Source organism: Chryseobacterium sp. W4I1 (assembly GCF_030816115.1).
Classification (GTDB): Bacteria; Bacteroidota; Bacteroidia; order Flavobacteriales; family Weeksellaceae; genus Chryseobacterium.
This window is the reverse complement of sequence record NZ_JAUSXQ010000001.1, coordinates 2,768,236-2,825,906: the sequence shown is the minus strand read 5'-3', so window position 1 is coordinate 2,825,906 and position 57,671 is coordinate 2,768,236. Positions and strand designations below refer to the sequence as shown.

The 57,671-nt window shown below is 37.5% G+C and carries 56 protein-coding genes and 2 pseudogenes (2 of these 58 only partly in view); 19 read left to right on the top strand and 39 right to left on the bottom strand.

Translation table 11 applies throughout. From position 1 onward, the window contains the following. The 3 genes from speB to QF044_RS13100 form a co-directional block, all read left to right on the top strand. Nucleotides 1-300, top strand: the 3' end of a protein-coding gene (speB, locus tag QF044_RS13110; protein WP_307267991.1) for an agmatinase. 558 nt of this gene lie to the left of the window's left edge; 300 of the gene's 858 nt are visible here — the last part of the coding sequence; its start codon lies beyond the left edge, outside the window; its stop codon occupies nucleotides 298-300. Between the two features lie 68 nt (nucleotides 301-368). Further along, the gene (locus QF044_RS13105; protein ID WP_307267988.1) at nucleotides 369-1,229 is read left to right on the top strand and encodes a methylated-DNA--[protein]-cysteine S-methyltransferase; all 861 of its coding nucleotides are present in this window, start codon (nucleotides 369-371) and stop codon (nucleotides 1,227-1,229) included. 132 nt (nucleotides 1,230-1,361) lie between these two features. Beyond that, entirely contained in the window at nucleotides 1,362-1,973 is a 612-nt protein-coding gene (locus QF044_RS13100) for an alpha-ketoglutarate-dependent dioxygenase AlkB (RefSeq protein ID WP_307267985.1), read from the top strand. 125 nt (nucleotides 1,974-2,098) lie between these two features. Here QF044_RS13100 and QF044_RS13095 read toward each other — a convergent pair whose 3' ends face one another. The 6 genes from QF044_RS13095 to QF044_RS13070 all read right to left on the bottom strand — a co-directional run bounded on the left by QF044_RS13095 (nucleotide 2,099) and on the right by QF044_RS13070 (nucleotide 7,896). After that, entirely contained in the window at nucleotides 2,099-3,958 is a 1,860-nt protein-coding gene (locus QF044_RS13095; RefSeq protein ID WP_307267983.1) for a CocE/NonD family hydrolase, read from the bottom strand. A gap of 217 nt (nucleotides 3,959-4,175) precedes the next feature. After that, nucleotides 4,176-5,951: an outer membrane beta-barrel protein gene (locus QF044_RS13090; protein ID WP_307267980.1), complete on the bottom strand. Its 1,776-nt coding sequence runs from the start codon at nucleotides 5,949-5,951 to the stop codon at nucleotides 4,176-4,178. Then, nucleotides 5,905-6,573 carry a hypothetical protein gene (locus QF044_RS13085; RefSeq protein ID WP_307267977.1) on the bottom strand — a complete coding sequence of 223 codons (669 nt, stop codon included), beginning with the start codon at nucleotides 6,571-6,573 and terminating at the stop codon, nucleotides 5,905-5,907. The genes QF044_RS13090 and QF044_RS13085 overlap by 47 nt, the downstream gene beginning before the upstream one ends. Before the next feature lie 24 nt (nucleotides 6,574-6,597). Beyond that, complete coding sequence (locus QF044_RS13080) at nucleotides 6,598-6,882, bottom strand: carboxypeptidase-like regulatory domain-containing protein (RefSeq protein ID WP_307267976.1); 285 nt, start codon at nucleotides 6,880-6,882, stop codon at nucleotides 6,598-6,600. A 99-nt stretch (nucleotides 6,883-6,981) separates the two neighbouring features. Beyond that, complete coding sequence (locus QF044_RS13075) at nucleotides 6,982-7,401, bottom strand: SH3 domain-containing protein (protein WP_307267974.1); 420 nt, start codon at nucleotides 7,399-7,401, stop codon at nucleotides 6,982-6,984. Nucleotides 7,402-7,407: 6 nt separating this feature from the next. Further along, nucleotides 7,408-7,896, bottom strand: a complete 489-nt coding sequence (locus QF044_RS13070) for a BON domain-containing protein (protein WP_307267970.1) — start codon at nucleotides 7,894-7,896, stop codon at nucleotides 7,408-7,410. 221 nt (nucleotides 7,897-8,117) lie between these two features. Here QF044_RS13070 and QF044_RS13065 point away from each other — a divergent pair, with 221 nt between their 5' ends. Genes QF044_RS13065 through QF044_RS13055 form a run of 3 tightly spaced genes read left to right on the top strand, consistent with a single transcriptional unit; the run spans nucleotide 8,118 to nucleotide 10,704 of the window. Further along, on the top strand, nucleotides 8,118-9,368 hold the full coding sequence (locus QF044_RS13065; RefSeq protein ID WP_307267968.1) for a dicarboxylate/amino acid:cation symporter: 1,251 nt from the start codon (nucleotides 8,118-8,120) through the stop codon (nucleotides 9,366-9,368). Nucleotides 9,369-9,374: 6 nt separating this feature from the next. Next, nucleotides 9,375-10,097 (top strand): phytanoyl-CoA dioxygenase family protein, encoded by a 723-nt coding sequence (locus QF044_RS13060; protein WP_307267966.1) that lies wholly within the window; start codon nucleotides 9,375-9,377, stop codon nucleotides 10,095-10,097. 13 nt (nucleotides 10,098-10,110) lie between these two features. Beyond that, on the top strand, nucleotides 10,111-10,704 hold the full coding sequence (locus QF044_RS13055) for a hypothetical protein (protein WP_307267964.1): 594 nt from the start codon (nucleotides 10,111-10,113) through the stop codon (nucleotides 10,702-10,704). A 52-nt stretch (nucleotides 10,705-10,756) separates the two neighbouring features. Here the strand turns inward: QF044_RS13055 and QF044_RS13050 are convergent, their stop codons facing one another. Together QF044_RS13050 and QF044_RS13045 are read right to left on the bottom strand one after the other, a co-directional pair. Then, nucleotides 10,757-13,558, bottom strand: coding sequence for a GH92 family glycosyl hydrolase (locus QF044_RS13050; RefSeq protein ID WP_307267961.1), 2,802 nt, complete (start codon nucleotides 13,556-13,558; stop codon nucleotides 10,757-10,759). A gap of 116 nt (nucleotides 13,559-13,674) precedes the next feature. Next, entirely contained in the window at nucleotides 13,675-14,133 is a 459-nt protein-coding gene (locus tag QF044_RS13045) for a hypothetical protein (protein WP_307267959.1), read from the bottom strand. 153 nt (nucleotides 14,134-14,286) lie between these two features. Here QF044_RS13045 and QF044_RS13040 point away from each other — a divergent pair, with 153 nt between their 5' ends. The 4 genes from QF044_RS13040 (at nucleotide 14,287) to QF044_RS13025 (ending at nucleotide 18,127) form a co-directional block, all read left to right on the top strand. Further along, nucleotides 14,287-15,396, top strand: coding sequence for an Mrp/NBP35 family ATP-binding protein (locus QF044_RS13040; protein WP_307267956.1), 1,110 nt, complete (start codon nucleotides 14,287-14,289; stop codon nucleotides 15,394-15,396). Between the two features lie 47 nt (nucleotides 15,397-15,443). Then, nucleotides 15,444-15,692 (top strand): NifU family protein, encoded by a 249-nt coding sequence (locus tag QF044_RS13035; protein WP_051890476.1) that lies wholly within the window; start codon nucleotides 15,444-15,446, stop codon nucleotides 15,690-15,692. A gap of 256 nt (nucleotides 15,693-15,948) precedes the next feature. Next, a complete protein-coding gene (locus QF044_RS13030; RefSeq protein WP_307267949.1) occupies nucleotides 15,949-16,515 on the top strand; it encodes an NfeD family protein in 567 nt (188 codons plus the stop codon). Nucleotides 16,516-16,543: 28 nt separating this feature from the next. Next, nucleotides 16,544-18,127 (top strand): flotillin family protein, encoded by a 1,584-nt coding sequence (locus tag QF044_RS13025; protein WP_307267946.1) that lies wholly within the window; start codon nucleotides 16,544-16,546, stop codon nucleotides 18,125-18,127. Between the two features lie 52 nt (nucleotides 18,128-18,179). Here the strand turns inward: QF044_RS13025 and QF044_RS13020 are convergent. The 7 genes and pseudogenes from QF044_RS13020 to ppk1 form a co-directional block, all read right to left on the bottom strand. Further along, a pseudogene (locus QF044_RS13020) lies at nucleotides 18,180-19,407 on the bottom strand (IS3 family transposase). 210 nt (nucleotides 19,408-19,617) lie between these two features. Next, nucleotides 19,618-21,438, bottom strand: a complete 1,821-nt coding sequence (locus tag QF044_RS13015) for a choice-of-anchor I family protein (RefSeq protein WP_307267944.1) — start codon at nucleotides 21,436-21,438, stop codon at nucleotides 19,618-19,620. Then, complete coding sequence (locus QF044_RS13010) at nucleotides 21,401-22,657, bottom strand: Ig-like domain-containing protein (protein ID WP_307267942.1); 1,257 nt, start codon at nucleotides 22,655-22,657, stop codon at nucleotides 21,401-21,403. Before QF044_RS13010 ends, QF044_RS13015 begins: the two co-directional genes overlap by 38 nt. A 105-nt stretch (nucleotides 22,658-22,762) precedes the next feature. Continuing rightward, a complete protein-coding gene (locus QF044_RS13005) occupies nucleotides 22,763-22,915 on the bottom strand; it encodes a hypothetical protein (RefSeq protein ID WP_307267940.1) in 153 nt (50 codons plus the stop codon). Beyond that, nucleotides 22,912-23,565, bottom strand: coding sequence for an NAD-dependent epimerase/dehydratase family protein (locus QF044_RS13000; protein WP_307267937.1), 654 nt, complete (start codon nucleotides 23,563-23,565; stop codon nucleotides 22,912-22,914). The genes QF044_RS13005 and QF044_RS13000 overlap by 4 nt, the downstream gene beginning before the upstream one ends. A 317-nt stretch (nucleotides 23,566-23,882) precedes the next feature. Further along, a complete protein-coding gene (locus QF044_RS12995) occupies nucleotides 23,883-24,767 on the bottom strand; it encodes an exopolyphosphatase (protein ID WP_307267935.1) in 885 nt (294 codons plus the stop codon). Then, nucleotides 24,764-26,836: a polyphosphate kinase 1 gene (gene ppk1 / locus QF044_RS12990; RefSeq protein WP_307267932.1), complete on the bottom strand. Its 2,073-nt coding sequence runs from the start codon at nucleotides 26,834-26,836 to the stop codon at nucleotides 24,764-24,766. Before ppk1 ends, QF044_RS12995 begins: the two co-directional genes overlap by 4 nt. A gap of 257 nt (nucleotides 26,837-27,093) precedes the next feature. On the opposite strand from ppk1, the gene dnaK reads away from it, so the two are divergent. After that, nucleotides 27,094-28,995, top strand: coding sequence for a molecular chaperone DnaK (gene dnaK / locus QF044_RS12985; protein WP_307267929.1), 1,902 nt, complete (start codon nucleotides 27,094-27,096; stop codon nucleotides 28,993-28,995). 105 nt (nucleotides 28,996-29,100) lie between these two features. Here dnaK and QF044_RS12980 read toward each other — a convergent pair whose 3' ends face one another. Further along, nucleotides 29,101-29,451, bottom strand: coding sequence for an SH3 domain-containing protein (locus tag QF044_RS12980; RefSeq protein WP_307267926.1), 351 nt, complete (start codon nucleotides 29,449-29,451; stop codon nucleotides 29,101-29,103). Between the two features lie 345 nt (nucleotides 29,452-29,796). Between QF044_RS12980 and QF044_RS12975 the strand changes: the two genes are divergently transcribed. After that, on the top strand, nucleotides 29,797-30,315 hold the full coding sequence (locus QF044_RS12975) for a thioredoxin family protein (protein WP_307267924.1): 519 nt from the start codon (nucleotides 29,797-29,799) through the stop codon (nucleotides 30,313-30,315). 94 nt (nucleotides 30,316-30,409) lie between these two features. On the opposite strand, the gene QF044_RS12970 is transcribed toward QF044_RS12975, so the two are convergent. From QF044_RS12970 to QF044_RS12925, 10 genes are all read right to left on the bottom strand, one after another. Further along, nucleotides 30,410-31,882: a thiol-activated cytolysin family protein gene (locus tag QF044_RS12970; RefSeq protein WP_307267922.1), complete on the bottom strand. Its 1,473-nt coding sequence runs from the start codon at nucleotides 31,880-31,882 to the stop codon at nucleotides 30,410-30,412. 1 nt (nucleotide 31,883) lies between these two features. Further along, nucleotides 31,884-32,954: a thiol-activated cytolysin family protein gene (locus QF044_RS12965; RefSeq protein WP_307267919.1), complete on the bottom strand. Its 1,071-nt coding sequence runs from the start codon at nucleotides 32,952-32,954 to the stop codon at nucleotides 31,884-31,886. Between the two features lie 271 nt (nucleotides 32,955-33,225). Continuing rightward, the gene (locus tag QF044_RS12960) at nucleotides 33,226-33,825 is read right to left on the bottom strand and encodes a hypothetical protein (RefSeq protein WP_307267916.1); all 600 of its coding nucleotides are present in this window, start codon (nucleotides 33,823-33,825) and stop codon (nucleotides 33,226-33,228) included. Nucleotides 33,826-33,828: 3 nt separating this feature from the next. Continuing rightward, nucleotides 33,829-35,379, bottom strand: coding sequence for a thiol-activated cytolysin family protein (locus tag QF044_RS12955; RefSeq protein ID WP_307267913.1), 1,551 nt, complete (start codon nucleotides 35,377-35,379; stop codon nucleotides 33,829-33,831). A gap of 303 nt (nucleotides 35,380-35,682) precedes the next feature. Continuing rightward, complete coding sequence (locus tag QF044_RS12950) at nucleotides 35,683-36,078, bottom strand: hypothetical protein (RefSeq protein ID WP_307267910.1); 396 nt, start codon at nucleotides 36,076-36,078, stop codon at nucleotides 35,683-35,685. 47 nt (nucleotides 36,079-36,125) lie between these two features. Next, nucleotides 36,126-36,257: a hypothetical protein gene (locus tag QF044_RS12945; protein ID WP_307267907.1), complete on the bottom strand. Its 132-nt coding sequence runs from the start codon at nucleotides 36,255-36,257 to the stop codon at nucleotides 36,126-36,128. A gap of 79 nt (nucleotides 36,258-36,336) precedes the next feature. Beyond that, entirely contained in the window at nucleotides 36,337-36,693 is a 357-nt protein-coding gene (locus QF044_RS12940; protein ID WP_307267904.1) for a hypothetical protein, read from the bottom strand. 4 nt (nucleotides 36,694-36,697) lie between these two features. Beyond that, nucleotides 36,698-36,859: a hypothetical protein gene (locus QF044_RS12935; RefSeq protein ID WP_307267901.1), complete on the bottom strand. Its 162-nt coding sequence runs from the start codon at nucleotides 36,857-36,859 to the stop codon at nucleotides 36,698-36,700. A 451-nt stretch (nucleotides 36,860-37,310) separates the two neighbouring features. Continuing rightward, complete coding sequence (locus QF044_RS12930) at nucleotides 37,311-37,772, bottom strand: helix-turn-helix domain-containing protein (protein ID WP_307267899.1); 462 nt, start codon at nucleotides 37,770-37,772, stop codon at nucleotides 37,311-37,313. A 19-nt stretch (nucleotides 37,773-37,791) separates the two neighbouring features. After that, nucleotides 37,792-38,175 (bottom strand): AraC family ligand binding domain-containing protein, encoded by a 384-nt coding sequence (locus tag QF044_RS12925; protein ID WP_307267896.1) that lies wholly within the window; start codon nucleotides 38,173-38,175, stop codon nucleotides 37,792-37,794. Nucleotides 38,176-38,368: 193 nt separating this feature from the next. On the opposite strand from QF044_RS12925, the gene QF044_RS12920 reads away from it, so the two are divergent. Both QF044_RS12920 and QF044_RS12915 read left to right on the top strand, forming a co-directional pair. After that, on the top strand, nucleotides 38,369-39,382 hold the full coding sequence (locus QF044_RS12920; RefSeq protein WP_307267895.1) for a nucleoid-associated protein: 1,014 nt from the start codon (nucleotides 38,369-38,371) through the stop codon (nucleotides 39,380-39,382). Nucleotides 39,383-39,625: 243 nt separating this feature from the next. Further along, nucleotides 39,626-40,585, top strand: coding sequence for a hypothetical protein (locus QF044_RS12915; RefSeq protein WP_307267892.1), 960 nt, complete (start codon nucleotides 39,626-39,628; stop codon nucleotides 40,583-40,585). Nucleotides 40,586-40,629: 44 nt separating this feature from the next. Here QF044_RS12915 and QF044_RS12910 read toward each other — a convergent pair whose 3' ends face one another. From QF044_RS12910 to QF044_RS12885, 6 genes are read right to left on the bottom strand one after another with little or no spacing between them, the layout of a single operon-like run. Then, entirely contained in the window at nucleotides 40,630-41,379 is a 750-nt protein-coding gene (locus QF044_RS12910; protein WP_307267890.1) for a succinate dehydrogenase/fumarate reductase iron-sulfur subunit, read from the bottom strand. A gap of 12 nt (nucleotides 41,380-41,391) precedes the next feature. After that, nucleotides 41,392-43,308, bottom strand: a complete 1,917-nt coding sequence (locus tag QF044_RS12905) for a fumarate reductase/succinate dehydrogenase flavoprotein subunit (RefSeq protein WP_307267888.1) — start codon at nucleotides 43,306-43,308, stop codon at nucleotides 41,392-41,394. Nucleotides 43,309-43,319: 11 nt separating this feature from the next. Further along, a complete protein-coding gene (locus tag QF044_RS12900; RefSeq protein ID WP_307267884.1) occupies nucleotides 43,320-43,976 on the bottom strand; it encodes a succinate dehydrogenase cytochrome b subunit in 657 nt (218 codons plus the stop codon). Between the two features lie 16 nt (nucleotides 43,977-43,992). Then, a complete protein-coding gene (locus tag QF044_RS12895) occupies nucleotides 43,993-45,423 on the bottom strand; it encodes an anion permease (RefSeq protein WP_307267883.1) in 1,431 nt (476 codons plus the stop codon). A gap of 21 nt (nucleotides 45,424-45,444) precedes the next feature. Beyond that, entirely contained in the window at nucleotides 45,445-46,608 is a 1,164-nt protein-coding gene (locus QF044_RS12890; protein WP_307267880.1) for a porin, read from the bottom strand. Between the two features lie 25 nt (nucleotides 46,609-46,633). Beyond that, nucleotides 46,634-46,828, bottom strand: a complete 195-nt coding sequence (locus QF044_RS12885; RefSeq protein ID WP_307267878.1) for a hypothetical protein — start codon at nucleotides 46,826-46,828, stop codon at nucleotides 46,634-46,636. 378 nt (nucleotides 46,829-47,206) lie between these two features. On the opposite strand from QF044_RS12885, the gene QF044_RS12880 reads away from it, so the two are divergent. From QF044_RS12880 to QF044_RS12865, 4 genes and pseudogenes are all read left to right on the top strand, one after another. Continuing rightward, nucleotides 47,207-48,487 carry a GAF domain-containing protein gene (locus QF044_RS12880; RefSeq protein WP_307267876.1) on the top strand — a complete coding sequence of 427 codons (1,281 nt, stop codon included), beginning with the start codon at nucleotides 47,207-47,209 and terminating at the stop codon, nucleotides 48,485-48,487. Next, nucleotides 48,459-49,397, top strand: a complete 939-nt coding sequence (locus QF044_RS12875; RefSeq protein WP_307267873.1) for an ATP-binding protein — start codon at nucleotides 48,459-48,461, stop codon at nucleotides 49,395-49,397. The genes QF044_RS12880 and QF044_RS12875 overlap by 29 nt, the downstream gene beginning before the upstream one ends. Nucleotides 49,398-49,424: 27 nt before the next feature. Then, complete coding sequence (locus tag QF044_RS12870) at nucleotides 49,425-49,976, top strand: biliverdin-producing heme oxygenase (RefSeq protein WP_307267870.1); 552 nt, start codon at nucleotides 49,425-49,427, stop codon at nucleotides 49,974-49,976. A 116-nt stretch (nucleotides 49,977-50,092) separates the two neighbouring features. Continuing rightward, nucleotides 50,093-51,020, top strand: a pseudogene (locus tag QF044_RS12865) (malate dehydrogenase). Between the two features lie 525 nt (nucleotides 51,021-51,545). On the opposite strand, the gene QF044_RS12860 reads toward QF044_RS12865, so the two are convergent. The 7 genes from QF044_RS12860 to QF044_RS12830 all read right to left on the bottom strand — a co-directional run bounded on the left by QF044_RS12860 (nucleotide 51,546) and on the right by QF044_RS12830 (nucleotide 57,536). After that, nucleotides 51,546-52,484 carry an RDD family protein gene (locus QF044_RS12860; protein ID WP_307267868.1) on the bottom strand — a complete coding sequence of 313 codons (939 nt, stop codon included), beginning with the start codon at nucleotides 52,482-52,484 and terminating at the stop codon, nucleotides 51,546-51,548. A gap of 112 nt (nucleotides 52,485-52,596) precedes the next feature. Further along, nucleotides 52,597-53,514 (bottom strand): alpha/beta fold hydrolase, encoded by a 918-nt coding sequence (locus tag QF044_RS12855; protein WP_307267864.1) that lies wholly within the window; start codon nucleotides 53,512-53,514, stop codon nucleotides 52,597-52,599. Between the two features lie 145 nt (nucleotides 53,515-53,659). Beyond that, nucleotides 53,660-54,580, bottom strand: a complete 921-nt coding sequence (locus QF044_RS12850; RefSeq protein WP_307267862.1) for an AraC family transcriptional regulator — start codon at nucleotides 54,578-54,580, stop codon at nucleotides 53,660-53,662. 16 nt (nucleotides 54,581-54,596) lie between these two features. Then, complete coding sequence (locus QF044_RS12845; protein WP_307267859.1) at nucleotides 54,597-55,496, bottom strand: NmrA family NAD(P)-binding protein; 900 nt, start codon at nucleotides 55,494-55,496, stop codon at nucleotides 54,597-54,599. Nucleotides 55,497-55,814: 318 nt separating this feature from the next. Further along, on the bottom strand, nucleotides 55,815-56,348 hold the full coding sequence (locus tag QF044_RS12840; protein ID WP_307267856.1) for a GNAT family N-acetyltransferase: 534 nt from the start codon (nucleotides 56,346-56,348) through the stop codon (nucleotides 55,815-55,817). 23 nt (nucleotides 56,349-56,371) lie between these two features. After that, a complete protein-coding gene (locus QF044_RS12835; RefSeq protein WP_307267854.1) occupies nucleotides 56,372-56,749 on the bottom strand; it encodes a VOC family protein in 378 nt (125 codons plus the stop codon). Nucleotides 56,750-56,756: 7 nt separating this feature from the next. Beyond that, nucleotides 56,757-57,536: a hypothetical protein gene (locus QF044_RS12830; protein WP_307267852.1), complete on the bottom strand. Its 780-nt coding sequence runs from the start codon at nucleotides 57,534-57,536 to the stop codon at nucleotides 56,757-56,759. Between the two features lie 103 nt (nucleotides 57,537-57,639). Here QF044_RS12830 and pafA point away from each other — a divergent pair, with 103 nt between their 5' ends. After that, a protein-coding gene (gene pafA, locus QF044_RS12825) for an alkaline phosphatase PafA (RefSeq protein WP_307267849.1) crosses the window boundary here: on the top strand, nucleotides 57,640-57,671 show its start. It continues 1,615 nt past the right edge of the window; 32 of the gene's 1,647 nt are visible here — the first part of the coding sequence; the start codon lies at nucleotides 57,640-57,642; the stop codon falls past the right edge of the window.

Below are 57,671 nucleotides of genomic sequence, written 5' to 3'. Positions count from 1 at the left end.
GCCAATAACGACAACTGGGTTAATGATGTTTTAGAAAAAGTTTCAGGAAACGTCTATATTACGATTGACCTTGATGCTTTTGATCCTTCTATTGCTCCATCTACTGGTACTCCTGAGCCAGGTGGACTTCAGTGGTATCCGACTCTTGAATTACTGAGGAAAGTTTTTGAAAAATGTAATGTAGTAGCATTTGATATTGTAGAATTAATGGATTCTCCAATGGCTAAGCCAACTGCTTTCTTAGCAGCTAAGCTATATTACAAAATGCTTGCTTATAACCATATTTATAACAACAACTAAAATTCCGCAAGAATCAGATTTTTTCTGCCCTGTATTCTTCGGAAATTTGTGAGGTAAAACAAAATATTATGTCCGCACAAAGTCAGATAGATTATAACAGAATTGCTAAAGCGATAGAATATATCCAGAGCAATTTCAGACTTCAGCCAAGTTTGGAGGAAGTGGCAGAGAATATTCACTTGAGTCCGGCTCATTTTCAGAAGATATTTACGGAATGGGCAGGAACAAGTCCGAAGAAATTTTTGCAGTTCATTAGTCTTGAACATGCTAAAAATCTGTTGAAGGAAGAAAAAGCGACCTTATTTGATACTGCTTATGAGACGGGATTTTCCAGTACAAGCAGGCTTCATGACCTGTTTGTGAAAATAGAAGGAATGTCTCCGGCAGAATATAAAAACGGCGGAAAAAGCCTGAATATCAATTACAGCTTTTCCGAAAGTCCTTTCGGATATGTAATGGCAGCATCTACTGAAAAAGGGATCTGTTATATGGCTTTTGAAGACGATAAAGAAACAGCATTGGGAAATTTACAACAGACATTTCCCAATGCTTCTTTTTTTGAAAAACAGGATGATCTTCAGAAAAATGCACTGTCCATATTCAATAAAGACTGGACAAAACTCAACACCATTAAATTACACTTAAAAGGAACAGATTTTCAGCTTAAAGTCTGGGAAAGTTTGCTTTCTATCCCGATGGGAAAGTTATCTACCTACGGAAACCTGGCAGGAAAGATAGGAAATCCGAACGCTTCAAGAGCTGTAGGAACAGCCATCGGAAGCAATCCTGTGGCTTTTCTTATTCCATGCCACCGGGTGATTCAATCTACCGGGAATATGGGCGGTTACCGATGGGGAAGTGGCAGGAAACAGCTGATTGTGGGTTGGGAGAGTTCGCGGGTTTATTCCGGGAATTCTATTTTGCTTTAATCTGATTAACCACACCGTCAAAAATTCAAAGAATTTTTGACACCCCTCTAATGGAGGGAATATATGTTGGTATCCTGAAATTTTGAGTCATAAGTAGCTAAAGCCATTAATACATTTTATAAAATTAAATCCATGAACAGCCTGTTTGAAGAAATATCAGAATACCCTTTAAATATTCTTCCGCATGACGGAACGGTGAACTATTATGGAAAAGTCTTTGACAAAGGAAGATCAGATTTCTTTTATAATTATTTGCTGCATCAGATGCCATGGGAAAATGATGAAGCATTGATCTTTGGTAAATTAATTTTAACGAAAAGAAAAGTAGCCTGGTTTGGAGATAAAGCTTTTGAGTACACCTATTCAAAACGAACGAAATATGCTAAGATCTGGACACCGGAACTGTTGGAATTAAAGAAGAGATGTGAAGAAGTTTCTGGTGAAACCTACAATTCCTGTCTTCTCAATTTGTACCATGACGGAAGCGAAGGGATGGCTTACCACAGCGATGGAGAAACCGATCTTAAAAAACACGGAGCCATCGCTTCTCTGACTTTCGGGGCAGAAAGAAAGTTTTTATTTAAGCATAAAACGACCAAGGAAAAAGTGGAAATATTCCTGGAAAACGGAAGTCTTCTGATTATGAAAGGAACTACACAGGAAAACTGGCTGCACAGACTTCCACCCACCACAAAAGTGAAAACGCCAAGAGTAAATCTTACTTTCAGAACGATTGAGGAGTAAAAAAGGTGGCTTCGAGTGGCTCAATCACCAGCGCCTATAAAAAAATCCGGTCGCTGATATTCCCGAAGCGACCGGATTTATGTTTTCTGATGGTTGGCTGAGGTTTTCGAAGCCCACGTTACTTTTTATTTCAATACTTCAGCTTCAATAGAACTGTCATTATACACTTTGATAAAAGCCTTTGTGTAATCGTCTTTCGTAGCAAAATTTGGATTTTCCATGAACTTCTGTGGATTGATTGCAAAAAGCGGCCACCATGTACTGCTGATCTGAATCTGGATCTTGTGTCCTTTCCTGAAAGTATGCATCACATCCTGCAGTTTGAAATTCACGGCCGTTTTCTGATTGGGAATCAAAGCCTCACCTTTTTCTCTTGAGTTTCTGAATCTTGCAGGCATGATCTCACTTCTTACCATTTGGTGATAATTAGGGTAAATAACACCGTCTTTCTTTTCCTGAGGTTTGAAATCTTCAGGATAAACATCGATCAGCTTTACGGCAAAATCCGCATCGGTTGAGGAGGAAGAAATATTCAGTTTAGCCATGATCTCTCCGGCAAAACTCATATCTTCCGTTAAAACATCGGTAGTAAACGTCAAAACATCAGGTCTCCCCACAGCAAATCTCTGATCTTCCGACATATAGTTTTTAGGAGTGAATCCATTAAAATCTTTTAGATTGTCAGAGCTTAAAACAGGATTATCAGGATCACTGTAATATTCTGAAAACCCTTGTCCTGCCATTTTTTTCAATGTTCCGTCAGTTAAATAGAAATTAACCTTCTGAGCGTTTTTTGGAGGATAAGAAGCAAATTCTCTCCATTCCTTAGAGCCTGTATCGTACATCAAAGCTTCCGGAAGTCCGGCATCTTCTTTCGTATTTCCTTTTAAATAATGGTTGAAAAATTTAGTTTCAATATTTTTCTGATAGTACGTTGCAATGCTGTCCCCGAAATAAATCTGATTGTGGAAATGTTTCCCTTGTTCCTGTGCCCATGCTCCGTGAGAAAAAGGTCCCATGACAATGGTATTTTTAGCTTTTGGACTGGTCTTTTCAATGGTTTTGTAAATATTCAGCGGTCCTGAAAGGTCTTCAGCATCAAACCAGCCTCCAACGGTCATTACTGCATGATTTACATTTTTTAAATGGGGAAGAAGGCTTCTTTTTTGCCAGAATTCATCGTAATTAGGATGGTTCATAATCTCCGTCATGAAGAAATTATTCTTGTAATATTTTTCATAACCGTCCTTTAAAGTTCCCATATCTCTGTAAAACTTAAGACCGTCTTCTGAAGTCTGCTTTACGAAAGTATCCATATACCATGCCTTATTTTCAGGTTTTGTTTTCTGAATCCCAAAAACAGGGAATGTTCTAAAATATCCCAGCATAAATCTGCCGTTATGAAGAAAATCATCATTCCAGAAATCTGAAATAGGAGCCTGTGGAGATGAGGCAACCAGTGCAGGATGCTGTGCCAATATTCCTACTGCTGTATAGAATCCCGGGTATGAAGTTCCATACTGTCCGACTTTACCATTGTTATCTTTTACGTTTTTCAACAGCCATTCTATAGTGTCATAAGTATCCGTACTTTCATCTACGTCTTTTTTTGTTTTACGGTCTACCTGAGGTGTCATATTGGTGAAAGTTCCCTCACTCATATACCTGCCGCGTACATCTTGGAATACAAAAATATACTTGTCATTCATCAGGTATTTATTAGGGCCAAGTTTGGTTTTGTATTCCGTTTCACCGTAAGGAGCAATGCTGTAGCAGGTTCTCTGCATCAGGAAAGGATATTTGTTCTTATTTGAAATATCTTTCGGAACATATACCGTAGTGAAAAGCTTTACGCCGTCGCGCATCGGAATATAGAATTCCTTTTTGGTGAAATTATCTTTTACAAAAGTATCCTTCTGATCGGTAGTCTGTGCACTTCCGAGGATAAAAAAGAAAATAAATAAAATTGAAATATGGATCTTCATAAATAAAATTTGCAGCTAATTTAAAAATAAAATAGCTGCAAAATACTACCTGTGATCAATCTTTCAAAGGAAATTACATAAGAATTATGAAATAAGCATTTGATTTTTGATTTGCTCAATCTGTAAATCTACGTGAGATTGTACACCCGCAGATTTTACAAATTAACCAAAGTTCTAAAGTAAAATAAGAACTGTTCTTCAATTACTGCATCTTTTTTCATGCAAATTTGTTAAGCTTCATGCTGATGGAAAACATAAAGTAACGCTTCAGGATAAGGTCTTCACGGTCTTCAAAATAGGCATTGGAAATAGTTCTTCTTACGCTTTGGTTCTGGTTCAGAACATCATAAATCTTCATTTTTGCAGTAAACTGTTTATTTGAGAATGAATATCCTAAACTCGTATTCCAGAAATAGAAATCTTTTTTAAAACCAGGGGCAATATTAGAATTCGTGTTGTATTCAAAATCATTTCCGAAAACCAGTCTGCTTTTGAAAACGTAATTGGTAAGCTCCATCTTCAGGGCCTGGCTTGCAGTGTTTACATTATCGATGCTGTAATTTGTATATTTTGAAAAATTATAGCCCAGTCTGTATGATGGTTTTATAGTGAATTTATCCTTAAGCTCATACGTAAGATTGATGCCCGGATTCAGACTGTACGAATCACTGGTAAAAAGCTGCCCGTTGATGTATCCTTTGTTGTAAGCGTACTCCATATTGAATCCTGGGTTAACAGAAACCTTGCTGTCTTTCCACTTAAAACTTTTGCTAAAACCTCCTTCCGCATTGAAGCTTTTGTTCCCGCTTATATTGTCATAGGTAGCTAGCTGCTTTCCTGAGTTGTCATATTTTGAGTAATTCACGATATCGTTATCCTTGTAGGTAAACCCAACATTAAAATAATAGCTCATATTTTTCACCATATTGTAGTTATTAAAATACAGATTAGTGTTGTTGGTCCATGTATTTTTAAGGTCCGGATTTCCGGTGGAAGTGATCAGAGAATTAGAAGTATCCTCATAGGGCGTTAGCTGCTCTGCTCCGGGAATGGTAAAATTTGCATAATTAAAAAGACTTACTCTTTTATTTTCAGAAAGTTTATACTGTACCTGCAGATTATAGCCCGGTAGGGAAAAATTTTTCTGAAGGCCGTAGTTCTGGCTATTAAAAACGGAATTTACTTTCATATCAGAAATTTCAAGGATTACAGATGTCCAAATATTGAGTTTGTTTTTGTTAAGTCCAAATGAAAGCGCAGGGGTAATCTTGTTGATCTTCTGCCTCATGCTGTTCGATAAAGCTGTATTGTATTCCGAATATTGCTCGGTTGCTATATCAAAATCGTTAACATCCCGGAGATTCCTCGAAGTATTTGAGCTGTAATTCACGTCAAAATTGACAGATGCAGAATCAGAAACCGGCTCCGTATATCCGGTTCCGAAAGTATAAGTATTGTTCTGTTTTTTGTTTTTGGCAAGCTGGTTTCTGTTATCACTCGGATCGTTACTCTGGTAAAATACGGTTTGGGACCGGTTAAGATGATCACTGTTGGATTCAGAAATGATACCGTCCATTTTTGCATTCATGGACCGCCCTTTTTTTCTGAATTTTTTTGAAAAATATACAGACGGGTTGAAGGAATTGTTTTCCGAATCTGTACTCATGTACGAATCGTTTTCGTTCAGAAGTACATTATCTCTGAATGTTGTTGATTTCGAATTATTGAAACTGAAACTTTTAGAATGGCTAAATCTTGGTGAAATATAAACATTGGTCAGAGAGTCCAACTGAATTTTTACCGATGTATCGAAACTGTACTGCTTGTTTTTGCTTTCTCCGTTGGTCTCAGAATTTGTTTTTAATGTATATTCCGGCAACAGTGTCGTTCTGGAAACCTTGGATTTTGTTTCCATGTCAGAATCTGAATGCATTAAGCTGAAGGAATCAAGATCCGCATCTTTTCCCCAATTTATCGTTGTAGTTGAAACCAATGGTAGTGGATTTCTGAATCCCTTTATCCGTTCCGCCACCCTGTATCATCCAGGAATTACGGCCGTTACCCATACTGTCGAAAACATCATCATTGGAAAATCCCTGTGAATTGATATTATTGGAAGAGGCGAGGAAACTTATTTTGGTGTCCTTTTTTAAATAACTCAAAAGTCCGCTGCCTTCATAGCGTTTATCCGAACCGTATCCAAGGGCAAGTCTGGAGATCAGTCCTTTATTCTTCTTTTCATCAATATTGAAATTGATGGTGGTATTGTTGGATTTCGCAGTTTTTCCGCTCATTTCTTCCTCCTTGGTTTTAGTAGTAGTAAACTGGATATTTTTAATGAGATCAGCCGGAAGGTTCTGCAGGGCAATTTTGCCGTCTTTATCAAAGAAAGGTTTTCCGTTGATCATGATCTGGTCCACTTCCTTTCCGTTCACAGTAATTTTGCCTTCATTGCTGATTTCTACACCGGGAATCTGTTTCAGAAGTTCTTCGATTTTACTGTCAGGACGTACTTTGATAGAAGAAGCATTAAACTCTATGGTGTCTTTCTTGATCTTTACCGGAGAAACTGTGATTTTTACTTCATCAATGCTGTTGATCTTGCTTTTTTCCAATACAATATCTCCCAGAGAAAGAGATTAACTGATTTTATCCAGCCTTTTAGAATAGGACTGCAATTTTTCAGCATCTATTTTTAAAAAAGAAGGCTCATTTAGATGATCTGTTTTCAGAGAGAACTTTCCTTCTTTATTGGTCGGCGTATAATTAATGATTGATGAATCTTTTTCTTTCAGAAGATAAACAGTGGCGTTTTCTACAGGCTTTTTGTCCAGGTCCGATACTTTTCCGTCTATATGCAGATTCTGAGCATGCAGGATTAAAACCGTAAATGCCAGCATCAGCATCGATAATACTTTTTTCATTAAATATTTGTCTTTTTTTAAGGCGTAAAAGTATAAAAAAACATCCCCAAACGGGGATGTTTCGTAGTATTTAATAAAAATTAACTATTTAGCAAATAATTATGCTTTCAGATATCTTGAATAAGCATATCCTTCCTGCCCGTCGTCAGTTTTCACTTTCCACCAGTCATCAGAAGTCTGCTCAATTAAAGTTACAGATGAACCTTTAGCAGCTTTTCCTACTACAGCAGCCTCAGTAGAAGGCTCCTGTCTGATATTCAGGTTAGAATCTTCCGTAGCCACTGTTAAAGCAGCCCCTGAAGTTAATCCTGCAACCTGTACATCAATATTGATATCTGAAGCTGAATAAGTAGAATCAATAGTTCCTAAAGCATTCCATACTGCATCTTTAGCAGCGGTATTGGAAGCATTTCCTGAAACATAAAGAATACCATCCTGCTCCTGAACCTGAAGATTAGAAATTCCTGCAGACTGAGCTGCTGAAACTACACTTGAATATTTATCTTGTAATGTGCTCATTTTAAATTATTTTACCACTAGATTATTGTTATACTTTCCGATTTTCAAAGCATCTACAGATTCTTTTATTTTTCTTGCCTGAAGGCCTGAAACATTTCCTGTAAGAGTAAGCTGTCCGTTTACAACTTCTACTTTTACAGAAGGGAAATCTTTAACAGCATCCTTAACTTTTTTCTGAACTGCAGGATCTACAGCAGATGAAGTTTCCACTGGTGCAGTGGTAACAGGTGCAGCTATAGTAGACATATCCATTACTTCTTTTACTCCAGAAATTGCTTTTAATTTTGCAATCATGGCATCTTTAGACTGCTGGTCAGCGAAAGTTCCGCTTAAATGAGCTACTCCTTCTTTTACTTCTACAGAAGCACCGGGATTAGAAGTTACAATTGTTGTAGCCTGAGTCTGAAGATCGGCATCAGAAACCTTCTTTTTACAAGAAACCGCTCCAAAAGATACAGCTAAAGCTAATGCAGCCATTGCGATAGTTTTTTTCATATTGTATATTTATTAATGTTGTTAATACAATCAAATGTAATAATAAAATTTGTACCAAAAGAATAAAAAATCAATAAATGTTTCTTAAATTTTTTACAATATTTTAGAAACCAGGGATTTAATTTTAATGTATTATAAACTTAATCTCAACTTAAACGGATTAGGACAAAATATTGTACCAATTGAAAAACTGTTATATTTGTGGGAATTGAACTATATATATGAAAGGACAAAATAAACTTTTTATAGCGATTATCGTTGCGCTTATTCTGGGAGTAGTAATCGGAGGTGTTGTACACACGCAGTATCCTGAAAGTGCGGAACCGTTTTCCAAAAACATCAAACTGCTGGGAACTGTTTTTATCAGGCTGGTACAGATGATCATTGCTCCGTTGGTTTTCACCACGCTTGTGGTAGGGATTGCCAAAATGAGTGATATCAAAATGATCGGTAGGGTAGGAACAAAAGCTATGTTGTGGTTTATTTCCGCTTCGCTTGTTTCTCTTTTTATCGGATTAATGCTTGTAAACTGGCTTGAGCCCGGGCATGTGACCAAACTGCCAATCCAGGATGCCGCTGCTGCAGAAGATCTTCTGAAAACCAGTAAAGGTTTTTCTCTTGAAGATTTTGTAAAACACATGATCCCTAAAAGTTTGTTTGAAGCTTTTGCAACCAATGAAGTGCTTCAGATTGTGGTTTTTTCCATCATGTTTGGAGTGGCATTGGCTAACCTTGGAGAGGAATACTCTAAGCCTGTCGTTAAGCTCTTTGATATTATTGCCCATGCCATCCTTAAAATGGTAGGCTATATCATGTGGTTTGCACCGTTTGGGGTTTTGGGAGCTATTGCTGCAGTAGTGGCGATGAATGGTTTCCAGATATTTAAAGTATATGCTATCTATCTGAGGGACTTTTTCTTTGCATTAGGAGTTCTTTGGTTGGTCCTTCTTCTGGTAGGTTACCTCATCTTAGGAAACCGTCTTTTCGAACTGCTTAAAAGAATCAAGGCACCTTTACTGATTGCTTTCTCTACTACGAGTTCAGAAGCTGTTTTTCCTAAATTAGTGGAAGAACTTGAAAAATTCGGATGTAATAACAGAGTCGTATCTTTTATTCTGCCTTTAGGATATTCATTTAATCTGGACGGAAGTATGATGTATATGACGTTTGCTTCTATCTTTATTGCCCAGATCTACGGTATTGAAATGTCATTGGGTCAGCAGATCACAATGCTTTTGGTATTAATGCTTACTTCAAAGGGGATTGCCGGAGTTCCAAGAGCATCTTTGGTGATCATTGTAGCAACCTGTTCCATGTTTGGAATTCCACCGGAAGGTATCGCTTTGATCCTGCCAATTGACCATTTCTGTGATATGGGAAGAAGTATGACGAATGTTTTAGGGAATGCACTGGCCACTTCTGCTGTTTCCAAATGGGAAGGACAGCTTGAAAATACACCTCAGGAAGTATAATAACGAATGACAAAAAAATATTTAAAGAACCACAAAGAATTTATTCTTGAAAAAGGCTTTACCATAATCAATTCTGTTTTTTCAGATGATGAAATCGTAAAGATAACAGGGCTAATTCAAAAAGCAGACAGATCCAGAAACAATTTCAGAAAGGCGGATGATCTTTTTGCCGTGAGACAATTTCTGAAAGAGATTCCTGAAATTAAAAATCTGGTATTTAACGATACCATTAAAACTATTGTCAAAGAACTTTTCGGCGAAAAATATTTTGCAGTAAAAAGCATCTATTTTGATAAGCCGGAAACCTCAAACTGGCCTGTTGCCTATCATCAGGACCTAATGATCTCGGTTGATAATAAGGTAGATATTTCGGGTTTTGGGCCTTGGACAACAAAGGAGAATCAGTTTGCTGTTCAGCCGCCACTGCCCTTTTTGGAAAATATCTATACCATCAGGATTCACCTGGATCATACGGACGAAAATAATGGAGCACTGAAAGTAATTCCCGGCTCTCATACCAAAGGAATTTTCCGGCCGGAAAGTATTAACTGGACTACGGAAACAGAGCGAATCTGCAGCGTAGAAAAAGGCGGTATTATGGTTATGAAACCTTTAACCCTTCACGGTTCCAACAGAACCACGAATGATAAAAGAAGGAGGGTAATTCACATAGAGTTTTCTGATATGGAACTGCCACCAGAGCTGAAATGGGCTGAAAAATTGAATTAAAATTCAGAATTAAATGATATCAGAAGATCAATTTCCAGCTATTGAATCAAAAATATCTGAAGGCTGGACTTTGGCTATCAAAATATTTTTTTCAATATTTGCGGTATTGACACCGCTGATGACCATTCTGATGGCATGGCTTACCGTAGCTTCAAAGATTCAGATTGAGCTGAAAATTTTAATTGTTGCATTGGCAATACTCGTTGCTGCAGGATTCATATGGCTTCTGATTGCAAAAATAAAAGAAAAACCAAGTACGAAAATAATCCGGACAACGGTAGACAGAACGGGAATTCACTATTACAGTAATCAGGGTTTAGTAAAATCAATACGGTACAGCCAACTGATGCCGCATCCCGGGAACGGAAAATATGATGTTTTTATACATCTTGATCAGACGGATACGAATATGGATTTGTGTTTTTATCTACCCGATGATGCGTCAGATAAAGTAGTAATAAAAGTATTATCCATAGAAGCAGAATCTGTAATTACTAATGGAAACTCATTAAGAAAACATTTTATAAAAGGGATTGCTCTTTTCCGACCTGACCTGAAAATTTCCCCCGGTATTTTTGATTTGTATAAGCTGAAGAAAGATGCATAAGCATCAATAATAAAAAAGCCCTTTGAATTTTCGAAGGGCTTTGTTTTTCAATTTATTTCACTGAAATCTCATCAATAAAGATATAAGCTTCGCCACCGAAGCCCTGGTGCCATTCCGGAAGTTTTCCGAAGTAGTAGGCTTTTACCTTTATGTAACGAGCTTCAGTCGGGAGAATCTCCGTTTGGAAATCTTTGATCTGTACGTTTTCATCTTTAGCATCAACCGTATTGTCGATGCTTTTGAGAAGGATAAAATCTTTACCATTCATAGATGCATAATATTCTACCTTTTTAGGCATTAAAATCCATGCTTTGCTATCCTGAAGGTAAGTGGAGGATAACTTAGTGATCTGTTGGGGTGATTTCAAATCAATTACAGCTTCAAAATTCTGTCCCTGATAGCCATGCCATTCACCCTTTCTCCAGTTGATATCACCTTTGATTCCGTCTATCAGTGCCAGTTTTCCATTGGCCATATACTGTGGAGTTGCCTTTGAATTGATGGTGATATCCCAATAATTAGGTCTTCTGTTAAAGTGGGCAACCGTAACCGAACTTTTTTCACCTTTTCTTTCAGAATAGGAATGAACCTGAGTGGTTTTACTGATTGTAAATGGACCTTTATAGGCGATAAATGTTTTTCTTTTATTAGCATCACTTTCATCCATGGTCATATAGTATACTTTGTCATCAGGATTCAGGGGAGTGATCTGTACTTTTGCAGAAAAACCGAAGATCCTGTCTGAGGCAATAACCGGTGCTGGAGTTACCTGTGTATATTTAAAATCCCTTGATGGTTTACTGTTTTCAAAGCCCAATTTTTGGAGCTCGGATATATTGGTATTCTTCGTGATTACTTTAGTGGTACCATCTTCCAAATGAATTTTAACCTCATCAAAATATGGCCTTGTCGTCTGCCATTCCGGAAGTCCGGGAGTCACCGCGTAGATTCCAATTGAGCTTAAAATATACCATGCGCTCATCTGGCCACAGTCTTCATTCCCAATCAGCCCGTCCGGAGTGTTTTTATAGAAGTTATCAAGAATATATTTGATCTTGGCATCTGTTTTTTCCGTTTTTCCTACATAATTGTAGAGATAAGCAATATGATGGCTCGGTTCATTTCCCTGGGCATATTGTCCCATCAGTCCTGTAATATCATCTTGCTGCCTGCCTGTTGTTTGGTTGGGAGCGGCAAAAATAGCATCAATGAACTGTTCAAATTTCTCCTTTCCACCGTGGGCTGCAATGAGTCCGGGAATATCTTGCTGTACAGAATAGGAGTAATGCCAGGAATTTCCTTCCGTATAATTGTTGTTCACTTCCCGTGGATCAAAAGGTTCATGCCAGTTTCCGTTTTTTCTCGGCTGCATAAATCCAGTACTTGGATTATAAAGATTTTTCCAGTTCTGGGAACGTTTCATGAAATACAGATAATCTTCCTTTTTGCCTAAAATCTTAGCCATTTGAGCAATACACCAGTCGTCATAGGCATATTCTACCGTTTTGGAGACACTTTCAGACTCATCATCCATGCTGATATAATTGTTTTGCTTATAAGCATTCAAACCGAAAACATCCAGCATGGCAGAATTTTTAGACGCTTCAAATGCTTTTTCATAATCAAAACCCTGAATCCCTTTAGCCATAGCATCTGCAATTACTGAAACAGAATGGTAGCCTATCATACATTCGGTTTCATTGGAAGCCAGTTCCCAGACCGGAAGCTTTCCGCCCTGCTCATACTGCCTGATGAAAGTATTGATGAAATCTGCTGTTCTTTTTCTGTCGATCAGAGTCATCAGCGGATGGGCAGCCCTGAAAGTATCCCAAAGTGAAAAGACAGAATAATAGTCAAAACCTTTTGTGATGTAAAGCTTATTGTCCCGGCCCCTATATTTTCCGTCTACATCCATATTGATATTAGGTTGGGTAAAAACATGGTATAAAGCAGTATAGAAGACGGAAAGTTTATCCTTGTTATCAGACTTCACTTCAATTTTTGAAAGTTCTTTGTTCCAGTCAGTTTCAGCCTGCTTTCTTACCGTTTCAAAATCATTGGATTGTCCTTCTGCCAACATATTTTTTTCAGTTCCTTCATAACCTGTCGGCGAAATGGCAACTTTTACACTGATCTTTTCTCCTTTTTTAACATCCGTTGAAAAAGCCAAAGCTAGTTTTGTTCCGGTGAAAAGATTGCTTTCCTGCTTTCCATTAACCTCTTTTTTTGAGATTTTCATCGGTTTTGAAAATTCAATTCTGGCGTAGATATACTGATTGGTGGCCCAGGCTTCACTTCTTCTGAACACTTCAATAGTTTTATCATCTATGATCTTCACCTCACCTTCCAGCAACTTATCCCTGTGGTTAAGATCCAGAATAATATTGGCTTTTCCCGGGTTGTTAAAAGTATATTCATGATATCCGACTCTCTGAGTCGTAGTCAAACGGACATTGATATTATTTTTGTCCAGTTTAACAGAATAAAAACCTGCCGAAGCCTTTTCATTTGTATGTGAAAATTTTGAAGAATATTCTTTGGAGTTTAAGCTTGCATTTCCCATGGTAGGCATCAGCATCATATCACCATAATCTGAAACTCCCGTTCCGTTGAGGTGTGTATGCGAAAAACCATAGATTACAGAATCCGAATAATGATAACCGCTGCATCCGTCCCAGCTTCCGTTTATTCTTGTATCCGGTGAAAGCTGCACCATCCCGAAAGGGACAATCGCTCCCGGAAAGGTATGGCCATGGCCTCCGGTTCCAATAAAAGGATTTACATATTGTGAGTAATTCTGGGAGTAAATGATCTGGGCAATAAATAATGAGAACACTGCCAGTCTTTTTTTCATAACATCAATTTATAACAACGAATATATCAAAAAACTACAGAAGGATATGTAACAAAAAATTACAACTGAATCTGTTTCGTTCCTGATTTTTTTAATATTCGTGAATCAATTAGAAGTTAAACCTCACCCTCAAAAAGGTCATCCAAATAATTCTGTTGATGAATTTGTGTCCCGTCTGTTCCCAGGAATTTCTTCCAGACTTTGGATTCGTGGTATACAATTCCCATCTCCCAGACACAGTAGGTTGGAAGGTGAATTTTGTTTCTGTCCCAGACTTCAAATTTTCCTGACCCATTATAGTAAACGCTTTGCCATAATTCATTTTCACTTCTCCATGTGCAGACCAGCAGCAGATAACTTTCACCACATCTGTGCATAATGACAAATCCTAGATCTTCCTTATTCTGGAAATTTTCGTCAGCATTTTCAATGCATATTTTGGCATTATCAATATCCCGAGGCGAAATAACCGAAGGATCTTCTGCAAGATCATACCATTTGAACCTGGTTTTTCCAAGTGTAAAAATACCTTTCGGAGATGCATATTTAGAGGGATAATAGTTTGAATTCATCATGATATTTAATGTTGTAAAAGTTATTTTTAAAAATGAAGACAAAAATATAACGACAGTTCATTTCGTCATGTTATTTATCACATTGGGTTATAGATTTTATTGATTCTAAATTATCAAAAAAAACCGTAAATTTGTGAACAATTTATATTTAGTATGTTGACGAAAGAACAGGTTCAAGATTTCCTTAAAGAGATAGAAGTAGACGATTTAGTGAATAATATTCAGATGATGGGTAATGATGTTTATATTGACATGACCGCCCATTCACCTGCCATGCACGAAAAGAAAAAGCTGGAGGCAGCAATGAAGCAGGCTTTTGCCAGCGAATTTGGAGAAGATATTCATTTAAAACTTAAAATTGTTTCTCCGGAGCCAAGCGAGATACAGCTAAGCCAGATCAAAGGTAAGCAGATTCCTGGAATCCAGAATATTATTGCTATTGCTTCCGGTAAAGGAGGTGTAGGAAAGTCTACCGTTTCTGCAAATATGGCAGTTACTTTAGCTAAAATGGGTTTCAAAGTAGGCTTACTGGATGCCGATATTTACGGTCCGTCTGTTCCTACCATGTTCGATACTGAAGGTGAAAAACCAATTTCTGTAGAAGTTAATGGAAAGAGCATGATGAAGCCTGTTGAAAATTACGGCGTAAAAATGCTTTCTATAGGATATTTCTCAGGTGCCAATCAGGCAGTAGTCTGGAGAGGCCCAATGGCTTCAAAAGCACTGAACCAGATGATCAGAGATGCTGCCTGGGGAGAACTTGATTTCTTATTAATCGACCTTCCTCCGGGAACAGGAGATATTCACTTATCAATCATCCAGGAAGTTCCTGTGACAGGTGCTGTAATCGTAAGTACACCTCAGCATGTAGCATTGGCAGACGTAAGAAAAGGGATCGCAATGTTCCAGATGGAAAGTATTAACATTCCGGTTCTTGGTTTAATAGAAAATATGGCGTATTTTACACCGGAAGAATTACCTGACAATAAGTACTACATCTTTGGACAGCAGGGAGCTCAGTATCTTGCTGAAGATCTTGGGATTCCGGTATTGGGAGAGATTCCTTTGATCCAGAGTATAAGAGAAGCCGGAGATGTCGGAAGACCTGCAGCCCTTCAGGAAGGCTCTAAAATTGCAGAAATCTATACTGAAACAGCAAGGAAAATGGTAGAAAGTTTACTGGAAAGAAATAAAAACCTTCCTCCTACAGAAGCGGTAAAGATTTCAACTATGGCAGGATGCTCGCCGAAAGCTAAAAAATAATTATTTTCAATTAAGTTTGAAAAAAACCGAATTGAACGAAGAAAAATATGGAAACAAATATAACACACGAAGATACAGTAACGAGAGTAATGGAAGCTCTGGAAAGCATCAGACCGTTCCTGAATAAGGATGGAGGTGATATCGAGCTTATTGACGTGAAGGATAACCAGGTTTTTGTAAAACTTTTGGGTAACTGTTCCGGATGTTCGCTTAATTTTTCAACTCTGAAACTTGGAGTGGAAAATACGATTAAGCAACATGCTCCGGAGATTCAAAAAGTAATCAATGTAGAGTAAAAAATTACACGAAATATTTTTTTAAGACAGGTTTTTTCAGCCTGTCTTTTTTTTGTTGTAAAAAAGGTTACTGATTGGAAATAAATTATTTATGAAGGCATCTTTTCATTTGGGCTGATTATTTATCGTAAACTTAACAGGGATATTTATATGTTCTATATAAGTCAACGTATTTCATATCTTAACGTTCTGTTTTGCATTTGTTTTTATTGGTTTTGTTGATTTTTTTTAATTATATTTGTTAAAAACGCATCTTATGTTTGAATTTCTGCAAAACTTAGAACCGCTTCAGCAGGGGTTCTGGTATACGGCCATAGCTGCCAGCTTTATCTTTCTAATTCAAACGGTTCTTACTTTTGTCGGAGGGAGTCATGGAGACGTGATGCATTCTGATTTCAGTGGTGATACTCACGCCGACAGCCCTTTTCAGTTATTTTCTTTCAGAAACCTGATCAATTTCCTTTTAGGATTTGGGTGGAGCGGTGTGGCATTCTATGGATCAATAGAAAACAAAACACTGCTGATCTTTGTTGCAGCACTTATTGGAGCAGGATTTATATTTTTATTCTTTATTCTTATCCTTCAGATCATGAAGCTTACAGAAGACAATACATTTAAGTTGGAAAATCTGATCGGTAGAGCAGGAGAAGTGTATCTTACCATCCCTGCAGATATGAGCGGTAAAGGAAAAATCACGATTTCTGTGAATGGAACCAGCCATGAGCTTCCGGCAATGACAGAAGAAAAAGAAAAAATTTCGTCCGGAGATTCTGTAAGAGTAACTTACATCTATGACAAAATTCTTGTCGTTTCAAAAATTTAATTTATCAACCATTTTATAAAAACTATTTATGGCAATACCAGGAAGTCTTATTTTAACATTAGTCATTGTACTTGTACTATTCGTCACATTTTTAGCCCTTATTTCGAGGTATAAAAGATGCCCGTCGGATAAAATTTTGGTTATTTACGGTAAAACGGGCGGCACCTCAGCGAAATGTATCCATGGAGGCGGTGCTTTTGTATGGCCGGTCATCCAGGATTTTGCTTACCTTGACTTGAAGCCAATCTCTATTGAGGCTAATCTTACGAATGCCTTATCCAGACAGAATATCCGTGTCGATGTACCGTGCCGATTTACCATTGCTATTTCTACAGAGCCGGATTCTATGGGAAATGCAGCTGAAAGATTATTGGGATTGGCTCAGGAGCAGATTCAGGAACTTTCCAAAGATATCCTGTTCGGTCAGCTTCGTTTGGTTATTGCCACGATGACGATTGAAGAGATCAACTCAGACAGAGATAAATTCTTAGATAATATTTCTAAAAACGTAGATACGGAATTAAAGAAAATCGGTTTAAAGCTGATCAACGTAAACGTTACGGATATCAGAGATGAGTCAGGCTATATTGAAGCTTTAGGTAAAGAAGCGGCTGCAAAAGCGATTAACGAAGCCATCATCAGTGTTGCCGAGCAAACGAAGATCGGGGAAACAGGAAAAGCAATTGCCGACAGAGAAAAAGATACGCAGATCGCCGAAACACAAAGAGACAGAGACGTAAAAATTGCCATCACACAAAAAGATAAAGAGATCAGTATTGCCTCTGCCATCAAGGATGAATCCATCGGTAAGGCAGAAGCGGCAAAAGAATCGAGAATTGCAACCTCTTTGGCGAACTCTATCGCTGTAAAAGGGGAAAACGAAGCCAAAATTACCATTGCGAATTCTGATGCCGAAAGAAGAGAAAAAGAAGCGGAAGCATTAAGAATAGCAACGGCTGCAGAAAAAGTACAGGCTGCACGATCTTTGGAGGAATCTTACCTGGCAGAACAGAAAGCGGAAGTTGCGAGGGGAGAAAGAGAACGTTCTACCCAACAGGCGAATATCGTAGTACACGCAGAAATCGCAAAACAAAAAGCCATCATTGATGCACAGGCAGAAGCTGAGAAAATCAGACTCCAGGCAAAAGGGGAAGCAGATGCTATTTTCGCTAAAATGGAGGCAGAAGCAAAAGGTCTTTATGAAATTCTGACCAAACAGGCTCAAGGTTATGATAAAATTGTACAGGCTGCTGGAGGCGATACCAACAGTGCTTTCCAGTTGCTGTTAATTGAAAAACTTCCTGAATTGGTTAAAACTCAGGTGGAAGCTGTTAAAAATATTAAAATCGATAAAATTACGGTTTGGGACAGCGGAAACGGACAGGATGGAAACGGTTCTACCGCTAATTTCGTTTCAGGCATGATGAAAACTGTACCACCATTGAACGATCTGTTTAATATGGCCGGTCTTAATTTACCGGAATATTTAAAAGGAAGACCGGAAGAAATTCAGAAAGAAATTGTCATGGTTCCGGAAAAGAAAGAGAAAAAGAATTTTGATGATATGACCTTGGGAAATGAGTCTCCGAAAGGAGATGTTCCACAGGCTTAATTAAAAATTAAATGAGTCGTCCTAAAATAGATTGACAATAATTAAACAATATTTAACTAAATCCGGAGGAATATTTTTCTTCGGATTTTTTATGCACTTGCTCCGGTGTTTGCATCTTTAGGCTTAAGTGAGGTCTTTTATTGTTATAAAGATAAATACTTTCTTTTATCAATTCATTAAGATCATCTTTATTTTAGCTTTATTAAATAGAAATTCCTGCTTCAATATTCCATTAATTCTTTCTGCCAATGCATTTTGATAACAATCATATCCATCCGTCATGGAAGGTTGAATTTGATATTGATTAAGTACCTTTTGATAATATCCCGAACAATATTGCAATCCTCTATCCGAATGATGAATAAGAGAATTATGGGTAATTCTGTTCTTCACTGCCATTTTCAATGCTTTTGCAACGTTTTCAGAATTCATATTTTTGCTCACCGAGAACCCCATAATCTTTCTGCTGTAAGCATCCGTCACTAAAGATAAATAGCATACCGATTCCCTTGTTTTCAGATAAGTGATATCGCTTACAAAAACTTGTTCTGGCCGTTCTGCTTTAATGTTTTTTAATAAATTAGGATGCTTTCTGAGCCAATGTTTTGAAAAAGTGGTCTTTATATATTTCTTTTTAGGATAAATTAATAAATTTTCTCTTTTTAAATATTGAAATAAAGCATCTCTGCCTATTTTAATATCTTCTTTATCAAAACATTCTTTCAGCAAATAGTAAAGCTTTCGGGTTCCCAGCCTGGGAAGCTCCATTCGTATTGCTTTAACCATTTCCTTGATTCTCAAAAGTTCATCTTCCCGCTTGATATACCGCTTTTGAGTCTGATAAATATTTTGGCGGCTTATCCCAAACAATCTACATATTTTGGAGAGGCTTAATCCCTCTTTTTGGAGTCTGAGGATTGTTGGGATAAATACTTTTTTCTGATCTGAGTGCCATATTGCCCATCTGAAATCTCAATCATTGTATTGAGTACTTTATTTTTCAGCTTTTCATCGGAAAGTTCTTTCTCCAGACGTTTAATTTTCTGGGCCGGGGTTTCTTTGGATCTTGACATGGTATGGATACTTGGTTTTATCCAATCTAAGTTACCATATCTTCTCAACCAGACCAAAACCGTACTTCTTCCCTGAATTCCATAGTGTTTTTGAGCTTGTTTATAAGTAAGTTCGCCTTTTTCTACTTGAGAAACAACGCTCAATTTAAAGCACAATGTATAATCTTTTTGACTGCGCTTTTTTCTAGATAATTCTTCGTCTTCCATAAATAAATCGATTTTATGTCAACCTATTTTAGGACGGGACAAAATAAACAAAAAAGTCAGGCATAAAAAGCCTGACTTTTTTGTTTCAGGCGGAAAGCGGAGCTTTCCGCCTGAAAACTATTATTCTAAAATAACTTTTTATGAGACGATTGGCAAAAGTTTCCTGAAAAGGCCGAGAAATCCGCTGCCTCAATCAAGAAATCATGCATACTATTTTACAATAACTCTCTTAATCTGTCCTTCTGAAGTTTTTACAAGATAGACCCCTTCAGAAAGCTTTGAAGTCTCTATTGTCAAGGCATTTTTCTCTTTTCCAAGCATTTTCCCTGACATATCGTAAAGTTCATAATCCTGCGCTCTGTTGAAGTATAAGGGATCTCCTTTCTTTACAGGATTCGGGAAAATATTGAAGGTGGCTTTTTCATTTTTTACTTCACCGGTTGCTAATGTTGAAGGAGAAGCCACTTCATACATTGATAATGTGCCGCTGATCTCGTTGGCAATAATTACATAACCTTTTCCGGTAGTTGTATTTCCCGGAGCAATATAGGTGATCCCTTCTGGTCCATTGTCGCCGCCGTAAGCTGAGGTAGTACGGGAATGCTTATAATCGGTAAATGTAGGATTGTTGGGATCAGTAATATTATAAACCATCACGCCTCCGGTTCTTTCCAGAGTAATGAAAGCATAAGTCTGTCCATTGATGGTTGCCAAAGCAACTCCTTCCGGTTCAGGGCCTTTCGCACGGCTTCTGGTTTTAGCGCCGTTAGCTTCATTGTCTGCATTAAAAATCAGTGGGTGGTTGGCAGCAATATATCTTTCAAAACGGTCACCGCTATCGTAAACCAATTGCTTTGTATCAGCATTGAAAATAGAGAATGAACGCGCTCCCAAAGCTGCAATCTCTTCAAAATCAGAATCTGCATCCATATTTCCTGTCGCACTGGAAACTCTGAATCTACCTAAATTATAAGATGATTTTAAGACAGATGCCTGAGGGAATAGAACAGGATCTAATGTATAGGTATTGGCTCCTACAGTTGTTCTTTCGCTGTATCCTGAAAGGTCTTTTTCATCCCCTTCATTGGCGGTTACGATATAATTGGTATTTCCTACTTTGTAATTTTGAACAGCATCCGGAATGTAATAGGCTTTTACAGGCCAGTTTGCAATCAGTATTTCACCATTGTTATCTGAAGCATCAAAACCGTTACCTGGAAGACTCATGTCTTTTTTGCCTAATCCCCATATTCCGGAAATTGTTTTTGTTGCTAAATTGATTTCGGCCACAGCATTGTTTTCCTGAAGTGTTACCCAGGCTTTCTGACTGTCTGTACTTACCGTAACATATTCAGGTTCCAAATCTTGGGACAGCGTATTGTTCGTTCTTACTTTTCTAAGTCCGGTTGCCGTTAAAGCTGCAACCTGAGAATCAAAACTGTTAAAATTAAGAGTGGTGACATTACTTTGTGTCAGATTTCCGATACCGCCTGAAATATCAATAATACTAATTGTTCCTTCAGGATCTATGGTATAAGCATCATTCGGTTCACCCTCATTGGCTGTAATCACCTTTGTTCCGTCCGGAATGAAAGTAATCATATCAGGAAGAGCACCTACACTTACCTGTTTCAGGAAGTTTCCGTTAATATCAAAGAAAACTACAGAACCGTTCTGTTGAGGGTCTGCATTTGGGGAAGCAGCAGCAATAATGCCATTTTTAACCGCAATGCTGGTAATACCGCCATAAGGAGCCATATTCACCGTTTTAACGACTGATAATGCAGTTGGATTACTGAAATCAATAATATCAAAGACATCTGTGATGGAGCTTATCGTAAATAATTTCTGGGTAGCAGGATCATGGACAACAATTTCAGTAGAGCTGTTATTGTTTCCTGAAGGATCAAAGCTTCCGATATAATTCAACTGAATCTGTCCTGAAGGCACAGGTGCAGGTTTATCATTGTCAACAATATAAACAGTAGCCGTGTTATCTCCCGAAACAGTTGCTCCGTTTTGGATTTTCAAGGCTTACCACAAAATATTCTGCCTGCTGCTCTTCCAATGTATCATCGGTGATCGGAATATTGACCGTATAGCTTGTTGTAGAAGGAGTAATATTAATCGTCTGATTGCTTAATGTAAAATCATTGCTGTCGGCAGTACTGAACGGAGCCGGTTTTACCACAAGATTAACTGTGGCAGCGGAAGGATTAGAAACATTGATCTTGAATGCCAGACTTCCTGCATTTTCATTCACTTTAAGGAAGTTTTTATCCAGAGAAAGGGTTGTTCCGGCTGTTGTAAAGGTGCTTGATGTTATTGTTGTAACTCCATTATCACTTACATCCTCAACCATATTGGGTTTAAGGGCCAGATAATAGGTCTGTCCGGGAATAAGTACAGAGGTAGGAATTACTGTGATTTTATTATTACTGAAAGTGGTTGTGAAGGGAACTGAAGTACCTGAAGCATTTCCTGTACGGAAATCTACAAGATTTTGTGCATTAGAATCGGTGATCGCAGAATTATCTGTAAGTCTTATATTTTCATTGAAAGAAATACTTGGATTTACAGAAGTGGAAGCATTATTTGTGTTATGAGCGGGAAGATAGGTAGCAATAGGTGGGGTAGTGTCAGCACCTCCGGTTGCTGTAGCATCCATTGTAAAATTATCAAAGCGGTTATTACCGCCGGTTCCGCCTCCTGTGGCAGAAAATTCTACTTTTAATTTAAAATTCGGGTTATTGGCAACCCCGGAAACTGTAGAAAAATCAAAAATGACAAGCTGAGGATTGGCATCCTGAGGATTAATGGTCTGATACGGTATAAAAGTAGTTCCATCCGTTGAATAAAACCAGGATTGAGTTCCTGCTCCCTGCCCGGATCGTCTTGTTGTAAACTTGACAATAGCATTCTGGTAACCTGTCGTAGGAAGATTGAACTGTAAAGCTCCTCCAATTGGATTGTTAAACCTTAAATGGGTTCCGGACGGATCACCATTCCTTGTATTTAAATTATCTGCATTAAAATTCTGTCCCGTACCACCTGCAAAATCTATTTCACTGGTTCCTCCGGCTATAGCGGCAAGAGATCCGCTCACTAAAGTAGAGGATGGAGTAGTAATGGATGCGGCAGATGAATTATTGTTAAAATTCCAGTAATGGATTAAGGTCTGTCCGAAAAGCCCGCCCTGAAGGAAGAATGCGGCAATAACAGATCCTTTTAAAAGATAGTTGTTTGTCATTTTTTACTTACATTAGATGTATGCAAAAATGAACTTTATGGATGGCAAGTGTTTTAATGGAATTTTAAGAAATGTTTAATAAAAAGTAACAGCATTACCGTTTTATTATTTAGCCTGTTGTCCTGAAATATTGAGAACCTTTCCTGCCGGACTGTTTCCTTCCAAGGGATGCTGCTGCATATAAAAAAATCCTGAAACAGCAGTAAGAACCAGGAGTACAAAAATAACCAGAATGATTCTTTTTAACATTTCTCTCATATAGATAAGTTTTTAATGTCTCTAATTTCCAATACAGACGTAGGATAGCCTTTATGTACGGCATTGATCATTGCCTGACCTACTTCGTGTAAAGTTAATGATTTTGAAGGTAATACAATAGGGAAAAGCCAAATAAGTGGCTTGAAAAACCATTTTACATGAATCTGACCGTCAACAGGTTTCATGAATCCCGGTCTGAAATTGAATGCATTTCTGAATCCCAGTTTTTTCAGAGCATTTTCAGTTCTGCCTTTTACTCTGGCCCACATCAATTTTCCACTTTCTGTACTGTCAGTAGAGGCTCCTGAAACATAATTGAACACCATATCGGGGTTTTGGTTCAGAACAGCTTTAGCAAAATGTAGAGTAGTATCATATGTGATCTTTGTATAGTCTTCCTCATTCATCCCAACACTGCTGATCCCTGCGCAGAAAAAACAGGTATCATATCCTTTAAGATTTTCATCGTGGAGATCTATGGCCAGGAAATTCGGAACTAAATATTCTTTCAGCTTGGCATGTGTTTTTCCGGAAGGTTTTCTGCTTACGCTAAGTATTTCTGAAACATTGGGATTTTCAAGGCATTCCATTAAAACACCTTCACCTACCATGCCGGTTGCACCTGTAAGAATTATTTTGATCGGATTCATTTTTCTCTGTTGATATTATGTATGACGTATGAACTTTTTGATTTACTTTAAATTTACAGTAAAAAAACTGTATTTTAAGGAAAGTAGTATAGTACTTCATTTTATTACCGCAGATTTACGGATCTACACGGATTTATCACCAGAATATTGTACAAATGTATCGTCATTGTGAGCAAAGCGAAGCAATTTCAATCTTAAACATTAAGAAATACTTCAGTAAGAATATTGAGGAATTGCTTCGCTTTGCCCGTAATGGGATTTACAATAAACAAAAACCAGCCATAGAAGACTGGTTTTAAATATAATATATAAGAAATTTATTTTTTTTCGTGCAGCTTGCTGTAAATATTATGGATCAATCCATCAGCTACTGAAATTTTAGGAACAAATATTCTATTAATATCTGACCATGACATTACGTTATTAAAGATCCTTAAAGCATGGACAAGAACATCGGCTCTGTCTTCCCGAAGGGTATGTTTTGTCATTCTTTCTTCCACAGAAAGCTCATTAAATTCCTTGTAGACCTTTTTAAGATGAGAAAGTGTCATAGGTTTTCCATCTTTTGTTTTACTCATTGAGAAAACCTTATTGATGTTTCCTCCTGAACCAATAGCAACAATAGGCTTTTTGCTGACAATATTTTCCCTGATCGCATCTTTCATTTCCTGCCAGTTTTCCGGCGTTACCAGATTATTCAGAAGCCTGATCGTTCCGATATTGAAGGATTTTTCATAGATCATATTTCCGTTTTCGTAAAAGGTAAGCTCTGTGGAACCTCCTCCCACGTCAATGTAAAGATAGGCAAATTCTTTGTCCAGTCCTTCTGCAACATGGTTTTCATAGACAAGTGTTGCTTCCTCATCTCCTGAGATGATCTCTATATTAATTCCGGAAGTCTCCCGAACCTGTTTGATGATCTCATTTCCGTTCGAGGCATCACGCATAGCACTGGTGGCGCAGGCGCGGTAGTGATCCACTTTATAGATCTTCATAAGGTCGCTGAAGATCTTCATAGAATCGATGACCATTTTTTCTCTTTCCTCACCAATCATTCCCATGGTAAAAACATCCATGCCCAGTCGCAGCGGAATTCTTAGAAGATTAAGTTTTATAAATTCAGGTTTTCTGTTGCTGATCCTTACTTCATTGATCAGAAGTCTGGCGGCGTTGCTTCCTATGTCTATCGCTGCAATCTTCATTTTTTGCTTGTTTTAGCTTTTAAATATGTATAGGTTTCTATTTGAGAACGGCATTCCTTTTTATCATTCCTGACATACTCGTTGCTCAATTTTTTGTCTAAAATACGAGCTTTTACATTATCTCTCAACTGAATGTCAAGAATATCTTTTAATTCTTTTTTCAGTTCTTTGTCTGTGATCTTCGCTGCGGCCTCTATTCTGTAGTCCAGGTTCCGGGTCATCCAGTCTGCGGAAGAGATGTATATGTCTTCTGCTCCTTTGTTGTAGAAGTACATTACCCTGGCATGTTCCAGATATTCATCTACAATGCTTATGGCCTTAATCTTTTCTTTAAATTCCTTCTGATTGACCGGACAGTAGATTCCCCTTACAATGGTTTTCGTGACTACTCCGGCATAGGCGGCTTCATAAAGTTTTTCAATCAGAGCTCTGTCGCTCATCGAATTGGCTTTGATGATGATCTCAGCTTTTCTTCCTGCTTTGGCTTCTTCAATTTCCTTATCAATATGATGAACGATCTTTTCACGCATGAACTGTGGACAGATCATTAAATTTTTACAGGTTTTTAAAACAGGCAGAAAATCATCTTTAGGTTTTTTCAGGACATTGAAGACCTTATTGATATCTGCCATGATGGCGCGGTCGGCTGTCATCAATAAATGATCACCATAGATTCTTGCTGTTTTTTCATTGAAATTTCCGGTGCTTACAAAACCATATTGAAGAGTTTTATTGTGAGCTCGTTTTTTAATTACACAGAGTTTGGCGTGTACTTTTTTGTTGGGAAGACCCACGAGAACAGTAATTCCTTCCGGCTCAAACATTTCTTTCCATTTCAGATTGGACTCTTCGTCAAATCTTGCCTGAAGTTCCAGCATCACCGTTACTTCCTTACCATTTCTTGCAGCATAGATCAGTGCATTACTTATTTTTGAGTTGCTGGCAAGCCGGTACGCTGTAATTTGTATAGATTTTACATCAGGATCCATAGCCGCTTCACGCAGAAGATCAATCACAGGGTTGTATTTGTGGTAGGGGAAAGAAAGCAGGACATCTTTCTTTAAAATAACATCTGTCACTCTTTCTCCGTTTTCAAAAGCCTGATGGGTGAAGGATGATCTTTCTACAGGTCTCTCATAGGTTTCAAAAACATCTGGAAAATCCATAAAATGTTTGAAATTGTGAATCTTTCCACCCGGAATAATGCTGTCTTTCTTTGTTAAATTCAATTTACGGATCAGCAGCTCCAGGAGCGCCTTATCCATATCCTTATCAAAGACAAAACGGGTTGGCTTTCCTTTTCTTCGGTTTTTAAGGCCTTTCTCTATTTTTTCTGCGAAGTTGGTACGGATATCATTATCCAGTTCCAGTTCAGCATCTTTTGTTACTTTAAAAGCATTGGCAGAAAATTCGTCATATCCAAAATAAGAAAAAATATGCGGAAGGTTGAAGGTAATAACATCCTCAAGAAGCATGACATTTTTTTCCTCCGGATCCTCCGTTGGCAGCAGGACAAATCTTCCTACAAAACGGGAAGGTATTTCAATAATTGCATAATTACTGGAATACTGCCAGTCTTTTTTTCTCATGGCAACACCCAGATAAAGACTTTTGTCCCTTAGATAAGGCATTGGAGTATTTTCATGAAGAAGAATAGGGATGACATTGGATTCCACGACTTCGTCAAAATATTGTCTTACAAATTCCTTCTGCTTGGCAGTGAGGTTTTTAGAATTTTTAATAGAAACTTTAAGACCAGCCATTTCAACCTGAATGTGTTTCCAGGTCTTATCGAAATTCTGCTGCTGTCTGATCACAATTTCATTGATCCGCTGAAGGATTTTTGAAGGGGGCTGATAGAAAGATTCTGCGATTACTTTTTCTTTAAAATCCATTGCACGCTTTAATCCGGCTACACGTACTCTGAAAAATTCGTCTAAATTGTTGGAAAAAATTCCCAGGAAACGTATTCTTAAATGTAAAGGGACATTTTCGTCCATGGCCTCCTGTAAAACCCTTTCATTGAAGGCTAGCCATGTAATATCTCGCGGATTAAAGTGTACTGACATTCTAAAGTTTATATTTTATCAAAAATAGTAATTCATAATGTTTAATTCATATTTATAAGGTTAAACTTTGATTAATTTTTAAGTATTCTCCAGATGTTCAAACTGTCTTGAATAGTACCATTTAACATAATCTCAAATATGTTTTTTGCGATACATAATGTTGATTCTGTCATTTTGTCACAAATTTTTGAATGGTATAGATATTGAGAAATTGAGAGTGTAAATTAAAATATAAAAATTAGAAAAAATAAAATATTATGAGTAAAATAATTGGAATTGACTTAGGAACAACCAACTCTTGTGTTGCTGTAATGGAGGGAAAAGACCCTGTTGTTATTCCTAACGCAGAAGGTAAAAGAACGACTCCGTCTATCGTAGCATTTACAGAAGATGGAGAAAGAAAAGTAGGAGATCCTGCAAAAAGACAGGCTGTAACCAATCCAAAGAAAACTGTATACTCTATCAAAAGATTTATCGGTACTCATTTTAAGGAAGATGCTAAAGAAATTTCAAGAGTACCTTATGAAGTTGTAGCAGGACCGAATGATACCGTAAAAGTAAAAATCGACGACAGAGAATATACACCACAGGAAATTTCTGCAATGACTCTTCAGAAAATGAAGAAAACTGCAGAAGATTATCTTGGCCAGGAGGTAACAAGAGCAGTAATTACTGTTCCTGCTTATTTCAACGATGCGCAGAGACAAGCTACTAAAGAAGCTGGAGAAATTGCAGGTCTTAAAGTAGAAAGAATCATTAACGAGCCTACTGCAGCTGCTTTGGCTTATGGTTTGGATAAAAGCCACAAAGATCAGAAGATTGCTGTATATGACCTTGGAGGAGGTACTTTCGATATCTCTATCCTTGATTTAGGAGACGGTGTATTTGAAGTATTGTCTACAAACGGTGATACCCACTTAGGTGGTGATGACTTTGATGATGTGATCATCAACTGGATGGCTGATGAATTCAAAGCTGAAGAAGGAGTAGACCTTAAAACTGACGCTATTGCCCTTCAGAGATTGAAAGAAGCTGCTGAAAAAGCAAAAATCGAGTTATCTTCTTCTCCTCAGACTGAGATCAACTTACCTTATATAACGGCTACAGCTACAGGTCCTAAACACTTAGTGAAGACTTTAACTAAAGCTAAATTTGAGCAGTTAGCTGCTGATCTTGTAAGAAGATCTATGGAGCCGGTAGCAAAAGCATTGAAAGATGCAGGTCTATCAACTTCTGATATTGATGAAGTACTTTTAGTAGGTGGTTCTACAAGAATCCCTATCATTCAGGAAGAAGTAGAAAAATTCTTCGGTAAAAAACCTTCAAAAGGAGTTAACCCGGATGAGGTAGTTGCTGTTGGAGCTGCTATTCAGGGAGGAGTATTGACAGGAGATGTAACAGATGTATTGCTTCTTGACGTTACGCCGCTTTCTTTAGGTATCGAAACAATGGGTTCTGTATTCACTAAATTAATTGATGCAAACACTACGATCCCAACTAAGAAATCTGAAGTTTTCTCTACAGCTTCTGACAACCAGCCAGCTGTAAGCATCAGAGTAGGACAGGGAGAAAGAGCAATGTTCAACGATAACAAAGAGATCGGTAGATTTGATCTTGCAGATATTCCACCGGCACCAAGAGGAGTTCCTCAGATTGAAGTAACTTTCGATATTGATGCGAATGGTATCTTAAGCGTTTCTGCTAAGGATAAAGGAACCGGGAAAGAACAAACGATCAAAATCCAGGCTTCTTCAGGTCTTTCTGACGAAGAAATCGAAAGAATGAAGAAAGAAGCTCAGGAAAACTCTGCAGCAGATGCTAAGAGAAAAGAAGAAGTTGAGATCTTCAACAAAGCTGACGGATTGATCTTCCAGACTGAAAAGCAGTTGAAAGAATTCGGTGAGAAATTATCCGCTGACAAGAAAGCAGCAATTGAAGCAGCTCACGGAGAATTGAAAACAGCTTTTGAAGCTAAAAATGCGGATGATGTTAAAGCTAAAACAGAAGCTTTAGATGCAGCATGGATGGCAGCTTCTGAAGAATTATATGCCGCTGGTCAACAGCCAGGTGCTGAAGCAGGTGCTCAAAATCCTGGAGATACCAATAATGGAGGAGGAGCTGAAGATGTACAGGATGCAGACTTCGAAGAAGTAAAATAATTAGCTATAGATTAATAGCATATCATTATAAAAACCGCTGTAAATATCATATTTGCAGCGGTTTTCTTCTTATTACAGTAGTATTTCTGATATAGTAAAATTATTTTAATCAATAAGATGTTCCCAGATATAGCCCGTTTTTCCTAAATATTCAACCTTCACCCAACTTCCCGGTTTGTGATCAATTATATCACTTTGAACCTTTCTCTGAATAATCTTTATTTCCGAATTTACAGGGGCAATTACTATTACTTTGCCTTTTCTGGAAGGCATGTCCCTAATTGATGCCCCGTTTTTAGCAATTATTTTGGCTGAAACCGAATTGATATCCTTAATTGAGCTGTGACCCAATAAGTTTCCCGGTGCCATAAACAGAAAAAGGATAAGTCCTATAATGACCAGATTTAGTATGGCTAAATGAGTTTTAAGCGGTTTTAAACTGTCTGAATATGCCATTTTATCTTTTAAAAAAATAAATCAATACCAACAAAATTAGAATGATGAAATATCTGTTATAAATTTTGTCTTGCAAAGCGGATCTGTCCATATTCAATGAACATTCATCACACAGAAATCGGGGACCTGTATATGTTACATTGGTACGGCTGGATGAGGAGTGACCAGTGACAACATTCTTGCGATGATAAGCCCCTGAACGGCCACAAGTATAACAATATGCCATTGTGTTTATTTTAATTCAACATATGATGATTTATTTCAAATATACATTTTTCTAAATAAATGAAATATGAGTATCCACTTTTATGTAAATTAGTATCAGTAAACCAAACCAAAATTTAAATGAAATTTTTTAAAGTGATCATCGTTGCTTCTTTATTCCTGTTTCAACTGAATGCTGCGCAGGAAAAAGCAGATATAGAATTAAATAAAGCTCTGACAGAAGCTAAAGTCCAAAATAAAAATGTTTTGCTGGTATTTCATGCCTCATGGTGTGGCTGGTGTAAGCTAATGGAAAAAAATATGAACCTTCCTGAAACCAAACCAATTTTCGATAAGAAATTTGTGACGACTTATATCGACGTTCAGGAGAGAGGGGACAAGAAAAAGCTTGAAAATCCCGGCGGACAGGAATTGATGAATAAATATAAAGGAGAAAATGCAGGACTCCCTTTCTGGATTATCTTAAACCCAAAAGGAGAGGTGCTTGCTGATTCCTTCGACAGCAAGGGAGAAAATCTAGGATCACCCGCAACTCCTGATGAAGTTTCTACATTTATGGCCAAGCTAGAAAAAAGTTCAAAGATGAATCAACAGGAACTTCTGATTATTCAAAAAGTCTTTGTGAAAAAAGATAAATAAAACAAAACTCCCGGACAAAATGTGGGGAGTTCTTTTTCAGATTAATCATATAAGGATATTCTATTATCCGGTTACACATCTATACAATGTATTTTTAATCTATAACAAGATAGTTGTACTTGTCACTCGGTGCTATACTGTATTCCACATCTTCTGTGTAAATAGGCACCACTTCACAGCCGAATCTGCCCCTTGGTACACAAGGCCCGTTCTCACGGGACAGCACTTGATTTGGAATACTCATATTAATATTCATCCCTGCATTTTGAAGGATGATTGGCTCATTGGTGGTAGTAAAAGTCCATGGCCCATTCATACCACTATTTTTTCTTCCTACTTTTGATATTTTATTGATCACAAAACGGATGCTGGGATGGGCAATCGTATTGGTCTGGCTCTTACTGGAATAAAAATATAGCTTTAGGTCTACATTTCTATTACGGCCACTTGTGATATTTTCCTTTACAAGTTTTACATAAACCGGCGGATTTTTGATGTCAAACTTAAATGTAGTTTTTACCGGAGAATTATCCTTTAAATAAGAATAGGTACAGAAAATCGGAACACCAGGCTGGCTTTTCGAGAAAGTTCCTTTTGAAATATGATTCACAAATGCTTCATATCCCTTAAAAGACTGAGCTGCTGTAACGCCGCTTCCACCAATCATATAAAGATTGAAATCTGCACCGTTCAGGAAATTTTTTTCATCTTCCGTCAGGTAGCTTTCCCCTTTAACAAATAATTTACTGAATGATTCATTAATTGTCTTTCTCGCTGTTTCAGTAAGCTCATTGGTTTCGATAGTCAAAACACCCATTCTTCCATAAGAAATGGAGTTTACATACACCGGCTCCACACCACCACTGTCAAAATTATTGTCATTAACTAGCGATCCTGAGGGAATATCCATATCCAGAGTGAAAGACGTCTGATAAAATTTTACATAAAAACCGGTTCTTTTGGCAATCATTCCTTCCTCAATATTCGTAGAAGAAGAATTTTTCCCAAATAATGATCTGGTATTTACATTCGATCCGAAGGCGACTTTAAGCTCATCATAAGAAGTAAACTGCTCAACACTGTAGCTCAGCGTTCCATTCTGCGTAAAATCAGCAGACTGAATATAATCCTGTACCAGCTGTCTTGTTTTGGATAAAGAAGGCTGATCTATGGTGAATGCTGTCTTTTTATTCAAAGCTGGAATAGACATCGAAACGGTAACAGGCTTTACCGAAGCCGTAATGGGCTTAAAATTCATATCCTGTATGGAATTCCCTTTCAGCAGAGATCCCGGGAAAATATACATTTGAAGATGTGGCAGTACGATAGATTCTGAAGATTCAAACTCTTTGGTTTCAGTAAATTCTTCCGCATTACCACCCTTAGCCAGCATATTTCTGTTTTTCCCGGATAATGCTGATGGATACGTTCCGAATGAAGTCACATTCACTACTTGCTGAGGTGCCCGGGCCATTTCCTGAGCTTCCGCAGATCTTTCAAGCTCATTTGTACAACTTTCTAAGGCAGCCATAGAAATGACCGCCATTAGATATATTAATTTCTTCATATTATTTTTCTACCGTGAAAGTGGTATAGTATACAGAATTATCCCCAGCATGAGCTGCTGTAAAGTTAATTGGAACTCCAGGAGCGTTAGCTGTAAACTGTCCTCCGTTTACAATAAAGTTGATAAAGCCCGTGTAGCCCTGTACCACTTGTACTGCATCAGACCCTATACCGCCGAGAATATATACTTTCAGATCAGATTCTTCAAGAATTTTTTTACTCTGAACATCAATGCTGATAGATCCGTTCACCATTTTAGCATTTAATGCTGCCTTTAAAGCAAAAGCCGTTTCGTTATAAGAATAATCAGATTCCAGAGATATAATTCCAAGTCTTCCGTAGGTGATAGAGTTGATGTAAACCGGGTTTTTAGAAGCTGCCAGATCCAGGTCAGATTCATTTTTAAAAATATTCCCATTATCCGGAATATCCATATCAATGGTGAAATTCTTCTGAGTAAACTTAGCAAAGATTCCCGTATTTTTTTTCACTTTATTGTTGCTTCCGCTGATATCAATACTGAAAATGCTTCCGATATTTACATTAGCCCCGAATGCAATTTTAAGCTCACTGTAATAAGAAAACTGCTTGATATTATAATCAAAAGCAAGCGACTGCTGACCACTGAAGTTGGCACTCTGCATAGCTTTGAATATGGAAGATCTCATGCTGGAAAGCGTAGGCTTTTCAATCGTGTCCACAATAAAATCAGACGGGAATGAATAAGAAACCGTAATTGGCTTTACAGGATAAGAGATCGGCGTATACGAAAGATTGTCCAGGGTCGTAGAATTGTAAACCCCGCCGATGAACGTTTTATTAGGTGATGTTACAACCATCTGGTCACTGTTTAAAGTGACTGTTGTTGTTTTGGAAGCAACTTTATTTCCTCCTACAGAAACCTCGTCATAATTTAAATACTTGGAAGGTAAACTTACAACAGGATTAATTCCTCTGGAAGTCTTTGCTCCTTCTATGACAGTTTGAGCTTCTTCATTAATATCCTGACGACATGAAATTGAAGAAATACCAGTTAAAACCAGTAATGTAATGGGTAAAATGATTCTTTTCATAAATTTAATTTGAGGTCCCAAAAGTATTGTTTTTACACGTATTAGTGAAATATATATTGATTAAATCTTTGTTAACCATTATTAATAAAAGATTAATTACATGTAACTGGTTGGTTTTAATTTATGTAGTTCTCTTTATAGTGATAAAAATCATGTAAATTTGAGCTAAAAAAATAAAAACTCCCCCAACAATTCGTTAGGGGAGGCTGTTTTCAGATCAAATAAATGCATGAAAGGATATTTCTGAGATCTGATTACACATCGTTAAAATTTATAAAGAAGGAAAATAATAATCTATATTGCACCAAAGAACATCATCTCCTGCCTCTGTCATTTCAGACGGATTGCTGAAAATACTGTTCCCGAAAACATCCTGGTAACCGGTAATCCCAAAACTTACTTTTTGAGAAAAAATCAGACCACTTATATTTTCTCTCGGCATCTTTTTCATAGATATCAAAGATCTTTTAAGCGTAAATAAAGCTTCATTTTTATTAAAAATTCCGATAAAACTCTGTCCGTTGTTTTCATTAATGAATACCGAATCTTTCTCAATTTTCACATTATATGTAATATCTGCTGACGTTCCAGAGATAAGATGAAGGGAGCTCTTCTTCAGATCCAGGCTTATTTTTTTCCAGGCCGGCTCTTGATAAGTACTCCAGTAGGAGTTCAGGTAAGATTCCGAGACCTCATTTTTTTGCCCGGAAGGACCTTTATACGCAGAAATATTGCGGACATTATAATTTTTATACCCAAAACTGTATACTTCCTTTTCTGCAGGCTTAGGATTTTCAATAACATGATCATCGTTACCGCTGCATGAAACTGCAAGCAGGGAAGTAAGAATGATGTAGAAAGATTTTTTCATAACTTAATTGATTACGATATAACTGTTGCTAGGATCAGGCAGAATAGTATAGGTGTATTTTGCACTCTGACTCATATTTCGGCCGTTCATGAAATTTCTGAGTTCGTTATCCAGAACAATGTTCAACGGGTTTGCACAGTAAGTGGCATTATTGGGATTTGCCATGTCAAAAATGCATGATGTAGAGTAAAACCCTGAAACATTGGTGAAAGTATCACCCCCGGCATTTTGGAGTGTAATTTCCCTTGGATAGGTATATTGATCGATGAAAGGACTCTTAATGCCCAGAATATCATCTCCTGTTGCCGTTCTGTCTGCTTTAATCTTAAACTTCACATACGGTGGTGCAATCATTTTGGTTCTGGAACGGCTGTCATAATAATGAAGTGTCAGTTTTCCCATCTTACCAAACTGCGTAGGTCCAAATGTAGTTCTGAAATTTTCTATATTTTCTATTTTCAGCTCTACGTAAACAGGCTTCTTTTTAATATCGAATTTGAAGGTCGTCTTCACTGGAGAATTATCATTCAGGTAAGAATAGGAACAGAAAATAGGAACTCCTGGCTGGCTTTTCGAGAAATTTCCTTTAGCAATATGATTTACAAAAGCGGCATATCCCTGAAAAGACTGTACTGCTGTAACGCCGCTTCCGCCAATCAGGTATAAATTAAAATCAGCACCATTCAGGAAGTTTTTTTCCTCCTGGGTCAGAGAACTTTCTCCATTTACAAATAGCTTGCTGAAGGTCTCATTGATCGTCTTTTTTGCTGTATCTGCCTGCTCATTTGTTTCAATAGACAGAACGCCCATTCTTCCGTAAGAAATAGAACTTACATAAACAGGTTCCACACCGCCGCTGTCAAAATTATTGTCATTAACAAGCGATCCTGCCGGAATATCCATATCCAGCGTGAAAGAAGTCTGGTAAAATTTCACATAAAATCCGCTTCTTTTTGAAATCATTCCCTCTTCGATATTTGTAGAAGAAGAATTTTTTCCGAATAATGATCTGGTATTTACATTCGATCCGAAGGCTACCTTCAGCTCATCATAAGAAGTAAACTGTTCAACACTGTAACTTAAAGTACCGTTCTGAGTAAAATCTGCAGACTGGATATAATCCTGTACCAGCTGTCTGGTCTTAGACAATGAAGGTTGGTCTATCGTAAATGCTGTTTTTTTGTTCAAAGCCGGAATAGACATAGAAACGGTAACAGGCTTTACTGAGGCCGAAATAGGTTTAAAGTCCATATTCTGGATAGAATTCCCTTTCAGAAGGGATCCCGGGAAAATATACATTTGAAGATGTGGCAGTACGATAGATTCTGAAGACTGAAATTCACGGGTTTCCGTAAAATCATCAGGATCTGTTGCTCCCTTCGATAAAGTTTTAAACTTTGAAAGTGATGAAGGATAACTTCCGTATGAAGTAATATTAATAACCTGTTCGGGCGTACGTGCCATCTGATTATCATCCAATTTTGCCGCTTCATTAGTACAGCTCCCCAAGACTGCTAAAGAAAAAGCAGCCATTACATATATAAATTTTCTCATAGTCTGTTTTTACTCCGGATACTTTCTTCTGAAATAGAAAAGAACAAAATCCGGTGCGGTTGAAATTACAGTATACCGATAATTCTTTGTATAGTGAAATTTATGGATGCAAAGATAATATTTTGCACCATACGGTGAAATATAATTGATAAAATTTGTTGAAAGTGTAATAAACAGGCTGTTTTTGATAATAAACCATTGATATTAAGTTAAATATCTAATAGTAAAAAAAGTGTAATTTTTGGAAAATAAAAAGCTCCCCAGACAATATGCCTGAAGAGCCTTACAAATTAAATTATTTTCTTACTTGCCAAAAAAGATTTCGTCCTGCTTCTGCTGCTCATTATAAATAAGCTGGAAATTATCGGGCATGTTCTGATAAAGAAGCTGCCACTGCTGGATCTTGGAATGTTTTTTAAAACTTTCCAATGATCTTACAAACAGGTTTTCAATGACGGTTCTTACATAAGAATCCCCGTTTCTGTAGATCCAGTCCATTAGCTTGATATGATGAGCTACGATGTAGATCTTCGATTCCTGTAGCATATCTTTTAAATAGTTGATGGTCGCCTGGATCACGCCTGCAAAGTTTTCCTGTACAGATAATTGAGTGATTTCATTTCGGAGTGGTGGATAGAAAAATTTTAAGTATTCAACGGCTATTTTTTTATTAATAGCTTGCATTTGTACTTTCATCATAACTAATATTTTTCAGTATTTATCTTTCAGCGAAATGTGTACCAAAATTATAGCATGGCAGCAAAAATGAATACCCCTATAATCACAGCGATGTGAGTAAGCAATAACTCTGTATTGTGCCTGTTGGTGGTGGTTTTCCACGTTTCCCAGTCAGATATCCTTCTGATCTTTGTTTTCATAATGTGTTGAATTTGAATAGGTTTTGTTTTTTAGTATTATTTCATTTTGTAATGAAACACCCTAAAAATGTAACGAAATTTATAGGCCATGATTGTAGATTTGTCTCGAATAGGTTTGCTGCAATCCCTTTGAAATGTGACTAAAGATCACTTTTCTATATTCTTCCGGACAAAAAGCGGTACAATTGTCCAGAGAAAAGATAAAAACCCCCTCTACTGCATTTTTTAAAGCAGTATCACCATCAGTATAAATTTTATCCATTTTATGAAGGCTTTTAAATAAAACATTTCTGTCGTTCTGCCGGATCATATTTTTGATACATTCCGTGAAATTTCGGGTCACAGTGTAAGAATTCTGAGGTGTGGTTTTTACGAGTTCATTTTCAAAGTCGGGAATGATCTCGGCAATTTCCTGTACGGCTTCTGAATAGTTCATAATTTTAATGATTTTGTTCTAAAATTTTGATAATGGCTCCAAAGATAAAAACGGCCAGGAAAGCCATGAACAGCAGATGGTAAGGTTTCAGCCACTTAGGAGTTTTTGGTCCTCTGCTTTTTAATCTTCGCAACTTGTCAAGTCGGTTTAATGTATTTAGATCCATTGGGTATGTTTTGAATACCATGAAGCGAACGGCATTCCCTTGAGAATAGGGTTTTGTTAATTATCTGTAAATCAAAATATTATTTAATTTCATCAAAGTTTACAATCTTAAAAATCCTGTCAAAATGATAAGGTTGCTATCAAAATGAGGCAGGTTTAATGAACATATGAAATAAAAATAATAGACGGAAGACAGAGTAGTCCTGAAAAAATAAAAGCTGTCTAAAATAGTAAAGACAGCATTTGTTTGTGTTTGTACCTTCCTGCAAGCTTACGATTAACGCATGCAACCAGTTTTGTATGAAGTTTTATAATATCCGGATCCTATAAGGTATCAATTTGTGTTTTAAATCTGAAATAATTTTTTTGGATACTATAAATACAAAGATCTAATATTTGGTTGAGCCCAAAAAGGTTGAAAGCAGACAAAAAATGGTAAAAAACGGACATTGCTATTCTTTGTACGCTGTAGGTGTTTGTCCTGTATGCTTTTTAAAATACTTGATCAGATTGGTAGGTTCGTTAAAATTAAGAGTATAAGCAATCTCTTTTATACTTAACTTTTCAAATAACAGCAGCCGTTTTATTTCAATTATTACCCTTGTATCAATGAGTTCTTTGGCAGATTTCTGAATGGCAGACCGTGTGATCCTGTTGAGTGTTTTTGGGGTAATTGCCAGCAGAGAAGCATAGAAATCTACACCGCGTTCAAGGAGGAAATGCTGTTCAAGCAATTGTTTAAAGTGATAATATTGGGACAGATAACGATGGTTCAAAATATGATTGCTATCCATCTGTTTTTGCCGCTCGGAATAAATGAGAAATAAACTTGTCAGTTTTTGAAGGCTTTCTTCCTTTGAAAAGGTGTAAGATGATGAAATTTCTGTTTGCAATAAAAGCAGAAGCTGCAGCATTTGAGAAAATATTTCCGGATCAGGTTTTAAAGGCGTTGGATAGAGTGGTATCAAATATGGCTGACTGATTGAGAAAACTAAGCTCGTTGGCCTGCTTACGGAAAAAATATTCAGTAAATATCAGCATATATCCTTTATATTGAGGATTGCGTTCATATTGTTGGATCTGGCCCGGCGCAATAAATAAGATTGTTCCTCTTTCAAGCTGATATTCTTTAAAATCCACAAAATGCTTTCCACTTCCTTCCGTAATAATCATTACAATGAAGAAGTGAATTCGTTCTGTTTTGCCAAAATAAGTGAATGTTGAAAGCTTTTTTAGCAAGGTATCCAACTCCAGTAATTCGCACCCATAAGGTGCTTTCTGCTGATCAAATCTTATATTTTTAATGTTTTTTTTCAAATAATTGTCTTTGTAAAAATAGATGGCTGTTAAATATAACCTGATTAAAAAAATTAAATACAATATAAAAAATAATGACTCAATATTTTCAGTCAAAGATACTATGTTCATTCGTGTATACTTTTAGAGTATTTTTTATTTGTATGATGGAAAGAATAGAATGAATATCTTTGCACTCCAAATTATTCAGGACATGTTTTCAAAAATTATAGTACACCGAGTAGGAAATAAAATCAACGGAGAATCTTTAACGCTGTCTCAGGAAGAGCTAAAGCTGGAAGAAGGAATGGCAGAGCTGCTGGAAGATTATTTTTTAGGCTCTTTTAAATCAGAAGAAACCTTCAATTTTTACAGCGACACGTATCTGGTCAATAATCCGGTCTACAGTTCCGTATCCGAGATCTTTGAAGACAGAGCCAAGTTCCTTTGGGAATCTGAAAATATTGCCAAGCACCTTTTTGAAGCCGCTGAAAACCCAAGAGTTCAGGGGGGAGAACTGTTTATTGTCCTTTTTGAAGAGGAAAGCGATCGTCCGGATAAAGTTGATAAAATCGGGATCTTTAAAACGGAAAAAAGAGAATCTTTCCTTAAAATTTCCCCTAATGAAGAAACTTTTGATATTGAGAAAGACCAGGGAATCGGTTTGTCTAAAATTGACAAAGCTGCGTTGATCTACAATAATAACAAAGAAACAGGCTATGTACTTTCCGTGGTTGATAACAATAAAAACGGAGATATGTACTACTGGTTCGAGGATTTCCTGAAAGTAAAGCAGCGTGACGATGAATATTTCCACACTCAGGAAGCATTAATGGTTTACAAAGACTATATCACCAAACAGCTTCCGCAGGAATTTGAAGTTTCCAAGGCAGACCAGGCCGATTTCTTAAATAAATCCATCAATTTCTTCAAGGAAAAAGAAGAATTTAAGCTTGATGAATTTGCTACCGAAGTTTTGGGTGACCAGCATGTGATCGAAAGTTTTGTAAATTTCAAAACCGATTACGAACAGGATATGCAGGTAAACATTGCTGAAGAATTCCCGATCAGTGAAGCCGCAGTAAAGAAGACCCAGCGTCATTTTAAAAGTATCATTAAACTTGATAAAAACTTCCACATCTACATTCATGGCGACAGACAGAAGTTGGAAATGGGAGAGGATGATAAAGGAAAATACTACAGACTTTACTTTGAAAAAGAAGTATAATAGTAAGATAATACGGTTGGAAGATGGAAGAAGGAGGGCAGAAGTGATTACTGGTTAGATTAAAATTTGATGAATTGATTTCTGAGAGAACAGTAAGTGCTAGCTTGAGTTGTTTTAGACCTCAATAACTTCCCTCTTCCAGTCTCAAGCTTCGTAACTTATAAAACACGAGAATTATCCCGTCCCTCTAATCAGATTAAAGAATAATATCATAACTTTATCACGCATCGCAAAATAACAGTTATGAAATTTATGATCATTTTCTGGACGCTTTATATGCTCTTTTTCTGCATACCGTTTCCGATCTTTATTTATATGACGACTTCGGAAATAACAACTGAACCGAGAAATACACCAGCCTTGAGCTATGTATATCTCGGTTTTTCTGTTCTTGTTTGGCTTTATGTACTGGCATTTTTCATCAGCAATCTTTTCCTGAAAACGTTTAAAGAGAAAAATACCATCAGCCATATTCTCAAAAACGGAATTCCCAGGGATGCGGAAATTATTGATTATAAACTGGTACGGTACAATCGTAAGAAAAATATCAATTTGATCCATATCGTGTTGTCCTTTCAGAATCTCAAAAATATTCTGATCCGGCATGAAATGATGTTTTATGACACGAAACCCCAGGAAAAAAGATTTGAAACCGGGAAGACCGTTAAAGTTCTCCTCAATCCTCATACCTCAGACGAACCCTATTTTGTTCTGAGTGGTATACAGACGAAATTTAAGATGACCAATATGATCATCAGAATTGTATTTGTCACCTTTATGATTTTTTATGTTCTCGGCCTTTACACCTACTTTTATTTCAGAGAATCGTTTGATTTCGGATGGAGATTTCTCACTTTTATGCATCCCATTATTTTCAGTGGAGTGATGTTCCTGCTGACGATATTAGCCTACAAATTGATTGTTGGAAAATTTGTGAAAAATAAAAAAGAAGAACGAATCCTTTTTGCCGGCAGAAATGCTCAGGCGCAGATCATCAGCGTTAACCAGACAGGACTTACCGTGAATGACCAGCCGCAGCTTATATTCCAGGTAAGCTTTAAGGATTTTAAAGGAATAGAGCATATCACAGTCTACAAAAAGATGGTAAGGCTTCTGGATCTTTCCACAGTTCCAAAAGCAGGAACTATCGAAATTATTTATGATGAAAATAATCCCGACCAAATAACAATACCGGGAGTTTAAATATCAGAGAAGGTTAATTAACCTTCTCTGTTTTTTGTACTAAACTATTTTTTTCTAAAGAATAAGGCCCGGCCATATTCGTAATTCATTCTCGCAATATTGAGAACAGAAATTCCCTGTGGACATTCCACTTCACAGGCTTCCGTATTGGAACAGTGCCCGAAAAGCTCATGATCCATTTGGGTAACCATATTCAGGACACGTTCATTTCTTTCCTTTTTACCTTGTGGAAGTAGAACCATATGAGTGATTTTTGCAGAAGTGAATAATGCAGCACTTCCGTTTTTACAGGTGGCCACACATGCTCCGCACCCTATGCAGGCTGCAGAATCAAAAGCTTCTTCAGCAATCTGATGGGTAACTGCAATGGCTGTAGCATCAGGAGCCTGGCCAGTATTTACAGAAACAAAACCGCCTGAAGAAATAATCCTGTCAAAAGCAGAACGGTCTACTTTAAGATCTTTCTTCACAGGAAATGCTTCTGCCCGGAAAGGTTCGATTAAAATCGTTTCACCGTTCTTAAAAGAACGTAAGTGAAGCTGACAGGTTGTTGTATTTTTTAAAGGTCCGTGGGCAATTCCGTTGATCATCATGCCGCATTGTCCGCAGATTCCCTCCCGGCAGTCATGATCGAATTCTACAGGCTCATCGCCTTCCGTAATGAGCTTTTCATTTAAAGTATCCAGCATTTCCAGGAAAGACATGTGGGGATTCAGCTCTTTCAGATCATAACTGACCAGCTTTCCTTCACTCTGTTTGTCTTTCTGTCTCCATATCTTAAGATGTAAATCCATAATTTTTGTTTTTTATTTGTAGCTTCTTACCGTTGGCTGTATCTCTTCAAATATCAGCGGTTCCCTGATCAGTTCGGGTTCCCTGTTTTCGCCTGCCCACGCCCATGCGGAGATAAACTGGTATTCAGTATCATTTCTTAAAGCTTCTCCATCCGGCGTTTGAAACTCTTCCCTGAAGTGGGCACCGCAGGATTCATTCCGGGTTAAAGCGTCATAGCACATCAGTTCCCCGATCTCGAAATAATCGGCAACACGACCTGCTTTTTCCAGTTCTGAGTTCATTTTGTCACCCTGTCCGGAAACTCTTACATCTCTGTAAAATTCCTGTTTCAATTTCCTGATTTCTCCGATGGCATATTTCAGCCCTTCTTCATTTCTCGCAAGACCGCAATAATCATATAAAAGTTTTCCTAAAGTTTTGTGGAAATAATCGACGGTTTTAGTTCCCCGGATATCCATAAAATCCTGGATCTGCTTCTTAACAGCATTTTCTGCGGTTTCAAATTCAGGAGCATCCGGTGAAATTTTTCCGGTATGAATTTCATCAGCCAGATAATTGGCAATGGTATAAGGTGCAATAAAATAGCCGTCTACAGAAGCCTGAAGCAGAGAATTGGCACCCAGTCTGTTGGCTCCATGATCCGCAAAATTAGCTTCTCCCAATGCAAAAAGTCCCGGAATAGTGGTCATCAGTTCATAGTCTACCCAAAGTCCACCCATTGAAAAGTGGGCGGATGGAGAGATCATCATCGGTTCATTATAAGCATTATATCCTGTGATTTTAAGATACATATCGAATAAATTTCCGTATTTCTCCTGAATTTTTTCCTTTCCCTGCTCTCTTATTGCTTTGGAAAAATCAAGATATACTGCATTTTTGAGTGGTCCGATTCCAAAACCCGCATCTATTCTTTCTTTGGCGGCACGGGATGAAATATCTCTCGGAGCGAGATTTCCAAAAGCAGGATACCTGCGTTCAAGATAATAATCTCTTTCGTTTTCCGGGATATCGTTTGGCAGTCTGGTTTCATCAGCTTTCAGAGGAACCCAGATCCTTCCGTCATTCCGCAGTGATTCCGACATCAGGGTTAATTTGGATTGGTAGTCTCCGGATTGAGGCAATGAAGTAGGGTGTACCTGAATCCAGCTCGGAGAAGCCATCAACGCTCCTTTTTTATGAGCTCTCCATATCGCAGAACCGTTACAGCCCATGGCTAAGGTGGATAGGTAATAAATCTTCCCGTAACCTCCGGTTGCCAGAACAACCGCATGGGCAGCATGTCTTTCAATTTCCCCGGTATCTAAATTTCTGACTATAATTCCCCTTGCTTTGCCGTCGATCATCACAAGATCAAGCATTTCGTGTCTCGAATACAGCTGTACAGTGCCCTTTCCCACCTGTCTCATCAATTCCTGGTAAGCACCAAGAAGCAGTTGTTGCCCGGTTTGTCCTCTTGCATAAAAAGTCCGGCTCACCTGAACCCCACCGAAGGATCGGTTGTTGAGATAGCCGCCATATTCACGTCCGAACGGAACACCCTGCGCCACAGCCTGATCGATCAGGTTTAAAGAGCATTCTGCCATACGGTAGACATTCGCTTCCCGGGCTCTGAAGTCTCCGCCTTTAAGTGTATCGACAAACATTCTGTAAACACTGTCCCCGTCATTTTTATAATTTTTAGCGGCATTCACACCGCCCTGTGCAGCTACAGAATGCGCTCGCCTGGGGCTGTCCTGGAAGCAGAATGATTTCACATTATATCCCATTTCACCCAGAGAAGCCGCAATAGAGCTACCTGCAAGCCCGGTTCCCACGACAATAACGTCCAGTTTTTTACGGTTGGCTGGATTAACGAGCTTGGCTTTCTTTTTATAATTGTCCCATTTCTGTTCTAACGGACCTTGTGGTATTTTTGAATTTAAGATCATAACTTTTCTGTTTAATTGGCAGTAAAGAATACGTAAACCGGCATCAGTGCAAAGCCTATACTGATAATGACTGAATAAACAATTCCGGCAGTCTTGAACCATTTTACAAACTTAGGATGGTAGAGTCCCAATGTTCTGGCCGCACTGTGAATTCCGTGGATCAGATGATAGCATAAAGCAACCATTGATAGTATGTAAATGATGACATACCACCATTCCTTGAAAACCGTTACGACAAGAATGTACAGATCCTTATTTCCGTTGTCATCCAGTGGAGGGTTTCCAAATTTGTAGATATACCAGAAATTCTGAAAGTGAATCACCAGAAAGATCAGAATCAGCGTTCCCAGGATTCCCATATTCCGGGAATACCATTTGCTGGCTCTTCCACGTCTTTCCGACTGATAACTACCTCCCGATTTTTTATTTTTTAGGGTAATGACCAGCCCGTCCAGAGCATGCAGGATAATACTTGCATACAGCACATAGGAAACTATTTTGATCAGAATATTTCCGGACAGAAAATGTGAATAGGCATTAAATTGCAGATGCGCCTGCTCCGGCGGAAGAAACAGCTGGAGATTCCCCAAGAAATGGATCAGCAGGAAGAAGCTCAGGAATAATCCCGTAAGGCACATCAGCATTTTTCTTGACAGTGTTGACAGCATATTTTTTATTTAATAATTAATAATATCCTAAAACTTTCATCCAAAGTCCACCGACTACCATATAGATGATCAATAATACAATTCCTATTTCAAGACCCCGCAGCCACCAGGCTTTCAGTTCTACATACCCGCTTCCGTAGAATACCGGAGCCGGACCGTGGCCGTAATGGGTAAGTACTCCATAAATAGAACCTAAAAAACCAAGCATCATTGCCAGCAACATCGGTGGAATTCCCAAAGAAACACCAACACCTAACAGGGCTGCATACATAGCTGCCACGTGAGCCGTTGCACTCGCAAAAATATAGTGGCTGAAAAAGTAGACTAAAACGATTACCGGAAAGGCAACCTGCCAGCTTAATCCACCAATTTTAACTTTGATCAGATCACTGAACCAGCTGATGAAGCCGAGCTCATTCAGAGAACTGGCCATCATCACCAGTACCGCAAACCATACGATGGTATCCCATGCGCCTTTTTCTCCTTTGATATCTTCCCAGGTGAGTACTGAAGTAAGAAGCAACATGGTAAGTCCAATGAAAGCAGTTGTGGTAGCGTCTATAGACAATGCGCCTCCAAATATCCACAGGGCTAAGAGAATAAAGAATGCCAATAGCATCAGCCATTCGTTTCTGGAAATAGGCCCCATTTCTTTTAATTTCTGAGCGGCCATTTTCGGGGCATCCCCTGTTTTTTTCAATTCAGGCGGATATAATTTGTATAGAACCAACGGTACCACAAAAAATGCGACCAGACCAGGAACGAAACCGGCTGCAGCCCATGACATCCAAGTGATATTGATTCCCAGATTGGCTGCAAATTTCTGACACATCGGATTACTCGCAGTTCCGGTCAGGAACATGGATGAAGCGATAAGGTTCATATAATAACTGTTCAGGGTAAGGAATGAACCCAATTTTCTGTGAGTTTCCGGTTTTTCAGGGACGGAGTCGAAACTGATAGCCATAGATTTCATAATCGGATAAATGATTCCGCCTCCCCTTGCGGTATTGCTTGGAATGGCAGGAGCCAGGCAGACATCAGCTAAGCCAAGCCCGTAAGCTAATCCCAGTGAGCTTTTACCGAAGATTCTGATAAATAAAAATGCGATCCGGTTTCCTAATCCGGTTTTGATAAATCCTCTGGCAATAAAGAAGGAGATCCCAATCAGCCAGATTACCTTATCTCCGAATCCGGAAAGTGCTTTGGTAATGGATTTTCCTGCATCTCCCGGAGCCACCACCTGGGTAAGAGCTGTAAATCCAATGGCCATCATACACATGGTACCCATGGGAGCTGCTTTAAGGATGATTCCAAGGATAGTTGCCGCAAAAATAGCAAACAGATGCCATGCGTTCTCGGCGACGCCTTCCGGAGCCGGGATAAACCAAATGATCAGCGCAACGGCAAACGTTATCGCGATATTTCTGATATTAATTTCTTTCATGATCTATAAATATTTAAGCGGTTAAAATCTACTCTGTACCTGAACAATAAACAGGTTGTTATTGTATTGTGATGTGTTTTCTACCTGATGTTTGTAGCGGTCAAACTGTACGCCCAGCTGTATTCTTGCCCCATAGTTTTTCAGGAATTCCAGCCCGAACATGGGTGTAATGGTCTGTCTTGGATTGCTGTTAAGCCTGAAATTGGTATCCAGATATTCATACCGGCATGACAGTTCAAAGGCACTGAGGTTTTTATGATTGATCTCATATCTTACATTCGGGAGAAAATAGACACCACGAATGAGATATTCATCAGGATTGGTGGGTCTCAGTTCCGGAACAACAGAATTATACAGAACATGATTGGTTGCCTGTTTTGCTTCCAGTTGCATATCCAGGCTCCATTTCGGATCGAATTTGATCAGTGAGCTCAAATCGATGCCTACCGCATATACTTTTTTGCTGAAAACTTCCCCGATACCTCCGTTCAGGCCGACATTGAAATTGTATTTTTTAGACAATCCAAAAAGAAGTCTTGTAGAATATTGCTTCCCGTTGTCGTTATCGTTGACCTGGTTTTTTCCATTTCCGTTTACCACTGAAATAGCATATTGAAAAGGAATTTGGCCCAACTGAAGCTGTCCTGTTGCAGAAAGTCCGATCTGGAAACTTGTCCAGCCCAGTTTTCCAAACTCTGTATACTGATTAGACCAGTCCAGAGATTTGATGATGTCAATCGGGTAGGTTTCTTCAATACCGAACCACGGTCTGAACTGTCCCACAGTAAAGGCCAATTTAGGGTTAAAGGTATATTTCAGATAAGCATTTTCAAGCACCCTGCTTTTAGGATCATTTTTAAAGTCTGCAAGATTGGCAAGTGCAACCACTTCTGTTCTTTTGCTGATCTGTGCCCGCACCTGAATCCTCATGTATTTGAGCATGAAATTATTGCTTGTCCCGGATCCATCTGCATGATGCAGTCCGTTCACATCTACATCTTTGGCCATGCCTACGAGGTAGCGTGCCTGAAAAAGACCTTTGATCTGAAGTACCGGGTATTTTACATTATCCTCCTGCTCCTGCTTATTCTGCTGCAATGAATCCTGGATCTGCGCACTGGCACAGAAACCTGCTAATAAGGCACAAAGAATCAGGCTTCTTTTTTTTGATTGAAAAAGGATCATAATATTTACGTTTAAAATGAATGAATTAAAGTCCCAAAAATTCAAAAGTTGCTGACTTCTTAAAATCTTTATTAGCCTTTCCGTTGTAAGTCTGGAAATTGCTCAGATCCAGTTTTACGCCTTTATCTTTTGGATTCAGGCTAAAAATTTTAAGGTTTACCCAGTTGCCGAATCCTGAAGGAATGATGAAATTGAGAATAATTAAAGGGAACTTTTTCATAGTTGTATTATTTAATTTTGAGTGAAAATTTTATTGGAAATAATGCAAAAAATTAAGTAATTTTCAAATGTATTCATTATTTGGTGATATAAATTTAATAAATTTTGCTTAATTAACATAATTATTTTAAGTGTTAATGTAAAATTCATGTAAAGAATCAGGATCGGGAAATTAAACTTGGCCTACCACATTTTTTTTAGTATATTAAGGATAGGAAGCTTTCGGAAGGATGGGAAATAAAAAGCATGTAATCTGATAATCAGTAGGGTTAAGTTCACCTGTTACCGGTATATGTCTGTTTATGGACTTCCGTAAGTTGATACCACAAAATAAGATGTCGTTAAAAAAAATGTTACCTTTGATATTTCAAAGAAACATATGAATTTTGTAGAGTGTCATGAAGAGCCCATCCATATTCCAGGGTATATACAAAGTTTTGGATATCTGATTGGCCTTGACGACGCAACTGAATCCATTACATTTTTCAGCAGGAATATTCCGGATATATTTAGCATCGAAAATGCGGAACAGCTTTTTGACAGAAAGATCGTGGATTTTCCTGATATTTTTGGACCTGTGATGGAATCCGATCTTTATATGTCACTGTCTGATTTTACAAAAAGGGAAAATGAAACCCATTTTGATAAAATATTCATTAGCGGGAAAGAGTATCATTTTTCTGTTTTCAGAAGTGGTAAACATATTTTCCTTGAATTTGAAGCCGTACTGAAAAATCCGAATAAAAGGATATCCAATAAATATGACAATTTCTATGTCATAGACAATGAGTATGAACTTTGGGAGCAGTTACTGAATACCTTATCCAAAATTGTAAACTATGACCGGTTAATGGTTTATAAATTTATGATGGACGGCTCGGGTAAGGTAATTGCAGAAAAAAGGAGTGATACTATGGAAAGCTATCTGGGGCTTCATTATCCGGAATCTGATATTCCCAGACAGGCACGCGAACTTTATCTGAAAAAGAGAAAGAGAATATTCAGCAACGTGAATGCAGAGACGGTACCTATTTTGAGCAAAACTGAGGAAAATATTGATCTTACTTTTACAGGTTCCCGCGGGATGTCGCCTATACATGGGCAGTATATCAAAAATTCCGGAGCTTCTTCCAGTTTCAGTGTTTCTATTATTATTGACGATCATCTCTGGGGTCTGGTTACGTGCCAGAATTCGGAGCCTAAACATATTGATCTTGAAGACAGAGTACAGGCAGGGATTTTTACAGTCCTGGCTTCTAATGCCTATTCATCATTTAAATCTAAGAACGCACTAAATTACCAGCTGGAGCTGAATGAGAAATCTTCCCAGTTGAAATCCGAGTTTTTAAAACATAATCATCTTTTTGATTCTCTTGCGGACAATAAAGGAAAAATCAGAAAACTGCCTGAAGCAGACGGTCTTGCTATTATAGGAGAGGAAAATACTGTGACTGTAGGGGTTGTTCCGGGGCATGAGACTATCGACGCAATTGCTCAGTGGGCACTGAATAATACAACAGAAAGTATGTTTGTAAGCCGAAGTTTTCTGAAAGATTACGGGCAGGAGCTGGGTCTGGATGAAAATGCCGCTGGAATTTATCATTTATTTTATAGAAAGAAGCAAGAAGGAAATGCTGATCTGGTTCCGGAAGGAATTTGATGAACATATTGACTGGGCCGGAAATCCTGAGAAGAAAATCGGTGTATTACTGCAGAATGGGGAAGAAAAACAGATCATTTCGCCAAGAACTTCTTTCCATATTTTTACGGAAAATATCAAAGGAAATTCAAAGAGATGGAATTCCAGAGATCTTGGAGCCGTACGTACTATTCGGGATGTGATCCTTGAAACGTCACACAAGCAGTACAATGCAATCAAGGCCTTGAATAATGAATTGAGACAAGTGAATGAAGAGCTTGACAGTTTTTCATACACCATTTCGCACGACCTGGGAACGCCTTTAACTGTAATGAAGCTGAATGCACAGATGCTGCTTGCTAACTTTGAAAAGACAGAAAAAAATAAGCTTAAACTGAACTCGATTGTTGAGGAAATCGACAGTATGGCGGAAATGATGCACGATGTACTGCAGCTAAGCCGCGCCAAGCATAGTGAAATAGAGCTGGAACGCCTGCAGACGCTGAATATGCTTCAAAAGATCTCAGAAAATGCAATTATTACTTTTTACAGCCCGAAAACTGAGATTGTTATCGGAAAATGCCCTGATGTACGAGCTGACAAGACAATGCTTCATCAGGTGTTTTTAAATGTCATCAATAATGCAGTGAAATATTCTTCACATCAAGACCTTCCAAAAGTGGAAATATGGGGAACGGAAAAGGAGGAAACGGTGGAGTACAGAATTTTGGATAACGGAATTGGAATTCCCGAAGAGGAAAAGCATAAGATGTTTAAGATCTTCAACAGGATGGATAATGCCAAAACGTTCAAAGGAAATGGGGTAGGGCTGTCTATTGTGCACCGTATTATGAAGAGGCTTGGTGGAAATGTGGATTATGAGAGCAATAAAGAGGGTACTTGTTTTATTTTAACGTTCAAAAAGCCGTAAATTTGAGAAACTTTAAAAACCTTATGTATGGTATCAGAGTATCTTAAGCAAAATACAGCGGAATATCACGATGCTGCAGAGAAACTTTTCAATTCTGAAAAAATTTTTAATAAAACATTCACTTTAGAAGATTATAAAAAGATCATTCATACGAATTATCTGATGCTTCTTCACAGTGAGAACAAAATATTCGGGAGCCTTTCTGGTAAATATTCTGAGAAACTTCAGCTAGACGACAGAAAGAAGCTGTCTCTTATCGAAAAGGATCTTGAAAGCCTTTCCCTGGAAAATCAGGCTGCTTCACATCATCTTGAGTTTGATAATGAGCATGAGGCTTTAGGAGCCATGTACGTGATAGAAGGTTCTACTTTAGGAGGAAATGTGATCGCCAAACAGCTTTCTAAAACAGAAGGTTTCGACAATGTTACTTTTAATTTCTTCGGATGTTATCAGGAAAATACGGGACCGATGTGGAAGAATTTTAAAGAGGTTTTGGATACTGAAGTCACGGAAGACCATTACAAAGAGGTTCTTTCGGGAGCCAAAAAACTTTATACGTTTTTACTGAACGTGAATTAATTTCATTAAAGCTTAATTAAATTCCTGAAAAATTGCCCACATTTTCAGGAATTGTTAAATTTGGGCGTTTCAATTTTTAGACTAAACTAAAAAATAATTTAAAAAAAGTATACAATATGAAAGTAACTGTAGTAGGTGCAGGCGCTGTAGGTGCAAGCTGTGCAGAATACATCGCAATGAAAAACTTCTGTTCGGAAGTAGTTTTAGTAGACATTAAAGAAGGATTTGCAGAAGGTAAGGCAATGGATTTGATGCAGACTGCATCACTAAACGGATTCGATACAAAAATTACCGGAACAACAGGAGATTACAGCAAAACTGCAGGTTCTCATGTAGCAGTGATCACTTCAGGGATTCCAAGAAAACCTGGAATGACAAGAGAGGAATTGATCGGTATCAATGCAGGAATTGTAAAAGATGTTACTGCAAACCTTGTAAAACATTCTCCGGATGTGATCATCATTGTGGTTTCTAATCCTATGGATACTATGGCTTACCTGGTACACAAAACTTCAGGTCTTCCTAAGCACAAGATCATCGGAATGGGTGGTGCCCTGGATTCTGCTAGATTCCAATACAGATTGGCTGAAGCATTGGAAAGCCCAATTTCTGACGTTAACGGAATGGTAATCGCTGCTCACAGTGATACAGGTATGCTTCCATTATTAAGCAAAGCGACAAGAAACGGAGTTCCTGTAACTGAATTCCTTAGTGATGAGCAACAAAAATATGTCATTGAAGAAACTAAAGTAGGAGGAGCAACGCTTACTAAATTATTAGGAACTTCTGCTTGGTATGCACCGGGTGCTGCTGTTTCTGTAATGGTTCAGGCTATTGCATGCGACCAAAAGAAAATGATCCCTTGTTCTCTAATGCTGGAAGGCGAATACGGTCAAAACGATATCTGTCTTGGTGTTCCTGCCATTATCGGAGCCAACGGAGTAGAAAAAAATCGTAAATGTAACCCTTACGGCTGACGAACAATTAAAGTTTGCTGAAGCAGCTAATGCTGTAAGAGAGGTGAACGGAGATCTTAAGTTTTAATTAGATTTAAGCTTTATATAGTAGTTCAGCGCGGCCGAAGGCCGCGCTGAACTTTTTTTATTTACACTGGCTTACTTTAACTGTCTTAAAACTTCCAGTCGTTCAGGTATTTTACTTACTTGTGATTCAGTCAAGAAATAATGTTCATTATCACGACACCAAAATCTTTTAAATAAGTACAAATCCTTCTTGTACTTTTCTCAATAAAAGTTAAATGATATTTCCCTTAGAATTAAAAATATAGGTTGTAAACTGTTTTTCTGTTTTGTTTTTCAGGTTAGGAATGTTGTATCCGGATGGTAATATTTTAAAAAAATTTCAAGTCTTTACAAGAATAGTGTACTAATCTTTTGATCATAAACAGAGGGAGTGGATGAAGATAAGAAAAAAGAGAGGTATTAGTTTTTTCATGTTTTCTGTAGAAATAATGATCGAAAAGATAAGTTTTTCTAATGATAAAATTTCACAGTCCATATAAAATAAAAACGCACTTATTGGCGCGTTTTTATATTGATGGCTATGAGGTTATAGTTTATATATTTCCCTCCACTTGAATATAGGTTTGAAAACATTATAAGAATAATTTTGTCTTGCAATACCAATGTCGAATCCTGAACCGATCACTACATTTAATACGTCCTGATCATTTTCATAAACATTACTGTTAATGAATGTTTTAACTGCTTCTTTAATAATCGGATCGTTCTCCATGTGGCCGTTGAACTGCTGTTTCTTATCAGTTTTAATAGATATGGTATAAACGTATTGTTTGCTTCCTGAAAAATGATTCATTGATATTGATGCCCTTGAAACATGATCCTGCTTCGAAACCATTTCATAAACCGGAAGTAGTTTTTTTATTTCGCTATTGCTGTTGTAATTGTAAATTGATGTTATAATTACAAGTAAAAGAAGGCCACCTGTAATATAGAATGGCAGTTTCTTCGGTTGAGGCATCATGGTGACCGTACTGTTTCTGTGATCCTGAACGACATATGTTTTTGCCACGATATCATGCAGAGACTGTCTTGTTTCTTTATTGAAAATGTAGAATATCATAATTCCCAAACCTAAAGTGAAAATAATCATCGACTGGATAATATTAACTACTGAGAATGTTGCTGTTCCCGTAATTTTAAATCCATTCAGAAAAAATGGTGTTGTAAAAATTAAGGCTCTGATAAATGAAGTTTTTAAGCTGACGGTTCTTCCCTCAATATCTGTCACCTGGATTTTCATTATTTTTTTTCCGATAGTCTGGCCATTATTCAGCTTAGAGTTCAAAATTGAAAAATAAGCCAGAGAAATAAGCCATCCGATTAATTTGGCTTCTTCTCCCAGGGAAATAAAGAAATCTTCGAAGACTGAACCTAATATAAACCCTAAAATTCCGAGAATAAGCGAATCAATTAATAAAGCCCAAACTCTTGTCCAGAAACCGGAAAAGAATAAATTGTTTTTCATATGGATATTGTTTTTTTAAAGATCCGAAATTACTTAAATTTCCAGCAATATCCTACCATAAGAAAAATTAAAAAAGAGAGCTTTTTTAGGGTGTTTTAAAAAGTTATTACTCTTACTGGTGTTTCTTCACAAAACTCCAAACGGCATCCACAAACTCTCTATTTTTCTCATAATACAAAAGATGTCCGCCATCAATGGAAACCACTTTTTGATCAGGAAACTGAAAGGTTTTGTAATGTTGTGTTCCCACAGCTTTATCCTTTTTTCCGGTGATAATTAATACAGGAACATGAATGTCTTTTGTGATCGGCGCATGATCGGTATAATATTCAGGAAACTCTTTAGGTTTCGAGATTACGGCCATGCCAAAATCTATAATCCTAGGATGAAGGGAATCTATTTTGTCCATCTGTTTAATAGTTTCAATGTCCTCGGTTAGAAATTTATAGCCGATTCTTTTCTTTCGTAATCTGCTGCTGACCTTCGAAAGTTCTGTAGAAAGACTGTCTTTAGGGATTATTTTATTGGGTTGCTGTAATAGGCTGTTTCCATATTCAATCTGTTCTTTCAAAGATTCATTGTTGAGAAAATGAAGTGTGATATTAGCCAGAATCAAGCCTTTTGTATGCTGTGGATATTTTTTAGCGTAATTCACGGCGATAATTCCTCCGAAAGAATGAGCCAACAGAAAAACTTTATCAAGCTTCAGATGCTGTCTCAGCTCTTCAATATCCTGAACCATGGCATCCAGATGATAATTTTCCGATTTTCCCGACTTACCGGATCCACGCTGATCCATATACACCATCTGCATGTTTTTCTCCAGAAGATTTCCTCCTAAAAGTTCAAATGACGGATATCCCTGCCCCGGGCCTCCAGGAACATAGATACAGGCTTCTCCTTTTCCGGAAATTTTGTAATTAATCCTGGCATGATCTGACGTTTCAAAGAAATTATCAGAATCATTGCTCTGAGCTGTGACAGTACTCAGAGACAAAAGAAAAAACATAAATAAACAGATAGCTTTCATATGATAATAACAGCTTAAGAATCATATTTATTACTTCACAGATACATTTAAAATTAAATATGATAAGTTTCTATAAAAATTGAATCATAATAAAACGCACCAGAGGGATGCGTCTATATAAGTAAATATTTACTGTATGAAATATTCAGCTAAAAGATTTTCTGAATTCCAGCGGAGAAAGACTCGTTTTGCTTTTAAATAATTTGCTGAACGATTGAGGATGCTCAAAGCCCAATTCATATGCAATTTCACTAATGGATAGCTGAGTAGTAGATAATTTTTCCTTTGCTTTCCCAATCAGTTTTTCGTGAATATGCTCTTGGGTATTCTGTCCTGTAAGAACCTTTAATAAGCCTGTTAAATAACTTGGTGATAAATTCAGTTGATCTGCGATGTGTTGTACACTGGGAAGGCCTTTTGTGATAAGGTCTTCGTGATTAAAATAATCAGCAAGCAATGTTTCCAGAGCGCTGAGGATCCTGTGATTGGAAATTTTCCGGGTGATAAACTGCCGCTGGTAAAAACGCTCCGAATAATTCAGTAGCGTTTCAATCTGTGAAATAATAATGTTCTGGCTGAAGGTGTCAATATTGGAATGGTATTCCTGATGAATATTCTGAACAATATTATTAATCACATTTTCCTCTTTTTCAGATAAAAATAAAGCTTCATTCACCGAATAATCAAAATATTCATAATTTTTTATAGTTTTCGCCAATGGGGTATGGGTATGCCAAAGAAAATCGGGATGAATGAGCAGAATCCATCCCGTATGTTTTGCTTGGGAATTCGGATCTCTTGTAATACTGAAAACCTGCCCAGGAGCCATAAAAAACATCAGCCCTTCATTAAAATCATATTCCTGCTGGCCATATTTTATCTTGCTGTTGGAAGTTCTTTTAACAGAAATTGAATAAAAATCCAAGATCCAGCTCAGCTCAGTTGTATTGGGATCATCCTTTACCATACTGTAATCAACAACACTGATAAGCGGGTGCTCAGGTTTGGGTAAGCCCCGGAATTGGTGGAATTCGCTGATCGTTTTGAGTCTGATGGGCTGTTTCATATCACAAAATTAATTATTATTGATGATAAGCTGCTGCAAATTCCTTTGCAAACTCCTTCATTTTCACTTTTCCCAGAGTAGGTTTGTTTTGGTTATAATCCACATATAAAACTTCATTTCCTCTTGCTTTATTCATTTCTACAAAACCTTTCGCTGTTTCAGGATTCATGCCTTTGCTGATCATGCTGTTTAAGAGATCTTCATCAGAGACGGTCAGCCATTGAAGTTCCGGCTTTCCTATAGCTTCACCTAAAGTCTGTGCGATTTCATTCGGTGAAATTTCTTCACTGGCAATATACCGGACCTCTCTTCCACGAAATGGCTTTTCAATCTCTTCCGCAATGACAGCTGCAATATCCAATGGAGATACCCAAGGTTCTTTCTGATCACCACCATAGTTCTGAATGATCACTCCCTGCGATTTAATGACAGGAATAAATGAAAATAAATTATAGTAAAACCCTACCGGACGCATAAATTTAATTGAAACATCTTCCGGAAGTTCATTCAGTATTTTCTCTACATTATAATGCGAAATAAGAATACCATTTGCTTCACTCATATGTGCTCCAATGCTGCTTAAATGGATAATATTCTTTACGCCTGATTTTTCAAAAGCTTCTTTATAATTCCTTCCAATTTGAGTATTGGCTTCTATAAAATTGATACTATGATCAAAGAAAACCCCTGCGTTCAGAGCTTCCATCGCATATACTATATCTGCTCCCTGAAAGGTCTCTGTTAAAAAATCTACATTTTCCATAGATCCTATAGCAGCTTTTGCGCCTAAAGCTTCAATTTCCTTCTGTCTTTCTGTACTGGTACTGATAACGGTTACAGAGTGTCCTTTGTTGATTAGTTCTTTGGTCAGCGGTTTGCTGATATTTCCCAATGAACCGGTTACGATAATTTTCATTTTGATTGATTTTTGTTGAAGCAAAATTCCGTAATTATCAAAAAGCGGATGTATCCGAATCTACTTTTCTCGTAGCCGGATCTGATGAGTGTTATACAAAAAAGAGCGGTAAAAACCGCCCCTCAATTTATCTAACAAAATATATTTCTTTAAAATAAACACAACCGTATCCTGTTTAATTTATTGATCACTAATTTATAAATTAATTTTTAATACACTGCTATGGGATTTAATAATTATTTTAAACCTTTTGCAAATTTAGAATATCTTAATATTGACAGCTGAAAAGCAGCAAAGAAGTATTTTTAAATCATGGTATTACAGATCTAAGGTCATAAAAACTGCCGTTTCCTCAGAATTTTCATACAGTCTTGTATTTATTCCCGTAATCCCGAAACCCAGCCTTCTGTAAAACTGTATCGCCGGATAGTTTGTATTTTGTGTTTCCAGTTCAATGATCCGGCAGTTTAGATTTTTGGCTTCCCGGACGGCATTTTTTATAAGCTGCGCTCCGGCTCCGTTTCGCCTGAATTCTTCACTGATCAGAATATTTTCAATGCAGAAGCTATTGTTCCAGGTTCGGTGTTCGCAGATAATCCAGCCTATGAATTTTCCATCTTCAAAAGCTCCGAAAGAATGTCCTTTTTCAATGATCTCATTAAGGTCATTCATATCATTGGAATCGGTTTTCCAGGTTTTGGTGTAGCTCAGCTTTTTTTCTCTTAAAATAAACTCAAAAGAACCGGAATATTCAACAAAAGATATGGCTAATATTTTATCGGTGGTATAGCCATTCAGTCCCCATTCTGTGGTGGGATTTTCAGTTAGTTTTTCTATTTTTTTTATTTCCATTGAGATGTAGAATATGATTGTATTTATTGAATTTCAGTACAGATTTCTACCAGATAATTGTCAGGGTCTTTGATATAGGCCACCTTTTGTCCCCAAGGCTTTACACCAATATCTTCATAAAGAACGGCCTTTTCTACCAGTGCTTCTACATGGTCTGTGATAAAGCCTAATTCTATTCCGAAAGGTTTTTCTTCTGCTTTGGAAAATAAAAATCCCTTTTTTATATTGGAACTGGCAAGACTTACAGAAGCAAAAGAAATGGTAGTTTCGCCGGTAAGCAGCTCTCCGTAATCTTTTTCGGGAGTAATGAATTTTATTTGAGTGTTAAATGTATTCTGGTAAAAGTTTATGGACTTTTCAACATCTTCAACATATAAAATAAGGTATTTGAATTTGATCATAATCGTTTTAATATTTATTTAAAATATATTCTTCATCGGTAACCATTTCCACATAAGGACCGTTCAGCGGATAATATTTCATTCCCCCGAAATGACCGAACTGAAGTGGATATTTCTGAGCCAACTGACGAACTTTCTCTCCTAAAGAATTGATCTGAACTTCCTGAATGTTATTCTCTGTCTGTCTGCCATTGGAAAGGAAGAGCATTAGATTGCACTGATTTTTAAACTCATGATCATAATAGTACAATACATGAATATTTTCCTTATAGCATATCTGAATCATGTCATTAATGAAATCCTTTTTATGAATAAGTAAGAGATTACAGTCAATTCTGACGGATAGGTTCTCGGCATTGTATTTTTTTAGATCCGAACCTGTTATCTGGATAAACCGGTGCTTTATAGTTTCAAATTTGTCCTTTTCAGGAGTGAAATTTATTATGGATTTTGTTTCAAAAGATTCATCAATCAGTATTGCATTGTCAAGAATCAGAAGATCTTCTATAGCTGAAGCAAACTGGAAATGGTAATCAAAAAACTGCCGGTCACCCAATGTTATCAAAAGTTGATCTTCATTAATCTTGATATTTAAATAGGTTTTTTTGAAACGTAAGTGAAGATCTTCCAGCTTCTCAAGAAAAATTTCAGGATGAGGTATAGAAATTATGGCTTTCAGTTCAGCGTCATTATCAGCATGACCTCCAAATCCTTTGAAAAACTTAAAAAATCTGAAACTGTATAAGTTTTCGGGAAATTGAAAATACCAGTATACTCCTAAAATCATTTCTGCACAAGTTGTTTTAATGGAAAGATATCAAATTTAAATAAAATTTCACACTCCAAAACTTTCAAAACCTGTAAATTTGTGCTCAACAAAAATTTACTAGATGCTTAGGAAAATTTCAATTGCGGCAGTGAC

Bases quoted from the DNA above. Each gene is read 5' to 3' on its own strand.
- QF044_RS12845 (WP_307267859.1), bottom strand. From the start codon at position 55,496: ATGAAAATTATCGTAACCGGTTCATTGGGAAATATCAGCAAACCGCTG.
- QF044_RS12835 (WP_307267854.1), bottom strand. From the start codon at position 56,749: ATGATCAAATTCAAATACCTTATTTTATATGTTGAAGATGTTGAAAAG.
- QF044_RS13025 (WP_307267946.1), top strand. From the start codon at position 16,544: ATGGCAATACCAGGAAGTCTTATTTTAACATTAGTCATTGTACTTGTA.
- QF044_RS13095 (WP_307267983.1), bottom strand. From the start codon at position 3,958: ATGAAGATCCATATTTCAATTTTATTTATTTTCTTTTTTATCCTCGGA.
- ppk1 (WP_307267932.1), bottom strand. From the start codon at position 26,836: ATGTCAGTACACTTTAATCCGCGAGATATTACATGGCTAGCCTTCAAT.
- QF044_RS13055 (WP_307267964.1), top strand. From the start codon at position 10,111: ATGATATCAGAAGATCAATTTCCAGCTATTGAATCAAAAATATCTGAA.
- QF044_RS12970 (WP_307267922.1), bottom strand. From the start codon at position 31,882: ATGAAGAAATTAATATATCTAATGGCGGTCATTTCTATGGCTGCCTTA.
- QF044_RS12980 (WP_307267926.1), bottom strand. From the start codon at position 29,451: ATGGCATATTCAGACAGTTTAAAACCGCTTAAAACTCATTTAGCCATA.
- QF044_RS13075 (WP_307267974.1), bottom strand. From the start codon at position 7,401: ATGAGCACATTACAAGATAAATATTCAAGTGTAGTTTCAGCAGCTCAG.
- QF044_RS12830 (WP_307267852.1), bottom strand. From the start codon at position 57,536: ATGATTTTAGGAGTATACTGGTATTTTCAATTTCCCGAAAACTTATAC.
- QF044_RS13080 (WP_307267976.1), bottom strand. From the start codon at position 6,882: ATGAAAAAAGTATTATCGATGCTGATGCTGGCATTTACGGTTTTAATC.
- QF044_RS12855 (WP_307267864.1), bottom strand. From the start codon at position 53,514: ATGAAAGCTATCTGTTTATTTATGTTTTTTCTTTTGTCTCTGAGTACT.
- QF044_RS12965 (WP_307267919.1), bottom strand. From the start codon at position 32,954: ATGAAAAGAATCATTTTACCCATTACATTACTGGTTTTAACTGGTATT.
- QF044_RS12840 (WP_307267856.1), bottom strand. From the start codon at position 56,348: ATGGAAATAAAAAAAATAGAAAAACTAACTGAAAATCCCACCACAGAA.
- QF044_RS13000 (WP_307267937.1), bottom strand. From the start codon at position 23,565: ATGAATCCGATCAAAATAATTCTTACAGGTGCAACCGGCATGGTAGGT.
- QF044_RS12850 (WP_307267862.1), bottom strand. From the start codon at position 54,580: ATGAAACAGCCCATCAGACTCAAAACGATCAGCGAATTCCACCAATTC.
- QF044_RS12960 (WP_307267916.1), bottom strand. From the start codon at position 33,825: ATGAAAAAATCTTTCTACATCATTCTTACTTCCCTGCTTGCAGTTTCA.
- QF044_RS12920 (WP_307267895.1), top strand. From the start codon at position 38,369: ATGTTTTCAAAAATTATAGTACACCGAGTAGGAAATAAAATCAACGGA.
- QF044_RS12940 (WP_307267904.1), bottom strand. From the start codon at position 36,693: ATGAACTATTCAGAAGCCGTACAGGAAATTGCCGAGATCATTCCCGAC.
- QF044_RS12915 (WP_307267892.1), top strand. From the start codon at position 39,626: ATGAAATTTATGATCATTTTCTGGACGCTTTATATGCTCTTTTTCTGC.
- QF044_RS12885 (WP_307267878.1), bottom strand. From the start codon at position 46,828: ATGAAAAAGTTCCCTTTAATTATTCTCAATTTCATCATTCCTTCAGGA.
- QF044_RS12890 (WP_307267880.1), bottom strand. From the start codon at position 46,608: ATGATCCTTTTTCAATCAAAAAAAAGAAGCCTGATTCTTTGTGCCTTA.
- QF044_RS12910 (WP_307267890.1), bottom strand. From the start codon at position 41,379: ATGGATTTACATCTTAAGATATGGAGACAGAAAGACAAACAGAGTGAA.
- QF044_RS12945 (WP_307267907.1), bottom strand. From the start codon at position 36,257: ATGAAAACAAAGATCAGAAGGATATCTGACTGGGAAACGTGGAAAACC.
- QF044_RS13035 (WP_051890476.1), top strand. From the start codon at position 15,444: ATGGAAACAAATATAACACACGAAGATACAGTAACGAGAGTAATGGAA.
- QF044_RS12870 (WP_307267870.1), top strand. From the start codon at position 49,425: ATGGTATCAGAGTATCTTAAGCAAAATACAGCGGAATATCACGATGCT.
- QF044_RS12875 (WP_307267873.1), top strand. From the start codon at position 48,459: ATGCTGATCTGGTTCCGGAAGGAATTTGATGAACATATTGACTGGGCC.
- QF044_RS12860 (WP_307267868.1), bottom strand. From the start codon at position 52,484: ATGAAAAACAATTTATTCTTTTCCGGTTTCTGGACAAGAGTTTGGGCT.
- QF044_RS13050 (WP_307267961.1), bottom strand. From the start codon at position 13,558: ATGAAAAAAAGACTGGCAGTGTTCTCATTATTTATTGCCCAGATCATT.
- QF044_RS12880 (WP_307267876.1), top strand. From the start codon at position 47,207: ATGAATTTTGTAGAGTGTCATGAAGAGCCCATCCATATTCCAGGGTAT.
- QF044_RS13070 (WP_307267970.1), bottom strand. From the start codon at position 7,896: ATGAAAAAAACTATCGCAATGGCTGCATTAGCTTTAGCTGTATCTTTT.
- QF044_RS12900 (WP_307267884.1), bottom strand. From the start codon at position 43,976: ATGCTGTCAACACTGTCAAGAAAAATGCTGATGTGCCTTACGGGATTA.
- QF044_RS13010 (WP_307267942.1), bottom strand. From the start codon at position 22,657: ATGACAAACAACTATCTTTTAAAAGGATCTGTTATTGCCGCATTCTTC.
- QF044_RS12955 (WP_307267913.1), bottom strand. From the start codon at position 35,379: ATGAGAAAATTTATATATGTAATGGCTGCTTTTTCTTTAGCAGTCTTG.
- dnaK (WP_307267929.1), top strand. From the start codon at position 27,094: ATGAGTAAAATAATTGGAATTGACTTAGGAACAACCAACTCTTGTGTT.
- QF044_RS13105 (WP_307267988.1), top strand. From the start codon at position 369: ATGTCCGCACAAAGTCAGATAGATTATAACAGAATTGCTAAAGCGATA.
- QF044_RS13040 (WP_307267956.1), top strand. From the start codon at position 14,287: ATGTTGACGAAAGAACAGGTTCAAGATTTCCTTAAAGAGATAGAAGTA.
- QF044_RS12930 (WP_307267899.1), bottom strand. From the start codon at position 37,772: ATGCTGCAGCTTCTGCTTTTATTGCAAACAGAAATTTCATCATCTTAC.
- QF044_RS12905 (WP_307267888.1), bottom strand. From the start codon at position 43,308: ATGATCTTAAATTCAAAAATACCACAAGGTCCGTTAGAACAGAAATGG.
- QF044_RS12935 (WP_307267901.1), bottom strand. From the start codon at position 36,859: ATGGATCTAAATACATTAAACCGACTTGACAAGTTGCGAAGATTAAAA.
- QF044_RS13045 (WP_307267959.1), bottom strand. From the start codon at position 14,133: ATGATGAATTCAAACTATTATCCCTCTAAATATGCATCTCCGAAAGGT.
- QF044_RS12950 (WP_307267910.1), bottom strand. From the start codon at position 36,078: ATGATGAAAGTACAAATGCAAGCTATTAATAAAAAAATAGCCGTTGAA.
- QF044_RS13100 (WP_307267985.1), top strand. From the start codon at position 1,362: ATGAACAGCCTGTTTGAAGAAATATCAGAATACCCTTTAAATATTCTT.
- QF044_RS13065 (WP_307267968.1), top strand. From the start codon at position 8,118: ATGAAAGGACAAAATAAACTTTTTATAGCGATTATCGTTGCGCTTATT.
- QF044_RS13030 (WP_307267949.1), top strand. From the start codon at position 15,949: ATGTTTGAATTTCTGCAAAACTTAGAACCGCTTCAGCAGGGGTTCTGG.
- QF044_RS13060 (WP_307267966.1), top strand. From the start codon at position 9,375: ATGACAAAAAAATATTTAAAGAACCACAAAGAATTTATTCTTGAAAAA.
- QF044_RS12995 (WP_307267935.1), bottom strand. From the start codon at position 24,767: ATGAAGATTGCAGCGATAGACATAGGAAGCAACGCCGCCAGACTTCTG.
- QF044_RS13005 (WP_307267940.1), bottom strand. From the start codon at position 22,915: ATGAGAGAAATGTTAAAAAGAATCATTCTGGTTATTTTTGTACTCCTG.
- QF044_RS12895 (WP_307267883.1), bottom strand. From the start codon at position 45,423: ATGAAAGAAATTAATATCAGAAATATCGCGATAACGTTTGCCGTTGCG.
- QF044_RS12975 (WP_307267924.1), top strand. From the start codon at position 29,797: ATGAAATTTTTTAAAGTGATCATCGTTGCTTCTTTATTCCTGTTTCAA.